This window comes from Pectobacterium carotovorum (assembly GCA_016415585.1).
GTDB lineage: Bacteria > Pseudomonadota > Gammaproteobacteria > Enterobacterales > Enterobacteriaceae > Pectobacterium > Pectobacterium carotovorum_K.
The window spans coordinates 4554395-4612065 of record CP066552.1 but is presented as its reverse complement, the minus strand read 5'-3'; the positions used below and the strand labels follow the sequence as shown (position 1 = coordinate 4612065).

43 protein-coding genes and 1 pseudogene (2 of these 44 running past the window's edge) are annotated in these 57671 nt (G+C 53.8%); 18 read left to right on the top strand and 26 right to left on the bottom strand.

Going from position 1 to position 57671, the window contains the following annotated elements; all coding sequences use genetic code 11:
• The 7 genes from JFY74_20545 to JFY74_20515 form a co-directional block, all read right to left on the bottom strand.
• A protein-coding gene (locus JFY74_20545) for an MCP four helix bundle domain-containing protein (GenBank protein QQG28393.1) crosses the window boundary here: on the bottom strand, nt 1-228 show its beginning. 1443 nt of this gene lie to the left of the window's left edge; 228 of the gene's 1671 nt are visible here — the first part of the coding sequence; it begins with the start codon at nt 226-228; its stop codon lies off the left edge, out of view.
• A gap of 278 nt (nt 229-506) precedes the next feature.
• Nucleotides 507-2186, bottom strand: coding sequence for an MCP four helix bundle domain-containing protein (locus tag JFY74_20540; GenBank protein ID QQG28392.1), 1680 nt, complete (start codon nt 2184-2186; stop codon nt 507-509).
• A gap of 300 nt (nt 2187-2486) precedes the next feature.
• Complete coding sequence (locus tag JFY74_20535) at nt 2487-3845, bottom strand: GntP family transporter (protein ID QQG28391.1); 1359 nt, start codon at nt 3843-3845, stop codon at nt 2487-2489.
• 193 nt (nt 3846-4038) lie between these two features.
• Nucleotides 4039-4821 (bottom strand): hydroxypyruvate isomerase family protein, encoded by a 783-nt coding sequence (locus JFY74_20530; GenBank protein ID QQG28390.1) that lies wholly within the window; start codon nt 4819-4821, stop codon nt 4039-4041.
• Between the two features lie 27 nt (nt 4822-4848).
• Entirely contained in the window at nt 4849-5505 is a 657-nt protein-coding gene (locus tag JFY74_20525; protein ID QQG28389.1) for an aldolase, read from the bottom strand.
• Entirely contained in the window at nt 5502-6776 is a 1275-nt protein-coding gene (locus JFY74_20520; GenBank protein QQG28388.1) for a four-carbon acid sugar kinase family protein, read from the bottom strand. Before JFY74_20520 ends, JFY74_20525 begins: the two co-directional genes overlap by 4 nt.
• Nucleotides 6773-7687 (bottom strand): NAD(P)-dependent oxidoreductase, encoded by a 915-nt coding sequence (locus JFY74_20515; GenBank protein ID QQG28387.1) that lies wholly within the window; start codon nt 7685-7687, stop codon nt 6773-6775. Before JFY74_20515 ends, JFY74_20520 begins: the two co-directional genes overlap by 4 nt.
• A 338-nt stretch (nt 7688-8025) precedes the next feature.
• Between JFY74_20515 and JFY74_20510 the strand changes: the two genes are divergently transcribed.
• Nucleotides 8026-8787: a DeoR/GlpR transcriptional regulator gene (locus tag JFY74_20510; GenBank protein QQG28386.1), complete on the top strand. Its 762-nt coding sequence runs from the start codon at nt 8026-8028 to the stop codon at nt 8785-8787.
• 35 nt (nt 8788-8822) lie between these two features.
• Here the strand turns inward: JFY74_20510 and JFY74_20505 are convergent, their stop codons facing one another.
• From JFY74_20505 to JFY74_20480, 6 genes are all read right to left on the bottom strand, one after another.
• A complete protein-coding gene (locus tag JFY74_20505; GenBank protein QQG28385.1) occupies nt 8823-10013 on the bottom strand; it encodes a PLP-dependent aminotransferase family protein in 1191 nt (396 codons plus the stop codon).
• A gap of 128 nt (nt 10014-10141) precedes the next feature.
• Complete coding sequence (livF, locus tag JFY74_20500) at nt 10142-10843, bottom strand: high-affinity branched-chain amino acid ABC transporter ATP-binding protein LivF (GenBank protein ID QQG28384.1); 702 nt, start codon at nt 10841-10843, stop codon at nt 10142-10144.
• 5 nt (nt 10844-10848) lie between these two features.
• Nucleotides 10849-11619: a high-affinity branched-chain amino acid ABC transporter ATP-binding protein LivG gene (gene livG, locus JFY74_20495; protein QQG28383.1), complete on the bottom strand. Its 771-nt coding sequence runs from the start codon at nt 11617-11619 to the stop codon at nt 10849-10851.
• Nucleotides 11616-12890, bottom strand: a complete 1275-nt coding sequence (locus tag JFY74_20490; GenBank protein ID QQG28382.1) for a high-affinity branched-chain amino acid ABC transporter permease LivM — start codon at nt 12888-12890, stop codon at nt 11616-11618. The genes livG and JFY74_20490 overlap by 4 nt, the downstream gene beginning before the upstream one ends.
• Nucleotides 12887-13813: a high-affinity branched-chain amino acid ABC transporter permease LivH gene (gene livH / locus JFY74_20485; GenBank protein ID QQG28381.1), complete on the bottom strand. Its 927-nt coding sequence runs from the start codon at nt 13811-13813 to the stop codon at nt 12887-12889. The genes JFY74_20490 and livH overlap by 4 nt, the downstream gene beginning before the upstream one ends.
• 158 nt (nt 13814-13971) lie before the next feature.
• A complete protein-coding gene (locus tag JFY74_20480) occupies nt 13972-15084 on the bottom strand; it encodes a branched-chain amino acid ABC transporter substrate-binding protein (protein ID QQG28380.1) in 1113 nt (370 codons plus the stop codon).
• 404 nt (nt 15085-15488) lie between these two features.
• On the opposite strand from JFY74_20480, the gene panM reads away from it, so the two are divergent.
• Entirely contained in the window at nt 15489-15935 is a 447-nt protein-coding gene (gene panM, locus JFY74_20475) for an aspartate 1-decarboxylase autocleavage activator PanM (GenBank protein ID QQG28379.1), read from the top strand.
• 83 nt (nt 15936-16018) lie between these two features.
• Here the strand turns inward: panM and rpoH are convergent, their stop codons facing one another.
• The 4 genes from rpoH to ftsY form a co-directional block, all read right to left on the bottom strand.
• The gene (gene rpoH / locus JFY74_20470; protein QQG28378.1) at nt 16019-16876 is read right to left on the bottom strand and encodes an RNA polymerase sigma factor RpoH; all 858 of its coding nucleotides are present in this window, start codon (nt 16874-16876) and stop codon (nt 16019-16021) included.
• Between the two features lie 356 nt (nt 16877-17232).
• Nucleotides 17233-18201 carry a cell division protein FtsX gene (gene ftsX / locus JFY74_20465; GenBank protein QQG28377.1) on the bottom strand — a complete coding sequence of 323 codons (969 nt, stop codon included), beginning with the start codon at nt 18199-18201 and terminating at the stop codon, nt 17233-17235.
• The gene (gene ftsE / locus JFY74_20460) at nt 18191-18862 is read right to left on the bottom strand and encodes a cell division ATP-binding protein FtsE (GenBank protein QQG28376.1); all 672 of its coding nucleotides are present in this window, start codon (nt 18860-18862) and stop codon (nt 18191-18193) included. Before ftsE ends, ftsX begins: the two co-directional genes overlap by 11 nt.
• A 5-nt stretch (nt 18863-18867) precedes the next feature.
• Nucleotides 18868-20310: a signal recognition particle-docking protein FtsY gene (gene ftsY, locus JFY74_20455; protein QQG28375.1), complete on the bottom strand. Its 1443-nt coding sequence runs from the start codon at nt 20308-20310 to the stop codon at nt 18868-18870.
• 349 nt (nt 20311-20659) lie between these two features.
• On the opposite strand from ftsY, the gene rsmD reads away from it, so the two are divergent.
• Both rsmD and JFY74_20445 read left to right on the top strand, forming a co-directional pair.
• The gene (rsmD, locus tag JFY74_20450; GenBank protein ID QQG28374.1) at nt 20660-21235 is read left to right on the top strand and encodes a 16S rRNA (guanine(966)-N(2))-methyltransferase; all 576 of its coding nucleotides are present in this window, start codon (nt 20660-20662) and stop codon (nt 21233-21235) included.
• 29 nt (nt 21236-21264) lie between these two features.
• A complete protein-coding gene (locus JFY74_20445; protein ID QQG30600.1) occupies nt 21265-21540 on the top strand; it encodes a DUF1145 family protein in 276 nt (91 codons plus the stop codon).
• A 72-nt stretch (nt 21541-21612) separates the two neighbouring features.
• On the opposite strand, the gene JFY74_20440 is transcribed toward JFY74_20445, so the two are convergent.
• A complete protein-coding gene (locus JFY74_20440) occupies nt 21613-21933 on the bottom strand; it encodes a DUF1820 family protein (protein ID QQG28373.1) in 321 nt (106 codons plus the stop codon).
• A gap of 194 nt (nt 21934-22127) precedes the next feature.
• Here JFY74_20440 and JFY74_20435 point away from each other — a divergent pair, with 194 nt between their 5' ends.
• Together JFY74_20435 and JFY74_20430 are read left to right on the top strand one after the other, a co-directional pair.
• On the top strand, nt 22128-22757 hold the full coding sequence (locus JFY74_20435; GenBank protein ID QQG28372.1) for a lysoplasmalogenase: 630 nt from the start codon (nt 22128-22130) through the stop codon (nt 22755-22757).
• Between the two features lie 91 nt (nt 22758-22848).
• A complete protein-coding gene (locus JFY74_20430) occupies nt 22849-25203 on the top strand; it encodes a zinc/cadmium/mercury/lead-transporting ATPase (protein QQG28371.1) in 2355 nt (784 codons plus the stop codon).
• Nucleotides 25204-25340: 137 nt separating this feature from the next.
• Here JFY74_20430 and tusA read toward each other — a convergent pair whose 3' ends face one another.
• Nucleotides 25341-25583, bottom strand: a complete 243-nt coding sequence (gene tusA / locus JFY74_20425; protein QQG30599.1) for a sulfurtransferase TusA — start codon at nt 25581-25583, stop codon at nt 25341-25343.
• Between the two features lie 233 nt (nt 25584-25816).
• Here tusA and JFY74_20420 point away from each other — a divergent pair, with 233 nt between their 5' ends.
• Together JFY74_20420 and JFY74_20415 are read left to right on the top strand one after the other, a co-directional pair.
• Nucleotides 25817-26494, top strand: coding sequence for a 7-cyano-7-deazaguanine/7-aminomethyl-7-deazaguanine transporter (locus tag JFY74_20420; protein QQG28370.1), 678 nt, complete (start codon nt 25817-25819; stop codon nt 26492-26494).
• A 383-nt stretch (nt 26495-26877) separates the two neighbouring features.
• Nucleotides 26878-27444, top strand: a complete 567-nt coding sequence (locus JFY74_20415; protein ID QQG28369.1) for a DcrB family lipoprotein — start codon at nt 26878-26880, stop codon at nt 27442-27444.
• A gap of 49 nt (nt 27445-27493) precedes the next feature.
• Here the strand turns inward: JFY74_20415 and JFY74_20410 are convergent, their stop codons facing one another.
• Nucleotides 27494-28690, bottom strand: a complete 1197-nt coding sequence (locus tag JFY74_20410) for an MFS transporter (GenBank protein ID QQG28368.1) — start codon at nt 28688-28690, stop codon at nt 27494-27496.
• 118 nt (nt 28691-28808) lie between these two features.
• Here JFY74_20410 and yhjD point away from each other — a divergent pair, with 118 nt between their 5' ends.
• Nucleotides 28809-29825 (top strand): inner membrane protein YhjD, encoded by a 1017-nt coding sequence (yhjD, locus tag JFY74_20405; GenBank protein QQG28367.1) that lies wholly within the window; start codon nt 28809-28811, stop codon nt 29823-29825.
• A 167-nt stretch (nt 29826-29992) separates the two neighbouring features.
• Entirely contained in the window at nt 29993-30925 is a 933-nt protein-coding gene (locus JFY74_20400) for a sugar kinase (protein QQG28366.1), read from the top strand.
• 80 nt (nt 30926-31005) lie between these two features.
• Here JFY74_20400 and JFY74_20395 read toward each other — a convergent pair whose 3' ends face one another.
• The 6 genes and pseudogenes from JFY74_20395 to bcsE form a co-directional block, all read right to left on the bottom strand.
• Nucleotides 31006-32523 carry an insulinase family protein gene (locus JFY74_20395; GenBank protein ID QQG28365.1) on the bottom strand — a complete coding sequence of 506 codons (1518 nt, stop codon included), beginning with the start codon at nt 32521-32523 and terminating at the stop codon, nt 31006-31008.
• A gap of 359 nt (nt 32524-32882) precedes the next feature.
• A pseudogene (locus JFY74_20390) lies at nt 32883-34171 on the bottom strand (dicarboxylate/amino acid:cation symporter).
• Nucleotides 34172-34490: 319 nt separating this feature from the next.
• Nucleotides 34491-35642: a diguanylate cyclase gene (locus JFY74_20385; GenBank protein ID QQG28364.1), complete on the bottom strand. Its 1152-nt coding sequence runs from the start codon at nt 35640-35642 to the stop codon at nt 34491-34493.
• Between the two features lie 368 nt (nt 35643-36010).
• A complete protein-coding gene (gene bcsG, locus JFY74_20380) occupies nt 36011-37672 on the bottom strand; it encodes a cellulose biosynthesis protein BcsG (protein QQG28363.1) in 1662 nt (553 codons plus the stop codon).
• Between the two features lies 1 nt (nt 37673).
• Entirely contained in the window at nt 37674-37892 is a 219-nt protein-coding gene (gene bcsF / locus JFY74_20375) for a cellulose biosynthesis protein BcsF (GenBank protein ID QQG30598.1), read from the bottom strand.
• Nucleotides 37892-39481 (bottom strand): cellulose biosynthesis protein BcsE, encoded by a 1590-nt coding sequence (bcsE, locus tag JFY74_20370; GenBank protein ID QQG28362.1) that lies wholly within the window; start codon nt 39479-39481, stop codon nt 37892-37894. The genes bcsF and bcsE overlap by 1 nt, the downstream gene beginning before the upstream one ends.
• A gap of 322 nt (nt 39482-39803) precedes the next feature.
• On the opposite strand from bcsE, the gene JFY74_20365 reads away from it, so the two are divergent.
• The 8 genes from JFY74_20365 to JFY74_20330 form a co-directional block, all read left to right on the top strand.
• Nucleotides 39804-40013, top strand: coding sequence for a hypothetical protein (locus tag JFY74_20365; protein ID QQG28361.1), 210 nt, complete (start codon nt 39804-39806; stop codon nt 40011-40013).
• A gap of 2 nt (nt 40014-40015) precedes the next feature.
• Complete coding sequence (yhjQ, locus tag JFY74_20360) at nt 40016-40753, top strand: cellulose synthase operon protein YhjQ (protein ID QQG28360.1); 738 nt, start codon at nt 40016-40018, stop codon at nt 40751-40753.
• Nucleotides 40750-43449 carry a UDP-forming cellulose synthase catalytic subunit gene (gene bcsA, locus JFY74_20355; GenBank protein ID QQG28359.1) on the top strand — a complete coding sequence of 900 codons (2700 nt, stop codon included), beginning with the start codon at nt 40750-40752 and terminating at the stop codon, nt 43447-43449. Before yhjQ ends, bcsA begins: the two co-directional genes overlap by 4 nt.
• Before the next feature lie 74 nt (nt 43450-43523).
• Nucleotides 43524-45851, top strand: coding sequence for a cellulose biosynthesis cyclic di-GMP-binding regulatory protein BcsB (gene bcsB / locus JFY74_20350; protein ID QQG28358.1), 2328 nt, complete (start codon nt 43524-43526; stop codon nt 45849-45851).
• Between the two features lie 6 nt (nt 45852-45857).
• A complete protein-coding gene (bcsZ, locus tag JFY74_20345; GenBank protein ID QQG28357.1) occupies nt 45858-46973 on the top strand; it encodes a cellulase in 1116 nt (371 codons plus the stop codon).
• Nucleotides 46955-50449, top strand: a complete 3495-nt coding sequence (bcsC, locus tag JFY74_20340) for a cellulose biosynthesis protein BcsC (GenBank protein ID QQG28356.1) — start codon at nt 46955-46957, stop codon at nt 50447-50449. The genes bcsZ and bcsC overlap by 19 nt, the downstream gene beginning before the upstream one ends.
• Before the next feature lie 249 nt (nt 50450-50698).
• A complete protein-coding gene (locus tag JFY74_20335; protein QQG28355.1) occupies nt 50699-52381 on the top strand; it encodes a ShlB/FhaC/HecB family hemolysin secretion/activation protein in 1683 nt (560 codons plus the stop codon).
• 39 nt (nt 52382-52420) lie between these two features.
• Nucleotides 52421-57671 carry the 5' portion of a DUF637 domain-containing protein gene (locus tag JFY74_20330; protein ID QQG28354.1) on the top strand. Its footprint extends 23 nt past the window's final position, so only the first 5251 of its 5274 coding nucleotides appear in the window; it begins with the start codon at nt 52421-52423; the stop codon falls past the right edge of the window.

Here is a 57671-nt window from a genome sequence, read left to right as displayed (position 1 = left end):
TGCGATAAGCATACGTAACGTGGCTTTGATCGTGACGTTAAGATTATCTTTCAATTCTTGTAGCACGATGAGGTTGGCAAGGTGGTGTTTCGCCAGCCTGTCAGTGGTATTACCGAGGCCAACCAGATGCATTCTGCCGAAAATGGCCACTAATAGGCCGATAACAATAACAATGGCAAAACCCGAACCGACCTGAGTACCCAGTTTCATTTTTCTTTTATTCTGCATGTTATCCTCATGACTTATTGACACTGTTTATTGTTATTAAGCGGATTTTCTTCTGCACGACAAGAGCAATGTACGACTGCGGTTTCTAAATCCTTCTGATGAATAACCAAGCAGTCCACTCTAGGATATCGGCATGACCAGCGAAAACATTGATTTTAATTGTCGATATTGCCGCATGCGGATGAGGAAAAAACAGGAAACGCAGGGAAGGGATGATATTGGCGGTGAAGGGATGTGAAAGCGGAGTGGGGGATGCGCGAGCCATCCCCCGCGTAGAATTAGAACTGTTCCCAGTTTTGGCTATCGCTTCCCGTGCTGCTTTTAGGATTCGCGAGAGAGAGCTTGGCGCTGTCAGGTCGTTTCAACGGCGGTGTAATGCGCTGTGACGATCCGCCTTCAATGATGAAGATTTTCATCAGCTCGACCAGACGGGCTGCCTGATCGCTCAGGCTATCGGCGGCAGAAGCGGATTGCTCAACGAGGGCGGCGTTCTGCTGTGTGACCTGATCAAGCTGGTTAACGGCATCATGAATCTGTGAGACGCCAGATTCTTGTTCCTGCGTAGTGACGCCAATTTCGTTAATCAGATCGGCAACGTGGCGTGCCTGACGAACCAGTTCTTCAATCGTTGTTCCCGCATCGCCGACCAGTCTGGAGCCTATCTCGACTTTCTCTACGCTGTGGCCGATCAGTTCTTTGATCTCTTTAGCCGCGGTTGCAGAACGTTGTGCCAGTGAGCGAACTTCGCCTGCGACTACGGCAAAGCCTCGGCCCTGTTCGCCAGCCCGAGCGGCTTCCACCGCTGCGTTGAGTGCCAAAATGTTGGTCTGGAAAGCGATGCCATCAATGACGCTGATGATGTCGCCAATTTTGTGCGAGCTGTCGGTAATTTCTTTCATGGTGATAACGATGTTGCCGACGGCTTCGCCGCCTTTAGCGGCGGTATTGCTGGCGGCCTGCGACAACTGAGCGGCGTTACGCACCGTATCGGTGTTTTGGCGCACGGTCTGGCTCATTTCTTCCATGGAGGCAGCGGTTTGTTGCAGATTGGCTGCCTGTTCTTCCGTGCGCTGGCTGAGGTCGGTGCTGCCAGCGGCGATCTGGCTGGCGCCAGTTGCGATGGATTCACTGCTCTCACGCACCTGTTCAACAATCCCACTCAGGCTTTTGCGCATACCGTTCATGGCTGCCAGCACGCTGTGGTTGTCACCGGGGCGCAGGTTGACGTTGACGGCCAGATTTCCCTGTGCAACGGCCTGAGCGATCTGTGCGGCGTAAGTTACTTCACCACCCAGTAAGCCTTTGATGGTGCGGGTAATCAGTACGGAAACCAGAATACCGACCAGAGCAGCAATCGCGGCGAAGAGAATCAGGGTGTTACCGTCTGAGCGTGCTTCCTGCATGGCGTTTGTCGCCATATTCTGCGTCCGTTTTTTCTGGAATTGCGCCATGCTGTCCAATGCTGCGAAAACAGGAGCCTGTGTAACCTGCATCTCATTGACCATGAGTTGCACGGCACGCGCTCTTTCTTCGGCATTTTCGGACAGACCAAGCTCAACCGCCTTATTCACGGCATCCCGGTAAGCCGGGCGCGCCTGTGTCAGGCTTTCCAGTAAACCGCGGGTTTCCGCTTCAGACAGATGTTCGTACAGTTTGGTCAGGATTTCGGTGTTACGGGCAATTTGCTGATCGATCAGGCGCTTTTCTTCCTGAATGCGGTTTCTGTCATCGGTCAGCCCGATATTACGCACCGAGCGTGCCACGGCATCAAAACCGCTCTTGGCGTCCTGTATCAGGATAAGACTGGCCAGATTTTTTTCTGACAGTGATTCAATATCTTCGCCTAGGTCGACCAGATGAAAGCGCCCCAGAACGGCGACCATCAGGCCGATGATGATGACAGAGGCAAAGCCAGTACCTAGCATGGTGCCAAGCTTAATTTTTGCTATAAAATTCATAATCTTCCTTTATTATTTTTCATCGGTGATGCAGGTGCTGCCTTGTGAATTAGGCATCTTCTATGATAGGTCAGGAATAGAGCGTACTTTTGATGACATTATGTATTGGTTGCAGGCTTGTTTAGCGGCAGCAAGGGAACGTACGGTTTCTTACTGTAGGTATTATAAAGACAGCGTGTGGATAGTCAGGTATGGAATATAAGAGTAAAACGGGTGTATTTTCTGGCATAAGGAGAAAAACCGCTGAATATCAGCGGTTTTTCCTGTAGTGAAGCGTCACAAGGGTGAACATAGTGACGTTTACATGACCAGCCAAAGCGCCCAGGTGAAGAGGAACCCAGCCAACCCGAGTATCGTCGTTAGCACCGTCCAGGTGCGCAGGCCATCGGCGACGGACAGCCCCAGATATTTGGTGACGATCCAGAAACCGGAGTCATTGACGTGTGACAGGCCTAGTCCGCCAAAGCAGGCAGAGAGCGTCACCAGCACCAGTTGCATCTGGTTCAGGCCGCTAACGGCTTCGCTCAATAGGCCGCAGGTGGTGAGAATGGCAACGGTGGCTGAACCTTGCGAGGCTCGCAGCGCCAGCGACAGAATAAAGGCGGCAGGCACCAGCGGCAGGTGAATGCTGGTCAGCGTATCCGCCAGCGCTTTACCGATGCCCGATTCCACCAACACTTTACCAAACACGCCACCCGCACCGGTCACCATAATTACCATCGCGGCAGCAGGCATGGCATCGCCCATCACACCGCTGGCTTTTTCCAGCGACCAGCCGCGACGCAGGGCAATCAGCCAGAATGCGAGTGCCAGTGCAATCAGCAGCGCCACGGCGGGAGAACCGACCAGCGACATCACGTTACGCACCGGGTGTCCTGCGGGCAGAATGGTCGCAGACACGGTGCCGAGCATGATGATGGCGATAGGAATCGCAATGAGCGCGGCGATCAGCCCAGCAGAAGGGGCTGATACGGGCGCTGTGTTCGGCGTGGTGTCTTCCGGTTTGGCCAGCTGTAATTGCTCCAATACCTCAACGGAAAGCGCATACTTACGGCGATTCATGGCTTTGGCTGCCCAATAGCTGATGATGCCGACAGGAATCGACACCAGCAGGCCAATAATGGTCAGCCAGCCGATATCTGCATTCAACAGGCCTGCGGCGGCAACCGGGCCGGGGTGGGGCGGCAGGGCGACGTGTACCGTCAGCATGACGCCTGCGACGGGTAAACCGAATTTAATCGGAGAGACTTTAGCGACTTTCGCAAAGCCGTAAATAATCGGGGCGAGAATAATAAAGCCGACATCGAAAAAGACCGGAATACCTAAAATAAAGGCGGCGATGGTTAATGCTGCCACCATTAACCCCGGCCCCATTAACTGGGCAAAGCGGTGCGCTAAGGATTCCGCGCCGCCGGACACTTCAATCATTCTGCCGAGCATGGCACCGAGGCCGATAATAATCGCCACTGAACCGAGAATACCGCCCATGCCGGAGGTAATCACTTTCATCACTTCGCCAGTCGGAATACCGGTTGCCAGGGCAACGAGTAAACTGACAACCAGCAGGGCGACAAAGGGCTGAATTTTAAATTTAATGACCATCAGCAGCAGGAGTAATACCCCGGCGATAGCGATGCAGAGTAAGAGCGAGGTGGCCATGTTCTTATCCTCATTGATCCCGTCTTTTCAATTCAGAGGCTGAAAAGGTAGTGGGTTATTGTTTTATTTGAAGAAAAGGGTGACCTGATTCCCGCATCGGAATAATGCGGGGACCTGACCTTTTCTCGATATTTTATAAATATGTCTCTGGTGTTTATTCTTTTATGGGAACAGCAATATCTTCCGCGATAACTTATTTCTTCAGATAGGATTTAGCCCATCCCAACCCGTCTTCGGTTTTGCCGCGTGGGTTATATTCACAGCCAACCCAGCCGGAATAATTCACGCGATCCAATTCGGCAAAGATGAACGGATAATTAATTTCCCCTTCATCGGGTTCATGTCGCGCAGGAACCGAAGCAATTTGAATATGTCCGATGCGGCCAGCCAAATCGTGAATAATTTGCGTCAGGTTGCCATCGACAATTTGTGCGTGGAAGAAATCCAGCTGGATATAAACGTTCGGCCTGTCGATCAGATTGGCTAATTCCAGCGCCTGATATTGACTGGCGAACAAGTAATTCGGCTTCACCTTCGCGCTCAGCGCCTCAATCATGATGTTGATGCCGTGTGGTGCAAACTTATCGGCGGCGTAGCGCAGGTTATCGATGAAAGTTTGCTGATAGGCGGCACGGTCTTCACCGGGCGGCACGACGCCCCCCATCACCAGCACCGAAGGACAGTTGAGCGCCAGCGCATATTCCAGAGCGTTATCGATATCCCGGCGGGCATCTTCAACACGGTCGGGCAGGGCAGAAACGCCCCATTCACCCACCGCAATATTGCCGGGCGCGGTATTGAACAACACCTGCTTCAGGCCATTTTCCCGCAGCTTTTCCGCCAGCAGCGGTGCCGGATATTCATAAGGAAACAGGTACTCGACCGAGGTGAAACCCGCATCGGCAGCGGCTTTAAAACGATCGAGAAACGGTACGTCGGTAAACAGCATAGAAAGATTGGCAGCAAACTTAGGCATGGTTAACTCCTCGGTAAAAATGTCTCATCAAGAGAGCTCTGCAATATCGTCAGCGGTGAGGTAGCGAATTTTTCGGTCACCGAGAATAAAAATCAGCTTGGCGGTTTCTTCCAGCTCTTCCATGTTGTCCGCCGCTGCACGTAGATCTTTGCCAGTGACGACGGGGCCGTGGTTAGCCAATAAGAACGCCTTGTAACGCGAAGCCAGCTTCGCCAGATCTTCACCGAGTCGCGCATCGCCGGGGCGGTAATAAGGGACGACGGGTACTTTACCGACGCGCATCACCACATAGGGCGTGAACGGCTTGATGGCATCCTGCGTGTCCAACCCTTCCAGACACGAGAGCGCCGTCAGGTAGGTACTGTGCAGGTGAACGATCGCCTTACAGTCTGGGTCGTTACGGTAAATCGATAGGTGAAAGCTGACCTCTTTCGACGGCTTATCCCCGGAGATCCATTCGCCGCTCAGGCTGACTTTGGACAGCCGCTCGGCATCCAGTTCGCCGAGGCAGGAGCCGGTCGGCGTTGCCAGCAGCGTGCCGTCATCCAGTAGCAGAGACAGGTTGCCTGCCGAACCGGTGGCGTAGCCGCGCTGGAAAAAGGACGCGCCTAGTTTGACCATTTCCGCGCGTGCGTGTTGCTCGCTGTTTAGCGCAGCGTCGGCGCTGTGGTGTTTTTCACTCATGCGGCAAACTCCTTTTGGGCGCGGGCAAAAAAGTCTTCATCACCGAAATTGCCGGATTTCAACGCCAGCGAGAGTGGATGATTGGTGGATCGCACCCACGGCACGCCGGGAGAAATAGACGGCCCGATATGGAACGCGCGGATGCCCAGCGTCTGTACCACGATGCTGGAGGTTTCACCGCCCGCGATAATGAAGCGCTGGAAACCGTCTTGCTGAAGCTGGCGGGCAACGGCGGCAAACAATTTCTCCACCGCCTGGCTGCTGGCTTCCGCGCCCCAGCGCTGCTGAATTTGCGCCAGTTCATCGGGTGATGAGGTGGCGTACAGCAGCGGTGCGAGTGTGTCGTCACGGTGTGCCTTCACCCAGTCGGCCAGTTCCTGAACGTAGGCTGGCTGAGCGTCATTGCTCTCTAAGCAGCGTGCGACGTCAATCGCGCGACTCGCCGCCTGTTTCAGGTAGTGGGCGACCTGCTTGTTGGTCATCACCGAACAGGAACCGGACAGCACAACGCCTGCGCCGGACTGCGGCTTGCCTGCGTCGGTTGCGGAACCGGTTTGTGCCGCAGATTCTGCCCACTGGCGCGCCAGCCCAATCGCCAGGCCGGAGCCACCGGTGACCAGCTTCATGTCGCGCAGTGCCTCGCCCTGCGTCAGCAGGTGCTGTTCGTTTAGCGTATCCAGCACCACATAGCGAACGCCCTGTTCTTTCAACTGCGCCAGACGCTGTTTGACGGCCTCTGCCCCCTGATCCATCACGGCATACGGCACCAGCCCGCAGCGCCCAGCAGCCTGCTGCTCCATGACGCGCATCAGGTTGCTGTCCGTCATTGGCGTTACGGGGTGGTGACGCATTCCAGATTCGGACAGCAGCTGATCCATCACGAACAGGTGGCCCTGATAGACGGTTCTGCCGTTCACCGGCAGCGCCGGAGAGATGATGGTTTGCGTTTCGCCAAGCTGTTCCAACAGTGCATCGGTCACCGGGCCGATGTTGCCTTTTGCGGTGCTGTCGAAGGTGGAGCAATACTTAAAGTAGAACTGCTGGCAGCCCTGTTGTTGTAGCCACGCCAGCGCTTTGAGGGAATCCGCTACCGCCTGTTCTGCCGGACAGGAGCGCGATTTCAGACTAATGACTACAGCCTGCGTCTCAACCTTAAAATCGGACGGCGGTACACCGTTGAGCTGCACGGTCGGCAGCCCGTTGTTCACCAGAAAGCTGGCGATATCCGTGGCACCGGTAAAATCGTCGGCAATCACACCTAGCTTGATCATGGCGCCTCCTTCTTTTCCGGCAGCGTAATGCCGTTAAAAATCTTGATGACCGCGCTGTCGTCTTCTTTACCGAATCCGGCGTTGCTGGCGGCGGTAAACATGTTGAACGCGGTGGAGGCCAGCGGCAGCGGGAAATGGAGCGATTTAGCGGTGTCGGTGACCAGCCCCAGATCTTTGACGAAGATATCAACGGCGGATTTTGGCGTGTAGTCGCCGTCCACTACATGGCGCATGCGGTTCTCAAACATCCAGGAATTGCCGGCGGCATTGGTCACCACGTCGTACATGATATCCAGCGGGATATCGGCGCGAGCGGCCAACGCCATCGCTTCTGCACCAGCGGCGATGTGTACGCCGGCCAACAGCTGGTGGATGATTTTAACGGTCGCACCTAGCCCGATCTCTTCACCGATGCGGTAGACCTTGCCTGCGACGGCGTCGAGCACCGGTTTCAGTTTCTCAAAAGCCAGATCGGAGCCGGATGCCATTACCGTCATGTCGCCAGCAGCGGCTTTCACCGCACCGCCAGATACCGGTGCATCCAGCATGATGAGCTGATGCTCAGCCAGACGCTGCTCGATATTTTTGGCATCCTGCGCGGAGATCGTGGAAGACACCATGACTACGGTGCCGGGCTTGAGTTTCGCTGCGACCTGCGGCTCACCGAACAGAATCCCATTCACCTGTGCGGCATTCACCACCAGCAGCACGACGGCATCCAGCTTGTCAGCGAAGGCATCAATACGCGTGTCGGTCTGCGCCGCACCCGCCTGACGTAAGCGTTCCAGCGCCTGCGGATTGATATCGACACCGTATGTCGTCAGGCCGGCGTTGATGCAGGACGCCGCAGCGCCAAAGCCCATGGAACCCAGACCGATAACGGCGACAGCATAATCAGAAGTCTTTTTCATCGTGGTTGCCTTGTTAAAATTAGTGATTTTTTGTTCTCTGATGTTAAATATAAGGACTATCAGAACAAATTGTGGTGATTTTTATCACATAAATTAACATTGATGTCGTGATGATTCAGTGTAGCTGAACCCCGTTGGGAAGATGATTTTCATTATTATCTTTATATATCAGTAGATTATTTATTTTTTGGCATTGAGTGATGAGAAAGGTTGTTATGTCTGGCGTGGTTTATAACGTGAATTTATGATAATTATCGTCATCAAACGGGGTATTTCTCACAATATTTATCAACCCCCGCATTCATCAGACCAGCACAATCAAACAGGGAACGGACAGCGTGATTCCAGTAGAACGTCATCAACAGATTCTGGCGCTCATCGCCGAGCGCGGCGCGGTAAGCATTAACGAACTGACCGAGCGGTTGGGCGTGTCGCATATGACGGTACGGCGTGATGTGCAAAAGCTGGAGCAGGATGGCCTGCTGCTGAGCGTTTCCGGTGGCGTGCGTTCGCCTGAACGGCTGGCGATTGAGCCGTCGCATCAGGATAAATCGGTGATGTTCAGCCAGCAGAAAGAGGCGATTGGCAAGCTGGCGGCGCAGCATATCCCGTTCAATAGCTGCATTTATCTGGATGCGGGCACCACGACGCTATCGCTGGCGCGTGAACTGGCCGAGCGCGACGATCTGCTGATTGTCACTAACGATTTTGTTATCGCTGCCTTTCTGATTGAGTCCAGCCAGTGCCGCATGATCCATACGGGCGGCACGCTGTGTCGGGAGAACCGATCCTGCATTGGTGAAGCTGTCGCTCAGGCGCTGCGCAATCTGTTCATCGACATCGCCTTTATCTCCGCCTCTTCGTGGAGCCTGCGCGGGCTGTCCACGCCGAATGAAGACAAAGTCGTGGTGAAACGCGCGGCGGTCGACGCCAGCAGCAAGTGCGTCCTACTGTGCGACACCTCAAAATACGGCCGCATCGCCACCCATCTCGCCACGCCCCTCAACGTATTTGACAGCATCATCACTGACGACGGCCTACCCGCCGCCGCCAAAGACGCGCTAGGTAAAATGGGGGTTGAGGTGCTGGTGGCAGGGTGATGAAAGAGCCTACCTGAGTGGGCCACTATCAGTGATTACAGCGCCCGACGCAGGCGAGCCACCGCTTCATGCATTTGTTCATCCGTTGCTGTCGCAAAGGACAGACGCAGCGTTGAGTAATCGATACTGTCTGGGAAGAAAAACTCGCCCGGCACGAACACAACGCCCTGCTCCAGCGTCTTCTTCAGCCATTCCGTCGTGTTGAAATCGTCCTGACGGAACTTCGCCCACAGGAACATCCCGCCTTTCGGTTGGTTAAAAGTGATCACATCACCCAGTTCCTTCTCGACCAGCTGTGCCAGCAGTTCGCCTTTGTGCTTATAGGCGTGGCGAATTTTCTCGATCTGCGTATCCAGACGGCCCAGCCCCAGATAGCATTCTGCGACGGTCTGCGACAACGCGCTGGCATGCAGGTCAGCGGCCTGTTTGATAATCGCGACTTTGTGCAACAGCCAATCCGGCAAAATCGCCCAGCCGAGACGTAACCCCGGTGCCAGCACCTTCGAGAACGTAGAGGTATACAGCACGTATTCCGTGCTCCCCAGTTGCTCCTGCGCCAGTTGGAACAGCGTCGGGTTGCGCTCCTCGGTGAAGCGTAGCTCGCCATAGGGATCGTCTTCGATAATGACAAAACCGTAGCGCTCTGCCAGTTGAATCAATTTCAGGCGACGTTCATAGCTCAGCGTCACACCGCTCGGGTTACCGAAGTTCGGAACGATATAAACGCCTTTGATACGCTGTTTCTTCAACAGCTCTTCCAGCTCATCAACGACCATGCCGTCAGCATCGGATGACACCGACATCACCTGCGCCTGCGCCAGTTCCAGCGTTTGCAGCGCCGCCAGATAAGTCGGGCGTTCAACGACAAACACGTCGCCCGGATCGACCATCGCACGCATGATCAGGTCCAGCGCCTGCTGTGAACCGGCGGTCACGACAATATCGTCACCGCGCGTTTTTACGCCGCGTACGGCACACAGTTCGGCAATGCGATCGCGCAGCACGCCGCTTCCTTCGGTTAAACCATACTGAAATGCCGTTTTAGGCTGTTCGGTAATCGCTAACTGCGTGGCCTGACTTAGCCCTTCGAAATCAAATAGTGCATCTGACGGAATCCCACCAGCCAGCGAGATAATGTTTTCCATCTTGCTGTGTTTCAGCAGTTCACGGATGGCAGAACTTTTTAACTGAGCGATGCGGTGCGCTAACAACCCTTCAATGGCCATCTCTTCTTAACCCTTCTACGAAACAGGCCGGTAAACCGGCCCGATAACGATTCCCCCTGTCATCCTCCAAGCTGCCTGCGCGTTGGCGTTCCGACGCTCGAATGATTTAGGGTAGATCTGCTCTAAAATTATCCGCCCAAATAGGCCGAACGTACCGCTTCATTAGCTAACAATGCCGCACCGGTATCTTCCAACACGACATGACCGTTTTCAAGTACATAACCCCGGTCTGCCAGTTTCAGCGCCTGATTGGCGTTTTGCTCTACCAGAAAGATGGTCATGCCCTCTTCGCGCAGTTGCTGGATCGTGTCGAAAATTTGCAGGATGATGATCGGTGCCAGACCCAGAGACGGCTCGTCCAGCAGCAGTAAACGCGGCTGGCTCATCAGCGCACGGCCAATCGCCAGCATCTGCTGTTCACCGCCGGACATCGTGCCGGAACGCTGGGCGCGTCGTTCATACAGGCGCGGAAACAGATCGTAGACGCGCGCAATGCGTTCCTGATACTGATCGCGCTCGGCAAAGAACCCACCCATCGCCAGATTTTCTTCTACCGTCATGCGGGAAAAGACGCGACGCCCTTCCGGCACAATCGCGATAGCTTCGCGCATAATCTGCGCGGTCTGCCAGTTCGTGATGTCCTTGCCATCAAACGTGATGGTGCCTTCCGTCGCGCGCGGATCGCCGCACAGCGTGCCCAGCAATGTGGTTTTACCGGCACCGTTCGCGCCGATCAGCGTAACAATCTCGCCCTGATTAATATGCAGGCTCACCTGATGCAGCGCCTGAATTTTTCCGTAGTGGGCCGAAACCTGATGTAATGACAGCATAAACGTTATCCTTCACCCAGATATGCACGGATGACATCCGGGTTGTTACGAATTTCAGCTGGGGTGCCTTGTGCCAGCGGCGTTCCCTGATTGACGACATAAATCCGGTCGGAAATTCCCATCACTAGTTTCATATCATGTTCAATCAACAAAACGGATACCTGATGGCTATCACGCAGTTCCGCAATCAGCTGATTTAACTCGTCAGTTTCTTTCGGGTTCAGACCGGCCGCAGGCTCATCCAGCATCAGCAGCTCAGGCCGCGTCACCATGCAGCGGGCGATTTCCAGACGGCGTTGCTGGCCGTAAGACAGATTCCCCGCCTGACGGTTCGCTAACTCCAGCAGGCCGATACGCTCCAGCCACACCGCGGCGCGCTCTTGCGCATCGGCTTCCGCACGACGAAAGCCCGGCGTTTTCAACAGCCCGGCAAATACGCCGCTTTTCAGATGCTGATGCTGTGCCACCAGCAGGTTCTCCACCACCGTCATTTCACGGAACAGGCGAACGTGCTGGAATGTGCGCACCACGCCCATTCGGGCAATGGCTTGACCAGGCAACCCTTCCAGATGACGATCGCGCAGCATGATGGTGCCGCCGCTCGGGCGATAAAAACCGGTCAGGCAGTTAAAGACCGTGGTTTTCCCCGCGCCGTTCGGGCCTATCAGCGAGACGATTTCGCCCGCATGAATATCCATTTCAACGTTGTTGACCGCCAGCAGGCCGCCAAAACGCATCATCAGACCTCTGACTGATAAGAGTGGCTGCGTGCTCATGCTTGCTCTTCCTTCTTCGCGACTTTCAACTTCATCTCAGGACGCTTCATCGGCAGCAGGCCTTGCGGACGCCAAATCATCATCAGAACCATCAACGCACCCAGCAACAGCATGCTGTATTCATTCAGATCGCGCATCAGTTCGCGGGACACGACCAGCAAGATTGCAGCAAGAATGACCGCAAACTGCGAGCCCATACCACCCAGCACAACGATGGCCAGCACAAAGGCAGATTCAGCGAACGTGAACGATTCTGGGCTGACGAAGCCCTGACGCGCGGCAAACAGCGTCCCGGCAAAACCGGCGAACGCGGCGCTGATGGTAAAGGCGGTCAGCTTGATGCGCGTTGGGCTCAGCCCCAGAGAACGACAGGCGATTTCATCATCGCGCAGCGCTTCCCAGGCACGTCCCAGCGGCATACGCAGCAGGCGGTTAATCACAAACAGGGTTAACACGACCAGCAGCAGCGCGACCAGATACAGGAAGATGACGCGATCGCTGGGGTCATATTGCAGACCGAAGAAGTTGTGGAACGTATCCCAGCCGCCATCGCGCGCGCTGCGGCCAAATTCCAGACCAAAGAAGGTCGGTTTAGGGATCTGGCTGATGCCGTTCGGGCCACCGGTAATTTCAGTGTTATTCAGCAGCAGGATACGGACAATCTCGCCGAATCCGAGCGTCACAATCGCCAGATAGTCGCCGCGCAAACGCAGCACCGGGAACCCTAGCAGGAAGCCGGACAGCGCCGCCGCCATGCCCGCCAGCGGCAGACTTTCCCAGAAGCCCAATCCGTAATAGTGGTTCAGCAGCGCATAGGTGTAGGCGCCAATGGCGTAAAATCCGCCGTAGCCCAAGACCAGCAGGCCGGACAGGCCAACCACGACGTTCAAGCCCAGACCCAGCATCACGTAAATCAGCGTGAGCGTGGCGATATCCACCGAACCGCGCGATACCAGAAACGGCCAGGCGATAGCGGCGATAATCAATGCCGCCGCTAATACCTTCTGCCGTGGCGTACTGCCATCAAAGCTCGGCAGCACCAACGACGGGGCGGAAAATTTCTTGATGCTTTGCTGGAAGAACGGGCGAATCAATTGGAAGAAGAACACCACGATGCAGCCCGCGCCAATCCAATACCAGCGGACTTCATCGGCACCGCGTACCACCAACTTGGTGCCATCCAGCGCCAGCTGCATGCCCATTAGGAACGAGGCCAGCACCAGCAGCATGAACGCGGAAACCAACGCATTAAACAGGTTGAGCTGTTTCATACTTTCTCAACCTCCGGGCGACCCAGAATACCGGTTGGCATCACCAACAGCACTACAATCAGCAGCGCAAACGACACCGCATCTTTGTATTCCGTGCTCAGGTAAGCGGACGTCAGCGCTTCGGCTACACCCAAAATCAGCCCACCGATCATCGCGCCAGGGATGCTGCCAATTCCGCCCAGCACCGCCGCGGTAAAGGCTTTCATCCCGGCCATAAAGCCGATATAGGGGTTGATAACGCCGTAGAATTGTCCCAGCAGCACGCCGGCAACGGCGGCCATGAGCGCACCAATGACGAAAGTCAGGGAGATCACGCGATCGGTGCTAATCCCTAACAGGCTAGCCATTTTCAGGTCTTCCGCACAAGCGCGGCAGGCGCGACCCATACGGGAATAACGAATAAATAGCGTCAGGGCCAGCATGGCGAGGAACGTAACAATCCAGATGGTCAACTGCATGGTACTAATCGTCGCGGCAAAGCCATTGCTTTCGCCTAGCACCCACTGGCCGGTCACCAGACTCGGCAGCGCAACATCACGCGAGCCCTGATTCAGGCTGACGTAGTTTTGCAGGAAAATTGACATCCCGATGGCAGAAATCAGCGCAATCAGGCGCTTTGACGTTCGAACAGGTCGGTAGGCCACCCGTTCGATACTCCAGCCGTAGGCGCTGGAAATGACCACGGCGGCAATGAAAGCGGCACCAATCAGTAGCCAGCCAGCATCAATGCCCATCATCATCAGGGCCGCAATCACAATAAAGGAGACGTAGCTACCGATCATATACACTTCGCCGTGTGCGAAGTTAATCATGCCGATAATGCCGTAAACCATGGTGTAGCCAATGGCGATCAGCGCATAGGTGCTGCCCAACGTCAGGCCGTTGAACATCTGCTGAAAAAAGTAAAGGAACTGCTCGGACATACCTTAAACCTTAAATGCTGCCCCCGTGCCTTGCGGCAACGGGGGCTTCGGTATTGAGGGATTAGTAGTGGTATACACTCAGCGAGCGAAGAATACTCTTCACGCCGAAGAGGCAGACAACGGCATCTTCATCCGTTACCCACCTACCGGCATGATGATTATTTCACTGCGCTGGACGTACCGTCTTTGTGCCACTCAAATACGCCAAATTCAAACCCTTTCAGGTCGCCTTTTGCATCCCAGCTTAATGGTCCCATTACTGTATCCACAGGGTTCACTTTCAGATCCGCGGCCAGTTTTTCCGGCGCATCGCTACCCGTACGCGTCATCGCGGTGGTCAGCGATTGCAGCGCGGCGTAGGTCGTCCAGACAAACGGACCGGTTGGATCCAACTTTTTGGCTTTCAGCGCATCGACAATCGGTTGGTTAGCAGGAACCTGATCGTAACGCTTCGGCAGCGTCACCAGCATGCCTTCAGAGGCATCGCCTGCGATGTTGGACAGCGACGAGTTACCCACGCCTTCCGGGCCCATGAATTTGGTGGTCATGCCAGCCTGACGCGCCTGACGCAGAATCTGCCCCATTTCTGGGTAGTAGCCGCCGAAATAGACGAAATCGACGTTCTCTTTCTTCAGACGCGCAACCAGCGTGGAGAAATCTTTATCACCCGCCGTCACACCTTCAAACAACACAACATTCGCACCGGCTTTTTTCAGACTATCCTGAACAGAACGGGCCAGGCCTTCACCATATTGCTGCTTGTCATGAACCACGGCGATACGCTGCGGTTTGAGGGTTTCGACAATGTATTTTGCTGAGGTTGGCCCCTGATCGGAATCCAGCCCCGTCGTGCGCAGCACCATTTTGTAGCCGCGCGTGGTTAAGTCGGCGTTGGTTGCCGCAGGCGTAATCATGATCACGCCTTCTTCTTCATAGATATCAGACGCAGGCTGCGTGGAGGAAGAACACAGATGGCCAATCACATAACGGATACCGTCATTGATGACTTTGTTCGCGACGGCAACCGCCTGCTTAGGGTCGCACGCGTCATCATATTCAACGCCAACCAGCTTGTTACCGTTTACGCCGCCTTTTGCGTTAATGTCTTCAATGGCCTGACGTGCGCCAATGAACTCCATATCGCCATACTGTGCAACGGGGCCAGACATGGCACCCACAACGGCAACCTTAATATCGGCAGCGTTGACCGCGTGACTCAACGCCGCAGCCATACAACCCATCAGCAATACTTTACCCTTACTGAATTTCATTCTTTTTACCCCATCTGTCATTATGGATATTGCCGAAAACCTGACCGCCTTCTGCCATAACCAGCTATTTTCTTATAAGTAAGAAAGGCTTAGGTTATTATTAGTAATGATTTCTAATAAGGCTTTATTTTTCATATTATTAAACAGGAATATTATGCTGCAAATCAACTCACATTGTCAGAAACAAGCGGAGCAAACAGCACAAAATGCCAGATGCAAAAACCAGCATTCAATTTATATATAGTCAGATATTCTGCTTTGTGCATTAATTGTTGATGGATTACTCGAAAAACAAAGAATGAGAAAAACATTTGCCCTATTAACCATAACGCTCAAATTACACAACTGATCCACTACAAAACAACTACATTATTCTTCACTCATATGATGGAGTGCCGATAAAAATGAAACTAACCGTTGAATGCCTCACCCGATTCAGCCCTCAGGATAAAATTGATCTGGCAAAAATCTGGCCACATCAGAACATTGATTTACTCGAGGAGGAACTCACACCCGATCGGCGATTATTTGCCGCCCGTTTTAACGATCGGCTATTAGGCGGCATGCTGGTCGAGCTTGAAGGAGAATATGCGGAACTGAGCGATCTGATGGTGCGGGAAGTCACGCGGCGGCGGGGGGTCGGGAAACTCTTGATTGATGAAGCGCGTCATCAGCTTCCTGAGGTTAAAGAGTGGTGGCTGGCCACGGCCGATCATGCGGCGATCAAAGAAGAAGTGCTGGCGCGGTTTATGGTGTCCTGCGGCTTCTCACCGGTGTCCGGCGGCTGGCGCTATATTCGCAGAAAAGAAACGCCGTTGATTCTTGACCAACTCAACCCAGAGAAACCCTAAACTACGCTCTACGGCCTGACGCCAGACAAAAACAAAACGACCGGGCATTACCCGGTCGCTACAGAAAGAGACGATGAGAGCGATTAGGCTTCTATCGCCGCTCGCAGTTTTTTCATCGCATTCTTTTCTAACTGACGCACACGCTCTGCGGAAACGCCGTATTGATCGGCTAGTTCTTGCAAGGTGGATTTGTTGTCATCATCCAACCAGCGGGCGCGAATAATGTGCTGGCTGCGTTCGTCCAGCCCTTCCAGCGCGTAGGTGAGCTTATCGGCCGCATGCGTTTCCCAGTTATCTTCTTCAAGGCCATCAGCAAAGTCAGACGATTTATCCTGTAGGTAAAGCATCGGCGACATCGCCTTGCCGTCGTGCGAATCTTCTTCCGGCGTCGGATCGAACGTCATGTCCTGCGCCGCCATGCGGGATTCCATCTCGCGCACATCTTTGCTGGTCACGCCAAGTTCACGTGCCACTAGTTCGACTTCATCCTGATTAAACCAGCCGAGGCGCGTTTTCGACTTACGCAGGTTAAAGAACAGCTTACGCTGTGCTTTGGTGGTCGCGACTTTCACGATACGCCAGTTACGCAGCACGTATTCATGAATTTCGGCTTTGATCCAATGCACGGCGAAAGAAACCAGACGCACGCCAACTTCAGGGTTAAAGCGACGTACCGCCTTCATCAGGCCGATGTTCCCTTCCTGAATCAGGTCCGCCTGCGGCAGGCCGTAGCCGGAATAGTTACGGGCAACGTGAATAACAAAACGCAGGTGTGACAGAATCAGGTGCTTAGCCGCATCCAGATCGCCCTGATAATGCAGCCGTTCAGCCAGCGCCCGCTCTTCCTCCGCCGTCAGCATCGGATAGGCATTGGCGGCACGAATATACCCTTCCAGACTGCCCTGGGGAACTAAGGTGAAAGTTTGCATATCTTTGGTCATTCAACCCTCTCAGTTGCTCTACTCGTCATATTGCAGTCGACTATCTTAGCACTGCTTCACCGCATCGTTTTGCGCGAAGATGGCAAAACACGGCACCTTAACGCTTATTTTATGAAAAACCCTAAAACCAGATTAATCAAATCCTAAAATCTGTCTATTCAGACTGTGATTTCGCTCGCAAGTTCCTCTCATTTTATTCACCTCATGCCAGAGATCAAGCAGGGGAAAAACGAGCCACTCACACACGCTAAACCAAGGGGAAAACACAGCGGGGAGAACAAAGAAGAGATGTCGCTGAGGAGGTTTCCCCCTGCAATACTGTCTGAATTACAGGGGAGAATTATAGCAGAAAATGCTTACTGTGGTGTAAAACGGCGTAAATGTTGCACGGTTGCCAGCCAGGCGGCCAACCAGCCAATCATGCCGGCGATTAACAACAGCAGCAGGGATTCATCCCAGCTCAGTCCTTTGACGGCAAACGTCGTACCGAAAACAGCGGCAACCTGCGTTACCACCGCATCCAGCTTCCAGACCAGCGCCTGCGATAAAATCAGCGACAACACCGCGCCGCCCACGCCCATCGCCGCCCCGCCATTTAGGAAGGGACGCAGAATGAAGCCATCCGTCGCGCCAATCAGCTTCATCACATTGATGGTTTCACGGCGGCTGAAAATACTCAGACGCACGCTGTTGCCGATCACCAAAAAGACGGCAACAACCATCAGGACACCAATCGTCGCGGAAATTTGCCCAACCAGATTAGTTAACGCCACCAGCCGCGCAAACCAGCTGTCGTCCATCCGTACTTCATCGACGCCCTGCGTCGCGGCCACACGGTCACGCAGCGTTGTTAGCGTATTGGAATCCTGAAAGCTCATTTTCGGCGTAATAATTGCCACCGCCGGCAACGGGTTCTCTTCCAACATATCCAGCGCGCCGCCAAAACCGGACCAGTTGCGGAACTCGCCCATCGCTTCATTACGCGACAGATAATTGACTTTATCGACGCCGTCTTCAGATTGAAGCTGCGTGATAACCGCCTGCGCCGCGTTGTCATCCAGCGATTTATCCAGATATACCGTCAGTTGCGGCGAGGGGTACCACTGCGTGGCAGCCTGACTGACATTCTTCCAGACCAGATAGCAGATGCTGGGCAACGCCAGCGAGATAGCGATGACCATCACGGTCAGAAATGTCGCCAGTGGCTGGCGCAGCATATCCGCCAGCGTATTGGTCCAGGCATAACGCCACTGTTCCTGCCAGCCGCCGCGCAGCGCTTTCGCTTTTGCGACAGGCTTTTTCGCATTACGGACGTTATTCGCCATTGTGGTTTCCCCCCACCATGCGGCCATCCGACAGCGTCAGCACACGGTAATTACGGCGGGCGATAAGCCCGGTATCATGCGTCGCCATCAGGACGGTGACGCCGACGCGATTGAATTCTTCAAACAGGCGCAAAATGCCTTCTGACAGCGCCTTGTCGAGGTTGCCGGTCGGTTCATCCGCCAGCAACACCGCAGGTTTGTTCACCACCGCGCGCGCAATGCCAACACGCTGCTGTTCACCGCCGGATAGCTGGATAGGATAGTTCTTCGCTTTATCCAGCAGGCCAACCTTGTCCAGCGCGGCGGATACCCGGCGACGGATATCCTCACTGCTGGCACCCGCGATGATGAGCGGCATCGCGACGTTGTCATAGACTGTGCGTTCCATCAACAGGTGGTGATCCTGAAAGATCATGCCGATCTGGCGTCGCAGGAACGGGACTTCGCGTTTTTTCAGGCGGCTGATATTGTGACCGCCAAACAAAATCTGACCCGCGCTGGGACGTTCAATGCCACAAATCAGTTTCAGCAGGGTACTTTTCCCCGCGCCGGAATGGCCGGTCAGGAACGCCATTTCCGCTGGGCGCAGATGGAAATCCACCCCTTGCAATGCCTGACGCCCACCGAGGTAAGCTTTACTGACCTGTTCAAAACGAATCATCCGTTTTAATCCTCTCGGGCAAAAAGTGCCTCAATAAAATCGTCGGCCTTGAATGGCCGTAAATCTTCAATACCTTCACCTACCCCAATATAGCGGATAGGAATAGCGAACTGGTCGGCAATGGCGAAAATCACCCCGCCTTTCGCGGTGCCGTCCAGCTTAGTTAAGGTAATCCCCGTCAGCCCAACCGCTTCATTAAACAGCTTGGCCTGACTCACCGCGTTCTGTCCGGTGCTCGCATCTAGCGTCAGCATCACTTCATGCGGCGCGTCTTCGTCCAGCTTCTTCATCACGCGCACAATCTTTTTCAGCTCTTCCATCAGGTGCGCTTTGTTCTGCAAGCGACCCGCGGTATCCGCGATCAGGACATCAACGCCGCGCGCTTTCGCTGCCTGAATCGCATCGAAAATCACCGATGCCGAATCCGCACCCGTATGCTGTGCCACCACCGCCACGTTATTGCGCTGTCCCCAGACCTGAAGTTGCTCGACCGCCGCCGCACGGAAAGTATCCCCCGCCGCCAGCATCACGGATTTGCCCTGTGCCTGGAACTGGCGTGCCATTTTCCCGATGGTGGTAGTTTTACCCACACCATTAACGCCAACCATCAGAATGACATACGGCGTTTTGCCTTCGATATTCAGCGGGGCGTCCACCTTAGCAAGAATCTCCGCCATTTCTTCTTTCAGCTTCACAAAAAGCGTATCAGCATCTTTCAGTTGGCGGCGGCTAGCGTGCTCCGTCAGGCTACCGATGATCTTACGGGTCGTCTCAACCCCGACATCGGCAATCAGCAGTTGTTCTTCCAGTTCATCAAACAGATCGTCGTCGATTTTCTTACCGCGAAACAATCCGATAAATCCGGAACCGAGGTTCTGGCGCGTTTTTACCAGACTGCGTTTCAGGCGAGCGAAGAAACCTTCTTTCGTCGGACGTTCCTGCTCTTGCGCCACAGCCGGAACATCATCTGGCTGCGCCTGTTCTGGTTCTTCGTATTCTTGCTCTTCCTGCTGCGCAACGTCCGGCTCTGCATTAACCACCGTCACGCGCTCGGCGATCTCGGTCTGCACGATCGGATCGGCGATATCCCGATCGAGACCGTCACGATCGTCTGGTTCAGAAGCGTTGGCTTCCGGGACGGCGATGGTGGATGCGTCTGCCGCTGCGGTAACCTCACGCTCGGCGGCCGGTTGGGTCAATGCTTCCGCTTCAACCTTGACCTTTTCTTCAACGACAGACTTTTCCAGAACAACAGGCGCTTCCGGCAGCACTGGCTCCGGCGCGTGTTCAGCGGTCTGCTGAATTGATGCTGCAATATCCGACTCTGCTGCTGACGGCTGTTCTTTGACAACAATCTTCTCTTGAGCAGCAGGCTGCTCTTGTTGTTTTTCTTCCTGTTTCCCTAATCCCAGCCAGGAAAAAAAACCGCGCTTCTTTTCTTTTGACATGTGCGATCGCGCTCCACGCTGCTCACCGCAGCGAATCAATCAATGAAAATCATATTTAAACAACAAGTTTAACACTTTCCTGCCGACAGCAACACGCAGCCAACGGGGGCAATGGCAGACAATTCTCCGCGCTGCCGACAATCTTCGTAACGAAAGGCAATGTCCGTAACGAAGTGTGTCAAACACCGTACGTGATCGAAAGGCCGCAGACAGCACAAAATTTTGGGTTAAGCGCCTTAACGTCCATCTTAACATTCCCTCTACACGTAACCGCCGCTAGAATAGCGCCAGAAATTTCCTGCCCGCATCCACACCATGATGATGCGGCACAACAATAACCCTGTGAGCTATGGCTAAAAAAAATGCATCGTCAGCCGCCGGACAAATCCGAATCATCGGTGGTCAATGGCGCGGCAGAAAACTTCCGGTTCCTGATAGCCCCGGTTTACGTCCCACCACCGATCGCGTGCGGGAAACACTGTTTAACTGGCTGGCTCCCGTCATTCAACAGGCACGCTGCTTAGACTGTTTTGCCGGCAGCGGTGCGCTCGGGCTGGAAGCTCTTTCTCGTTATGCTGCGCACGCCACATTACTGGAGATGGAGCGTGCAGTCTCCCAGCAATTAACGCAGAATCTGGCACTGCTTCGGGTGGAAAACGCCGAGGTGGTCAATACTGATGCCCTGAGCTGGCTGGCGAAGCCGGGCACGCCGTTTGACGTTGTGTTTCTCGATCCACCGTTTCGCAAAGAACTGCTGAATAACACGCTTGCTCTGCTGGAACAACAGGGCTGGCTGGCACCCGACGCGTGGATTTACGTGGAAACCGAGGCGGAAAATGCGCAGCTGACTATCCCGGAAAATTGGCAACTGCACCGTGAGAAAATTGCGGGCCAGGTCGCCTACCGTTTATACATTCGTCAATAAGCTTCGCAGCAACGTAAGGGTAAGAGATGATTTTGATTAACCTTGGCAGGCTATTGATGCTGGGCGTGTGGGGATTTCTGTTGCTTAACCTGATTCAGCCGTTCCCCAAGCCGTTGAATATCTTCATGACTGTGGCGATGGTGTTTATGATCCTGATGCATGGTTTTCAGCTGCTGCTGTTAAAATCCAGCCAGCCGAAAGACAGTCCCGCGCTGAACCGCGCGCTTCAGGCACGTATTTTCCTTTTTGGCGTGTTTGAACTGCTGGCGTGGCAGAAAAAGCAGCCTAAGCCACCGAAGCCGTAATCGCTACTTCTGCTGGGGCACAAAGCGAATAAAGCGCGCGCCCTTTCGCTCAAAGGACACGCGCCAAGAAAATCAGGGTTTCTTGCCGGGAAGATAAGGGAACGCGGCAACGTTATCGCCTAAATCAGAAATGCGAGCGCTGCCCTTTTCCGTCACGGCATCAATACGAATAATGGCCTGTAGAGGGATAAAACTGCGGCTAACACCCGAGAATTCCGTTTTCAGTTTCTCGGTTGACGGGTCAACCAACACCGTAGACTGGCTATCAAACACGAAGTCGGCAATTTCAATAAAACCGAACAGATTACCCTGAACCAACTCACGCACGTAAAGCTGGTAATTCTTACCGTTATTTATAAATTGAATACGATAAAGTGCAGATTCATTACTCATTCAACACAACGCTCCCTTCAGAGACTTCACGGCGCCCATCTACAATAAAAACAGGCGATAACATAACATGAAGTTCACAGAAGTCGCATCCGCCTCCCCCCCCGTGTTGTTTAACTTCCTCACAATCCCCTACACTGAACAAAGAACGGTTTATTTTTATCCTGACACAAACAAAAACACAAAAAGGACACGCTATGCTGTGGTCATTTATTGCTGTGCTTTTTTCTGGTTGGTTGTATGTGGATGCCAGCTACCGTGGGCCAACGTGGCAGCGCTGGTTATTCAAACCCGTCACGATGCTACTGCTGCTGGCTCTGGCCTGGCAGACGCCGCTGCTTGGCGTGCCGGGCTATCTGATTGTGCTGGGGCTACTCGCCACGCTGGTCGCAGACACCCTGCTGTTGCTGCCGACTCAGCGCCTGCTCTACGCATTTGGCGCTTATTTCCTCTCCCATCTGCTGTACACCATTAGCTTTTTTACCGGACAGATTTCGCTCACGTTCTTCTGGCCACTGGCATTAACGCTCGTCATTCTGGCCGCGATCCTGATCGCCATTATCTGGGGGCGACTGGACGCACAGCGCTGGCCTGCTTGCGCTTTTATCATCATGACGACGCTGATGGTCTGGATTGCAGGCGAGCGCTATTTTGCACTGGGGACAAACGCGAATTTCTCCCTGCTGATGGGCACCGTACTGCTGTTTATCGCCCATGCGGCCTGGCTGATTCACCATTACCGTTTTCCGTTCCGCGCCCATCAGGCGATTGTCGCGGCAGGCTATTTTGGTGGCCATTTCCTGATTGTTCGCTCCCTCTATTTCTGACGTTCGCGGCGCTCACGAAAATCTGGCTAAGCATTAAGCGGCGGTGTAAAGTTCCTGATGAGAATGTAAGTCACTAACAATGGAGGAAGAGATGCACTCTCATCAGCATAATCACAGCGCTGAGAAATCAGCCTGCTGCAATAACAGCGTTCACCACGCGCCACGCCGCGCCAAAAGCTGCTGCAACGAGCACACGCAGCATTCAAACCACGCCGACCAAAGCTGCTGTTCAACCAAACACACGTCTGACGCCGTAGTGCAGAGCGCGTGTGGCACAGAGCAACATTCGTCGGACAGCGGCGGTAGCACAGATTCAGACGACCCCGACGGCGGAGACAGCGACAGGCCCCGATCCCACCAGCGTTTCAGCTGGAAAATCAGCGGGATGGATTGTCCCAGCTGCGCACGTAAAATCGAAAATGCAGTAAAAAATCTCACCGGAATTGAACAGGCCAAAGTGCTGTTCGCCACCGAAAAACTGGTTGTTGATGCCAACACCGATATCCGACTTCAGGTTCAACATGCCGTTCAGCAAGCGGGCTTCGCCTTGCAGGACACCGCACTCCCCCTCGCCCCGCCCGACACCTCGACCGTACGTCGTTTTGTACATGAATATGGTTTCTTAATACTTTTCACTTTGCTGGCTGCTGCAAGCTGGGGACTTTCCCTGCTAAGCGAGCGCGGCGGGCAGATCGCGTTTATCGCGACCACGATTGTCGGGCTGATTCCGATCCTGAAAAAAACGGCGCAGCTCATTCGCACGGGTACACCCTTCGCGATTGAAACGCTGATGAGCGTGGCTTCCATCGGGGCGCTCTTGATTGGCGCCACCACCGAAGCCACCGTCATCCTGTTGCTGTTTATGCTGGGCGAGTACCTGGAGTCTTACGCGGCAAACCGCGCACGACGGGGTGTAACGGCGCTGATGGCGCTGCTTCCTGAAGATGCCACGGTCGTCGGCAACGGGCAGCGACGCCTCGTTCCTGTCGCCAGTCTGGTTCCCGGTGACGTGATTGAAGTCGCCCCCGGTGGGCGGCTCCCGGCCGATGCGGAGCTCTTGAACAGCGATGCCAGCTTTGATGAAAGCGCCCTGACCGGTGAATCGGTTCCCGTTGAGCGTACGCCGGGTGAAAAAATCGCCGCCGGCAGCCTGTGTGTCGATCGAGTCGTGCAGTTACGCGTGGTGTCACAACCGGGCAACAGCGCTATTGACCGCATTCTGCAACTGATAGAAGAAGCGGAAGAGCGCCGTGCGCCGATAGAGCGCTTCCTCGATAAGTTCAGCCGTTACTACACGCCCGCCATCATGCTGCTGTCGCTGCTGGTGATTCTGGTACCGCCGTTGCTGCTGGCGCAGCCGTGGCAAGAGTGGATTTATCGCGGCCTGACGCTGCTGTTAATTGGCTGTCCGTGTGCGTTGGTGATTTCAACGCCTGCGGCGATTACGTCGGGGCTAGCCGCCGCAACACGTCGTGGGGCGCTGATTAAAGGTGGTGCGGCGCTGGAATCGCTGGGCAGCATCAAGACTATCGCGTTCGATAAAACGGGCACGCTGACGGAAGGCAAGCCGCAGGTGACGGACGTATTGCCCGCCGCGGGCGTTAGCGCAACGGCGCTGCTAACCCGCACCGCTGCGGTGGAATCCGGTTCGCACCATCCGCTTGCCAAAGCGATCGTCCAGCATGCGCGATCCAGCAGCACGTTCCTGCCAATGGCAGAAAACCGCAAAGCGCTGGCGGGAGTCGGCGTGGAAGGCACGATAGGCGGCAAGCGGATTCAGGTAAGCGCACCGACTCGTGTCGCGCCCGATCTGCTTGATGCCGACTGGTTGCAACGGGTTGATGCGCTGGAAAACGAAGGGAAAACCGTCGTCGTGGTGCAAGAGGACGATAACCTGCTCGGCGTGCTGGCGTTGAGCGATACGCTACGCCACGATGCGCGTGAAGTGCTGGATGCCTTGCAGCAGTTAGGGATTCGTGGCGTCATGCTCACCGGCGATAATCCCCGCGCGGCGGCAGCCATTGCAGCGACATTAGGGATCGATTACCGCGCCAGCCTGCTCCCTGCTGACAAGGTCACGGCAGTCAGCGAATTGAGCAAACAGCATCCCGTTGCGATGGTTGGTGATGGCATCAACGACGCACCGGCAATGAAAGCCGCAACGATCGGGATTGCGATGGGAAGCGGTACGGATGTGGCGCTGGAGACGGCCGATGCCGCCTTAACGCACAGCCGCCTAACCGGGCTGGCCGCCATGATTAGCCTGTCGCGGGCGACGCAGCGCAATATCCGCCAGAACATTACCATCGCACTGGGGCTGAAAGCGGTATTTCTGGTTACCAGTATTCTGGGTATTACCGGACTGTGGCTCGCCGTGCTGGCAGATTCCGGCGCAACCGCGCTGGTCACCGCCAACGCGCTGCGGCTATTGAGAAAACAGGACTGATATTACCGTTGCTGGCTATGAATTGAAGGATCGAGATACACGGAGCGACCACGGGGCGAGGCCTCCCTACGGGAACCTCATCCCCGTGTTTCTCCTAATCACACACGTCAACGAACGATATAACGCACTGAGTATTATTAACCTTTGCGCAGCAGATACCGATAGGGAACTTGCTCGGTCTCTTGTGCCAGAAGCTCATGCTCCATGAACACGCAAAAACTGGGAATATCGCGGGTGGTGGCCGGATCGTCGGCAATAATCAGCAGCGTTTGCCCGGTTTCCATCTGGCGTACCGTCTTACGCACCATCATCACAGGCTCAGGGCAGCGCAGCCCCTGTGCATCAAGGGTTTTATCCGGGTTGGTAAAGGGATCGGTCATCAACGTTCTCAGTGCTGGAATCAAAAAACCGCCTTAGTTTACGCTGAGGATTTCCCGACGCAAGCGACGACAACGTTTGCGCATAAAACAACCATCTTTTTCTTGCAAAACACATGGTCGTAGCGAAATAATTGCATTAGCAAAGCAATTGCGTATTATGCCGCCGCGTTGCAGCATAAATCTGCACGTTATCCCTTGGGTTCCCTAACCCCAATAACCAAAAAGGTCACATTATGTATCGTTTTACTCCCCAGCAGCGGTTTACGGCGCTGATCTGGCTATCGTTGTTCCATGTCCTGATCATTACGTCGAGTAATTATCTGGTCCAGCTCCCGGTATTGATTTTCGGTTTTCATACCACCTGGGGCGCGTTTACCTTCCCATTTATTTTTCTGGCAACTGACTTGACGGTTCGGGTTTTCGGTGCGCCGCTGGCGCGTCGTACCATTCTGACCGTGATGGTGCCTGCGCTGGTAATTTCCTATCTGGTGTCGTGCCTGTTTTATCAGGGATCGTGGCAATCATTCGAGGCGTTAAGTCAGGTGAATATTGTCGTGGCGCGTATCGCCTGCGCCAGCTTCATGGCTTATGTTCTCGGCCAGATTCTGGATGTTCACGTCTTCAACCGCCTGCGCCAGAAGCGTGCATGGTGGGTCGCGCCGGCTGTGTCGACCGTGTTTGGTAATTTCAGCGACACGCTGGCCTTTTTCTTCATTGCGTTTTACCGCAGCACCGATGCCTTCATGGCGGCAAACTGGGTTGAAATCGCGATGGTGGACTATGCCTTCAAGCTGCTGATCAGCCTGGCGTTCTTCCTGCCGATGTACGGCGTCATGCTGAACATGGTGCTTAAACGTCTAGGTGAGCAGAAAGGCGCAGCCGACTACCACTCCGTTAGCAGCCACCGTTAATGGCAATCGGGCGGCTATTCACGCCGCCTTTTCTCATCAAATCACTCATCGTTTTGTAAAAATAACGCAGGTACTAACAACGGTTTGCAACAACAAAATGCTTGTTTTTGCTATCTGAATAGGGTGCCATACTGTTATTACCTGTTTATACCCGTCATATTTCAAGTTGCATGTGCGTTGGCTGCGTTCACTCACCCGAATCACTTACCTGAGTAAGCTCATCGGGATAACATGAGAGACATCCTGTCTCTCACCGAAGGCCAGCCGTTGGCTGGACAAATTCGTTCCCGACGAATTTGTCCTTCCCTTGCCGCCTGCCTGAAACTCGAATTATTTAGGGTATAGAAAGATTATCGGTTTCAAAAACGAGAGAAAGGGATCCCATGTCGAATGTAATCAAATACCTCGGTGTCGGCTTGCTTGTCGGCCTGCTTGCTGCCTGTGATGGCAAAACGGATGACGCTACAAAAGCTGGCGCACAAGATAAACCTGCCGCAGAAGCTACCGCGAGCCAGAACATTGAGTTAATGGATGGCAAGGTGGCGTTTACCCTGCCAACCGATATGCGTGATCAAAGCGGTAAAGTCGGCACGCAGGCGAACAACATGCACGTTTACGCCAATGATAATGGGCAGAAAGCGGTCATCGTGATTCTGGGCGACAACACCACAGAAGAGTTGACCGTGCTGGCACAGCGTCTGGAAGACCAACAACGCACGCGTGATGCCAATCTTCAGGTCGTCACCAACAAAACCATCGACGTTGACGGCAAGAAGCTGCAACAGCTCGACAGCATTATCACCAGCAGCGGACAGCAGGCTTATTCCTCTGTCGTGCTGGGCAAAGTGGAAAACCAACTGCTGACCTTGCAGATCACGCTGCCAGCCAGCAATCAGCAACAGGCACAGAGCGAAGCAGAAGGCATCATCCACACCCTGAAGCTGAAATAATCGGCGTTATCGTCTGACAGTAGCCACAAAGGTGGCTACTGTTGTTTTCTTATACGCTAGCGACCCGCTGGGTCAGTCGCCACGTCAGCGCTAAGCCGCATAGCCCCAACAGCGCTGCTGCCAAATAAATAGAGGCGATACCGGTATAGGCCATCAGCATGCCCGCCACTGGCCCGACGATGCCCAGCGACAAGTCGAGAAATATCGTATAGGTTGCCAGCGCACTGCCCTGATTCTGCGGTGATACCGCCTTGACGGCGACAACGCCTAATGCCGGGAACACCAGAGAGAAACCCGCCCCCGCGAGGAACGCACCGACTTCCGCCATCAGCGGCTGCGTCGCTCCCCAGACCAGCAGCAACCCCACGATCTCAACCACAAAGCACGCCATCGCCACGCGCAATCCGCCAAATCGCTGAATACTGTTAGGGAACACCAGCCGTGCACCGACAAAGGCAACGCTGAAAATGGTCAGCGTCAGCGCCGCACCTTCCCAATTCCGATCGGCATAAAACAGCGTGATGAAGGTGGCGATCACACCAAAACCCGCAGAGGCGATCGCCAGAATAATGCCGTAAACCCAGACTTTCCCCAGCACTTCGCGGAAGGGAATCTTTTTCCCCGGTGCGACCTGCACCGCGGGGCGCGGCAGCGCGAGAACAATCGCCACGGCTGCGATCAGGATAATGCATACGGAAAGCAGTTTTAGCCCACCGATATGGTTGAGCCAGACGCCGAGCGGTGCGCCAATTGCCATCGCGCCGTAAGTCGCAATGCCGTTCCATGAAATCACGCGTCCAATGTGTCGGGAACCGACCACGCCGACGCCCCAGAGCGTTGCACCAGTACCGGCGAAGCTCTGTCCGGCGCCGAGCACAATACGCCCGAGACATAGTAGCAGCAGCGTAATCACGGGCGAGGCGTCGCTAAAGGCGGCCAGCAGATAAAACACTCCGCTCAGCATGACGCCAGCCAGCCCCCAGACGACGATTTTCTTCGGCCCTTTCTCATCAGCACTACGACCCGCATGCGGGCGGCTCACTAGCGTGGAGAAATATTGCAGGCTGATCACCAGCCCGGCCCAGAATGCGCTATAGCCAAGATGATCGTGCACATATCCCGGCAGCACCGCCAACGGCAGGCCGATATTCAGATAGCTGGCGAAGTTGAACGCCACAATCGAAACAATACGCAGATTAAGGCGCAGACCGCTCAGCGACGGTTCGGATGGGGAAGGTGTTGGCATGGAAAATTCACTCGCTTAACGTCCGTGTATGACGTACGTTCAGAAAAACATCGAAAAGTAACATTCTTATATTGTTGGTTATAATCAAACTTATAATCCCGAACACAGGAGAAACGCAATGCCTGTACCGGTAGACCCGGATCGCCAGTCAACATCGTCAACCCCAGAAGGGGATAAATCATCACAGAAACCCCTCTCGTTTCTGGGCAAGAGCAAGCGTCTGGTCGCGCGTATTCAGGCGATCCCCAGTGTGGCGCACCTGATCCGCGCGGGCGAACGTTTCAACGATCGCATGGGCAACCAGTTTGGCGCGGCCATTACCTATTTTTCCTTTCTGTCGCTGATCCCTATCCTCATGGTGTCTTTTGCCGCAGTGGGTTTCGTGCTGGCTTCTAATCCCGATCTGCTGACGGAGCTGATTAACCGCATCGTTAACAGTATCAGCGATCCCAATCTGGCTAACACGCTGAAAAGTACCGTCAACACCGCCGTTCAGCAGCGTACCACCGTCGGGATTACCGGTTTGCTGATCGCACTCTATTCCGGCATCAGTTGGATGGGAAACCTGCGTGAGGCGATTCGCGCCCAGTCGCGTGACGTGTGGGAACGGAACCCGAAAGATGAAGAGAAGATTTACTTTCAGTACACGCGGGATTTCCTGTCGCTGATCGGTTTGGTTATTGCACTCATTATTACGCTTTTCCTGACCTCCGTTGCCGGCACCGCGCAGAACATGATTGTGACCGTGCTGGGGCTGGATGGCATCGAGTGGCTGCGTCCCGCGTTAACGCTGATTGCCCTGTCAATCTCCATATTCGCCAACTATCTGTTATTCCTGTGGATATTTTTCGTTTTACCGCGCCATAAACCCAAACGCAAAGCGCTTTTTCGCGGCACGCTGATCGCCGCCGTGGGCTTTGAAATCATCAAGTTCGCGATGACCGTTGCGCTGCCTAAACTGGCTAGCTCACCTTCCGGTGCGGCGTTCGGTTCGGTCATTGGCCTGATGGCATTCTTCTATTTCTTCGCTCGTTTGACCCTCTTCTGCGCCGCCTGGATCGCAACGGCGAATTACAAAGGTGACACCTCGTCAGATCAGAATGAGCAGGAGAAAGAACCGTCCTCCGATCGCTAAAAGCAGCGTGAAAGCACTGGTTTTCCGATCTGCGTCATGAAAAAATAAAACATCGTTTCAAGGCTATTGACTCAGTCTCGCGTAATGTTGAGACTGACGTTAATTTCCGCATTTTTTATCCCCAATAACATCAGGTGCAGGGTACCTTTTCAAACAGGCCAAAAGTGATGACAACTACTAACATTGCCGTAATCGGCGAATGCATGATCGAACTGTCGCAGAAGGGCACGGATCTTAACCGTGGATTTGGCGGCGATACGCTGAACACTGCCGTTTACATTGCACGCCAGGTAAACGCCGATAAGCTGGGTGTGCATTACGTGACCGCACTCGGCACCGATAGCTTCAGTACCGAGATGGTGGCTGCCTGGCAAAAAGAAGGGGTGAAAACCGACCTGATTCAGCGACTGGACAACAAATTACCCGGTTTATACTTCATTGAAACCGACGATAGCGGCGAGCGTACATTCTACTATTGGCGTAATGATGCTGCTGCCCGCTACTGGCTGGGCAGCCCGGAAGCAGAAAAAATCGGTCAATCGCTAGCACAATTTGACTATCTCTACCTGAGCGGCATCAGTCTGGCGATTCTGAACGCCGAAAGCCGTCAGCGTCTCCTCGCCCTGCTGCGCGCCTGCCGCGCCAACGGCGGTAAAGTGATTTTTGATAACAACTATCGCCCACGTCTGTGGCAGAGCAAGGAAGAAACGCAGCAGGCCTACACCGACATCCTGTCCTGTACCGATATCGCTTTCCTGACACTGGATGACGAAGACATGCTGTGGGGCACGAAGCCGCTGGAAGCGGTGCTGGACCGGACGCACGGTTTGGGCGTTAACGAAGTGGTCATCAAACGCGGTGCTGATTCCTGCATCGTGTCTGAACGCGGACAAGAGCTGGTTGATGTTCCCGCGATCAAATTGCCAAAAGAGAAAGTGGTCGATACCACCGCCGCAGGCGACTCTTTCAGCGCAGGTTATCTGGCAGTACGTCTGAACGGCGGCAGCACGCAGGAAGCCGCACAGCGCGGCCACCTGACGGCCAGCACGGTCATTCAATACCGTGGCGCGATTATCCCGCTTGAGGCAATGCCTGCGTAAACCGTACGTAGCGTGGTAATAGTAAAGGCCGCAATCGCGGCCTTTACTATTTGCTGATTAAAGATTTACTGATTAATGACTTACTGTGCGGTGGGCGCCGTTTCCTGCGGTTTTGTTTCTTCGGAAACTGCGCCTTCAGATGCCGCTGCCCCAGCGCGGGCAACCGGTTCGGCCACCGGCGTCATAATCCGGTTATACGCTTCTTGCAACGCCTTCATATTCGCTTCCGGTTCACCGGGCTGTTGGATCAACATCAGCGTTGTATCCTGTACCAGCTGCTGGTGCAGTTCCTGATTCAGCATATCGAGCGTCAACGCGGACAAATAGGTCTGGCGCAGTTTCTGATACTGCTCGGGAGAAATATCTACGACGCCATTCTGCTGAGAGCGCAGCCGCTGATCCATCAGGATGTCCGTGCTGGTACGCGCATAGGTCGCAAACAGCTTGTTCAGCTCGTCCGTCTTGCGCGCAATCAGTGCATCAAACTCTTGCTGTGTCAGCCCTTTTTCACGCAGCGTCGCCAGCTCACGTGCCATAAACGTCACGCCCGGTTCAACACCGTCGCTATTCGGTACATCCATATGAATCGCACACTGAGAACGGGTATAAAACACATTGCAGTCGAAGCGGAGGTTATTGCTCTTCAGCGAGCTCTTCTCCAGCACCTGCTGTAGGTGCCAGAACATCGCCTCCCGCGTCATATCGCCCAGCCAGTAGCGAACCAACGCCTGCGATTCACGAATCGGGTGCCACGGGGCATCCCACATCAGCGACAGCGTATCCTGCTGGACGTTGTTATTCATCAGGCTGATCGCCTGCGGCGGTAGCGGGCTTAATGTCGGCAACGGCGCTGGCGCTTCACGTTTCCCTTCCAGCAGGGAGAAGACTTTCCCGATCTGCTCGATCACGCTGCGGTTATCTACATGACCGACGATGTAGAGCGTCATCGCATCTGGCGTATACCAGGTTTTATAAAACTGCTGGAGCTGCTCGCCATTCAACGGCGGTTTGACGTCCTGAGCAGGATCGTGCGCCAGCAGGGGTGAGCCTTTCAGGCGATAGCGCCAGCTCGGATCTTGTGGGTTAACCGGAAAGGTTGCCACCTGATCGGGCACCTTCAACGCAGCCTGTAGGCTTTTTTCATCGAACGTCATCTGCCCTGCGCTTTCCGAAAGCCACGTCAGCGCTTCCTTCAGCAGTTCAGGGCGATTATTCGGCAAACTCAGGTTATACGATGTGAAGTCATACGAGACAATGACCGGAGGCAGGACGCGTGAGCTGTTAGCATCCCGCATCCACATAGAAGGCCGCTGGGCGGCAGACAGCTTATCGCCGGGCGCTAAGGCCAGACGGGGAAGAAAATGGGCAAAGCCTACCTGCTGCGCGTTTTCCAGCAGCGACCCAGCATTAACAACCAGACGCAGCTCAACCCGATCGCCGGGGCGCTGTGGCGTGGTTAATAACTGCCAGGTAAAACCATTATCAAGTTTACCCTGCTGCCAGGCAGGATCGGGCTGTAGTGCTTCAGCCTGCACGCCGCTGCTGACCACGGCCAGCAACAAACCACCAACGAAAAGCGCCTTTTTGGTGCCCTGCATGTGAACCCCTACTAATAGCTATCCAACATAATAATGTGGTTATTGTTGATCATTATGGTGGCCTTGCGTCTGCCACCGCACACTCTCGTGGATATATCACGGAAAAAATTGAAGACGCGAAGTGTACCATTCCCTTAGACCGCGCGCTTTTGTCTATGTCACTCCAGAAGACGAAATAATCTGCAAAAAAGGTAAAAATAGTCATATTTAACAATATTTTTACGTTTAATGGCGGGTAAGAAAAGGAAGGGAAACAGTTTGGTTCGACGTGTTGGCAGACAAAAAAATTCCCCACGGGCGTTAGCGCCGTGGGGAACTGATTTAGAAAACGATACCGGAACGATGACTACACGTTGGAATTATGACTGCGCAGTTGGTGTAGCTGCGTTATCGTTCTTGTTGGTGCCAGACAGCTCAGCATCCAGTTTCTTCTCATCCAGCTCGCGGCAGTATTTCGCGACCACGATGGTCGCCACACCGTTACCAATCAGGTTGGTCAACGCACGGGCTTCTGACATGAAACGGTCAATACCCAGAATCAACGCCAAGCCAGCAACAGGCAGGTGGCCCACGGCAGACAGCGTTGCCGCCAGCACGATGAATCCACTTCCCGTCACGCCCGCTGCGCCTTTAGAGGACAGCAACAGCACCACCAGCAGGGTAATCTGATGCCAGATATCCATGTGGCTGTTGGTCGCCTGAGCGATAAATACCGCCGCCATCGTCAGATAGATGGAGGTGCCATCCAGGTTGAACGAGTAGCCAGTAGGAATCACCAGACCCACGACCGATTTTTTACAACCGACCTTCTCCATCTTCTCCAGCATACGTGGCAGCACGGATTCAGAAGAGGATGTGCCCAGTACGATCAGCAGTTCTTCACGGATGTAGCGGATGAATTTGAAGATGCTGAAGCCCGTCGCTCTGGCAATACTACCCAGCACCAGGAACACGAACAGCACACAGGTGATGTAGAAGCAGGCGATCAGCTGTCCCAATTGTATCAGCGTACCGACACCATATTTACCGATGGTGAAGGCCATTGCACCGAACGCACCCAGCGGAGCCAGTTTCATGATCATGTTAATGACGCCGAAAATGACCTTGGAGAAGCTGTCGATCACATCGAAAATCACCTTGCCTTTTGGCCCTAAGCGGTGCAGCGCAAAGCCGAACATCACAGCAAACAGCAGAACCTGCAAGATATTACCGCTGGCAAACGCACCGACCACACTCGCTGGAATCACGTCCATCAGGAATGGAATCAGACCCTGTTGCGAAGCCTGTTGGGTATAAACCGCCACCGCAGACGCATCAAGCGTACTTGGATCGATGTTCATGCCCACACCAGGTTGCACCACGTTGACCACGACCAGGCCGATAATCAGCGCAATCGTACTCACGATTTCAAAATACAGCAGGGCGACTGCACCAGTACGACCGACTTCATACTTTCCATGCCTGCGATACCAGTTACTACCGTACAGAAGATAACCGGTGCAATAATCATTTTAATTAATTTAACAAACCCATCGCCCAGCGGCTTCATTTGCTCGCCAAGTTGGGGGTAGAAATGCCCCAACAGTATCCCTATTGTAATGGCGGCAAGAACTTGAAAATAAAGACTTTTAAAAATTGATGTTTTCATACATACGTCCTATGGTGGGGAAAACACAGGAGGGGAATAGGGTACGAAAATGCCGCCTGTGATTGCGCCGAAAAGTAACATTGCAATAACAAGCTGAGAATGTTTTATAAGTTTAGTTTGTGAACGACAGGTTAAAAACAAGAGCTGAATCACGTCAGCAGGAATTATAAAGAAACATCAGTGCAATTTACTTGTAACAGATGCACGTTTTTTCGGCAGAAGAGTGGCGTTAAAAAGCCCTCAAACCCCCGCCATACGGGGAATGCGCCTTTCAGGAAACCTATATATAAAAAGTAACATTTACGTTACCTATGAATACTCAGGAAGGCACCGTGAATTGATGAATTCCGCATTTTTTATCACGCCGTGCCAGCTGCATAGCAAAACGTGCCTGTGATAAAAGCAGCGCCGCCTCCTCGGGTCGAGGGTCGGTAATGGTGAGGATACCCACGCTGACAGCCCGCGCCGGCTGGGAGCCCGCAGGCAAAAAGGGTGAATTAATCGCCAACATCACGTTTTGCGCCCAATCTTGCGCCTGTCCGGCGGATTGCAGCGGTTTCCCGATGATAGCGAACTCATCACAGTCGAGACGCGCCAGATAGATGAGCTCTGCCTCGTTCTGTTCTTCAATCGCCGCGCTGAGCTGCTTCGCCAGCATGTCTACCTTGCCCTGCTTGCTGGCGGACGAATCAAGCCCGAAAACCAGCAGACTGAACGGTGTGGCATCGGCCAGACGCTGTTCAAGGCGTCGCATGAAGTGCGCTTTGTCCGACAGCCCAGCCCCTTCCGTTCCGGCAGAAAGCGACTGCGCCAGCAGTTGTTGATTGCGGTTATAGCTGCGTACCAGCGCGCCCAGCTCATCGTCCTGATGCCAGGGCGGCAGCGTAAGTTGACGGTGGAGCATGTCGTCCGGCGGTAGATTCTGTAACTCGACAATAATCCCACGCAGTGGGTGTATCAGCAGGCGGTTAATGCACCAGGTAATGGCGATCGACATAATCAGCGCCAGCAGCAGATACGTCGCCAGCATGGTTGAAAAGGTGCTGACGATAAATTGATACATCCGGTAGGAATCCGCCTGCAACACCAGATGCGCCAGCGGAGCCGAATACTGCGTCTGCGGCGGGGAATAGAGCGGAATAGAGATGCGGATAGGCAGCTTAAAGACCCGTGCGATCCAGTCTGGCACCGGACGCTCTTTCGGGAAATTCGCGTGTAGCGTCTGGAAATCATCCGGCAGCAGCACATCTGCCCGGCTCAGAAAAGCAACCGGTAATAGGCTATCCAGAATATTGCCCGCCCGCTGCACTTCCCCTTGTAACACCGCATCCGTCAGCGGTTGGCGCACGGAATACGCGATGCTCTCCAACTGCTTGGCATAATCTTCACGGCGCTGATGAACGAAGTGAAAGAGCTGTATGACGATAAACAGACTGATCGTCACCAGTGCCACGGCTGACACGGCTGTCATCTGTTTAATCGTTAATGAACGTCTGAGCCGCAAGCGCTTTCTCCGTCAACCTTTTATGCAGACCTGAATACCTGGCTCACCAAACCACAAACAGGTGAGCAATACACAACGCGAAAAATGCGCACGCGTTACACCCAGCAACGCGATTTACACGCGGCAAATAGTATAAGGCAGCTTATCGCCGCCTTAACGCTGTTTTCTGCTGATGTTCGGGGGATTTCATCTTAATCCTAGGCTACCTTTGGCAACAGCGGTAACGCGGCCTCAGAATAGGGGATATCCCCTGCATAAGCTAGCGCGGTCATTCGGGGAACAGACAAGGGAATCGGGCAGGATTCTCGCCTGCCCGATAACATGATGGGATGACATTATTGTGGGTAAGGCACCCAGTCTCCGCCGTTCAGGCGAATGTAAGGTTTTCCCTGATATTGCATCACGATAGCGTTCTCATTTTCCGAGATCGCTTCCGTTTGCGGCAGTGCGTTCGTCAGCGTTTGCCAGTCAACAGAAGGCGCGGTGAACACCTTGCCGTCCACCATCCGAGCCACCAGTTCTGAAATCGCCAGATAGCTGCTCGGAGACGTAATCTCCAGCGCGTCGCCCTGATGCGGCGCCTGTAGGCCAAACAGTTTCACACCGACCGGAATATGCGTGATACTCGGGCTAGGAATATCGCGCAGCCCGGACATTTGCATTTTATCCCCAGCCAGCGCCGCGCCGTGCTCCGGCACCACAATCACCATGACTTTGCGGCCGGATTTTTGCAACTCATCAAAAAACGTATCCAGTTGGTCAAACAGCGTTTTCGCGCGTGGTGCATAGTCTGCCGACTGGTTCGTACCCACAAAGCGGTTACCGTCATGGAGTGGAATCAGGTTAAAGAAGGTCGCGTTACGCGTCGTCATCGCTTTACCCCGTTCGCCCAACCAGCGATTTAACAGCTCCAGATCGTTATAAATTGGCTCGCCGTCGAACGACGTAATCTGGTGACTGATGCCCTCCTGCGACAGCATCGGGATCTGAATATCACCCTCTTCACGCACCTCACGCAGGTAATTCCCAAAGACGCCGGAATGGTCGAGCATCAGTTGCTCTTCAAAGCCCAGCTTCACCAGATTACTGAACAGGTAACACTGCTGGTTCACTGGCTGATACAAATCGGTGTGGGACTGCTGGCCGCAGCTTGCGCGCAGCAGGCGAATGGATGCAGGCCCGCTATACGCAGTGGCAGAGTTAAACTCACGGAACAGGATATCGAACTTCTTCCACAGCGGATGGTTTTCCAACTGCGCCACTTCCAGATCCGACCATGACAGCGAACAGATATTGATAATCAGCAGGTCAAAAGGCTGCGCATCCTGCGGCAATGTAGCCGGGAATGCCGTGGTTCGTGCTTTTTCTCGTGTATAAAACTGGTCCAGATAAGCCGTCAGGTTCGCGTTCGTTGGCGGTAAGGTGGCCTCGGGTAACGCAGCGTCTCCGCCCGTTGGGGACGACGCCGCTGACGATGTTGATGCCGTTGATATCGCTGGCATCAGCGATACCGCCGAGCCTGCCAGATTGACGATGTTTAACCACGCCAGCGCCGCTACGGTAAACACCGTAATACGAATCCACTGCGCGAAGAACAGATAGGCCACGATAATGACCGCCGCCGCCCCAACCATTTGCCAGTTAATAAAGCGATTGAACAGCTCCAGCAAATAGGCGGCGCTAAAGCCCGCAACCTGTGACCCCTGACTGAGAATACTGTTGATGCCCGGCAGCCAGGTATCGTGGTAAAACAGCCCGATACCGAGCGGGATGGCGATAATATGACGCCAGCGGTGCAGCGTAACGTTGGGAATCGGGAACAGCAAAAACGCCAGAAACACCAGATTAAGCAGCGGATGAAAATTCAGGTAGCCAAACCATAACAGGGCAAATTTCAGCAGGAAATACACATTCCAGGCACCGAGCCCACGCCAGTAGCGCCATATATTCTGCTGTTGTTGCGTATGCGGTTGCTGCTTACGTGATTTGTCGTCCATTTTATTTTTTAGTCTCTGCTGAAGTCGGCTGGATTGAGACCGTCTTTGTTGAAGAAGCACTACGCATCCAGACACGCGCAGGCTTCAGGTAGCGCGGCGACAATAGCCTATTTTTCCAATACTGAAGCCAGTGGGGAATCACACGGTGCGCCAAATAGCCAAGTGTGAAGAAGATGACCGCGCTTAATAGCACCAGTTGAACGATATCAATCAGGTTCATCACGACGGTTCTCCCGGTACGCGAGCCAGTGAGTCGGGTTTCAGTAAATCGGGTTCTAGTAAACTAATAGCAATAGGCTCGCGCCGTGGCGTCTGGCTGCGCGGTGCAGACTCAGTCTGCTGCAATTGAGCATAATCATTAATCTGCTGTTCCTGCCCAGAGGTGCTGTCCTGCACCAACGATTTGATCTCCGCCAGAATTTGTAAATCTTGTGACCACACAATTCGATTACTGAACATTTCATCCACCGGCAGGCGGAAGATGGATTTCAACGCGATATCCAGCTCATTCAGACGGCAATTGGACAGGAACAAAAACAGGCGGCCCTGTGCGATCGTGACGACATCGCCAAAACGTCGCAGCGTGCACTGTGTCAACGCCTGTGCCGCCCGTACTCCTGGCACGGGGCGCAATGCAACCAGTACCCCTTTGCTGCCTTCCGGCATTAGCGTGCTATCAATCAACATCTTGACAGACTGCCGAAATGTCTCTGGAAGCTGGTAACCCTTAATTTGCAACGGTCGCATGGTGGTTAGCAAGACCTCGACATCGACAGGAACATGCTTGGTAAAGCGCTGCCCCTGCACGCTTTCAATCCGCGCCAGAAAACGGGATAGCGGCTCGGCATGGGAGACAATACTATTCGCGCCGCATGCCAATAACAGACGCTCGTCGCTGGCGCGCAGGCAAGGCTTCATTTCCCGCACCACAATCTTCAGCAATTCACCACGCTGACGGCGCAGGCTATGCACCTGCTTGGCAAGCGTATCCACCTGACTGGTCTGATTGAGCGCAAAAACGAGGGTAGCCGAGTTCGTCAGCATGCCGGTTTGTACCAAAATGGCGTTGTCGTCGAGTAGTTGCCAGTTTTCTGACAGCGCAGGCGCGCCTTCCATCACGCTCTTTTCCATCAGGAACAGCCCATCATCATCCAGAGACGGCGTGAGGGTTAGCTCCTCTTCCTTCAGCATGTGCCACCCGTCACTGTCGGATTGCAGCATCTGCACCTTATTCGCCCGTACGCCTCTTTCCGTTGCCCACCATGACACCAGATACTGCGCGCGATCCTGTTGCCATTGCAGGCTAGACAAACCGTAGAGCCCGCGATGTTGAGAAATCAGCATATTCCTCAAGCGGGTGACGCCGCTGCTGTGGCTAATAACCACCAGCGTACACTGGCGTTGATGCAGCCATGCCGCCGTATCATCCACCCAACGCTGGAGCCTTTCCGGCGAAATATCCCGCCACAGGCTGGCCGGAGCATAAAGCACCAATAGACGGTTTTTGGGGCGCAATGCACGCATTAAATCATCGGTTAAATTCAGCAACGCGGCTTTATTTTCTGGAAGTGAATAGCAAGCGGCAGGATTTTTTTCGGCAGTAAATAACGCTGTCAGTAGCGCATCAGATCGTTCTCCACAGCCGATTAACGCCACTCTCGCATCGTTATTTTGGCTGTGCATGACTTGTTGGCAAAATAATGCGGCATCAACTTGTCGGTCAACATTAACCCAATAAAAGCCAGCCTGCTGGAGCGTAGCCAGCTCATCCCAAAGGTGACGAATACCTAATGAAAAGTTCTGCTTCATAGACTGATTTCTTTTTCGTTAATGGCGGCAATCCACCAGTCAAAATAAACTCTAGCAGCCCCTTGCGGGATCACAACTGTCCGCCATGAATTATTCCTATCCTTTGATAAATCAGCTCATTACTATTTTTGGCTATTCACATTGCAATCATAAATTCATTGCTATAGTTAATTGGCACACCTTACTCCTGATTAAAGGCAGCAGAGGCGTAACCTTTCATCTGCCAGACTGCCTGTTATGGGTGCAAAAAGAAGCACCTCATCTGCCATTCAGATGTTCTTCTTTCTCAATGATAGTGGATAGCCTATTTCAGAGGCATGGGATGAATAACGAAACGGCTCGTATAGATACCAGCACTCGCGCCAATTTTACCGAAAATGCAAGAACCGATGACGATCTACGAGTTCTCAGTCAGGCGTTTTCTTTACCTGAAATAAACTATATCGATATCGCTCGTCAGGCGCGTCTCAGACAAATGATGGCTCGCTGGCCGCTGCTCGACGAATTAAAAGAACCGGCTGGGAGCGACTGACGATGCCCGTAATTGCATTGCAGGGAATTCGCGGAGGCGTAGGCACCACTTCGATCGCCGCTGCACTGGGATGGGCCTTCCAACGCCTGGGCGAATCCGCGCTGGTGATTGATTTTTCGCCGGACAATTTGCTACGCATTAACTTTAATATGCCGTTTGAACAACGCCGCGGCTGGGCGCGGGCCGAAGCCGACGGCGCGCCGTGGCAGACCGGTGCCATGCAGTATCTCCCCGGACTGGATTTTCTGCCATTTGGTCGCCTGAACGCGCAGGAAGTCGCGACGCTTCAACAGCATTACCACCAGCACCCCGCACTCTGGCAAAACAATCTGGCGCAGCTCAACTCGGCGGGTCGTCATCGCTGGATACTGATCGATGTACCGGCGGACAACAGCCCGCTCACGCGACAGGCGTTAGCCACCGCGAATACCGTTTTTCAGGTGGTGGTGGCGGATGCCAACTGCCATTCACGCTTACATCAGCAGGCGTTGCCACGTCAGTGCCATTTTCTGGTTAATCAATTTTCTACTCTCAGCACGCTCCAGCAGGATTTACACCAGCTCTGGCTGCACACGCTGTCACACCTGCTGCCGCTGGTGGTACACCGTGACGAGGCTTTGGCAGAATCGCTGATGCTGAAACAGCCGCTGGGCGAATGCCGCCCAGATAGCGTAGCAGCGGAAGAGATCATGACGCTGGCAAACTGGTGCCTGATTCACGTCAAGGAAATTGGCGTATGAGCGGGATTCTGCGCCTCTTTCTCGTTCCGCCCGCCAGACAGGCGATACAGCAGCGCTACCGTGGCTATCGCCAGCAGGGTGCCTCCGCCTTTGCGGCATTTCTCGCCACGCTGTTTGCGATACTCGGCTGGCTCTTCCTGCGGCTGGAGTCTGAGGGCTGGCAACAGATTCGCGTGCAGCGAACCTACTGGTTCCCACACATTTCGCCTCAACGCCCGCGTCCGGCCGATATTCTTCGCTATCTGACGCAGGGGATTTGGCTGCTGACCATCAAAAACGGCCAGTTGCCGACATCACGCCGTAATTACTTCTCCGCGCTGCCGCGCTGGCGGCAGCGCTACATGAACGCGCAGCAAGCGCTGTTCGCCCGCTTTAGCCACGCGAATACTGACGATCGCGAAGACAATGAGTCAGGCTCCGCCAAGACGAGCCGCATACAAAGGCTGGTGACAGTGATACTGAGCCTGCTGTGCGCAGCGCTGGCGCTACTGTGCATCACGCAGCCGTTTGATTTGCTGTCTCAGTTTATTTTTATGGCGCTGCTGTGGGGTATCGCCATGCTCGTTCGCAACATGCCGGGACGCATGCCGACGCTCATGATGATCGCCCTTTCTTTCACCGTCTCCTGCCGTTATCTGTGGTGGCGCTACACCGAAACGCTGAACTGGGACGATCCGCTGAGCCTGATCTGCGGCCTGCTGCTGCTGGCGGCGGAAACCTATGCCTGGGTCGTGTTGGTTCTGGGTTATTTCCAGACAATCTGGCCGCTTAACCGTCACCCGGTTTCGCTGCCGGAAGACAGCAAAACGTGGCCAACCGTCGATCTCATGATCCCGACCTACAATGAGCCGCTGAGCGTCGTGAAACCGACGGTGTATGCCGTGCTGGGCATCGACTGGCCTAAAGATAAGATCAATATTTATATTTTGGATGACGGCGGGCGCGCCGAATTTAAAACCTTCGCAGAAGAAGTCGGCGTCCATTACATCGCCCGCGTCACGCACGAACATGCCAAAGCCGGGAACATCAACAACGCCCTGAAACAGGCGGAAGGCGAGTTTGTCGCCATTTTCGACTGCGACCACGTCCCTACCCGCTCCTTCCTGCAATTGACCATGGGCTGGTTCTTCAAAGACAAAAAACTGGCGATGCTACAAACGCCGCACCACTTCTTCTCGCCCGACCCGTTCGAACGCAATCTGGGACGCTTCCGCCGCACGCCTAATGAAGGCACGCTGTTCTACGGTCTGGTTCAGGACGGTAATGACATGTGGGATGCCACGTTCTTCTGCGGTTCCTGCGCTATCCTGCGGCGTAAACCGCTGGATGAGATTGGCGGCATCGCGGTCGAAACGGTAACGGAAGATGCCCACACGTCGCTGCGCCTGCATCGTCGTGGCTACAGCTCGGCATATATCCGCATTCCGCAGGCCGCTGGACTGGCGACCGAAAGCCTTTCGGCCCACATCGGGCAGCGTATTCGCTGGGCGCGCGGGATGGTGCAAATCTTCCGATTGGATAACCCCCTATTCGGCAAAGGGCTGAAGCTCGGGCAGCGGCTGTGTTATGCCAATGCCATGATGCACTTTCTGTCTGGTATTCCCCGACTAATCTTCCTGACGGCGCCGCTGGCCTTTCTGCTGCTGCACGCTTACATCATTTTCGCCCCAGCGCTGGCGATTGCGCTCTACGTGTTGCCGCATATGGTGCACGCCAGCCTGACCAACTCACGCATTCAGGGTCGCTACCGCCACTCGTTCTGGAGTGAGATTTATGAAACTGTGCTGGCGTGGTACATCGCCCGCCCCACCACCGTGGCCTTGTTTAACCCGCATAAAGGGAAATTCAACGTGACGGCGAAAGGTGGGCTGGTGGAAGAACAGCATGTCGACTGGGTGATTACGCGGCCTTATCTAGTGCTGGTGCTGTTGAACATCGCCGGGGTGGTGTATGCCGGCTGGCGACTGATTTACGGGCCGCCGGAAGAGATCATGACAGTGCTCATCAGCCTGCTCTGGGTCATGTACAACATGACCATTTTAGGCGGAGCCGTCGCGGTTGCTGTAGAAGCTAAGCAGGTGCGTCAGGCACACCGGGTGGAAATGTCGATGTCCGCCGCTATTCTCCGTGCCGATGGACATCTTTTCCCCTGTGTCCTGCGCGACTATTCCGATGGTGGCGTGGGCGTTGAAGCCCGCGAATCAGGCATTCTTCAGGTCGGGGATAACGTCTCGCTGTTGCTAAAACGCGGTCAGCAGGAGTACGCCTTCCCTTTCAGCGTCACCCGCGCGTTCGACAACAAAATTGGTCTGCGCATGGCCAACCTGACCATTCGCCAGCATATTGATTTCATTCAGTGTACGTTTGCCCGCGCCGACACCTGGGCGCTCTGGCAAGACAGCTTCCCGCAGGATAAACCGGTCGAAAGTCTGGTTGATGTGCTGGCTCTCGGCTTTCGCGGCTACCTGCGTCTGGCCGATTACGCGCCGCCCGTCATACGCAACATTATCCTGGCCTTCCTCAACACCGTGGTGTGGGTTGTGTCATTCATCCCGCGCTATGTGGGGAAACGCCCCGTAACAGACTCGCCGGGCGCTGCGCTGCCGGAAAAAAACGTACATCAGGGCCAGACGCCGTCTGCCCATGAAACGCGATTTGCACAAGAGAACCTGTTTACAGCAAAGACAGTGGCTTGATTGCCATTCACAGGCCGTGATCAACGGTCTTTCTCCCGACAACGAGAAAGACCCTTAACATTGATGATGACACGATGACGAAAAAAATAATCTGGTTCACCGCATTGGCTTTAGGCGTCAGCTCATTATCTCAGGCTGTCACCGCGCCGCACGCACAAACACCGGCCGAAGGGGGTGCGACGCAGCCGCCCGCCAATGCTGCCACCGCAACACCAGCGACGACGATGCCTGTGATTCCGCTGGTGCAGCCGCCGGCCAACGCCGCTGTGCGCAACGTGGTGATGCCGTTTGCACAAATCGCGCCGGCTCCGGGCACCTTTGCGCTACGCGGTATCAATCCCGACGGGCAGATTGAGTTCGGCGTTCGCAGCGACGAAGTGGTCACACAGGCTTCGCTCGACCTCGAATTTACCCCGTCACCGGCGCTGATCCCCACCGAGTCACATATCAAGGTTTATCTGAACAATGAGCTCATGGGCGTCACCACGATTAACAAAGAGCAGATGGGGAAATCCAACCGTGTTCGCATGCCTATCGATCCGCGCTACATCACGGACTTTAACCGCCTGCAATTGGTGTTCGTCGGCCATTATCAAAATATCTGCGAAAACCCAGCCAGCACCAGCCTGTGGCTGGATGTCAGCAAAGCCAGCGCGCTCAATCTGCAATTCCAGAAGCTGCCGCTGAAAGACGATCTATCGCCGTTCCCTGCGCCGTTTTTTGACGGCCGCGATACCCGCCCGCTAACGCTGCCCATCGTCTTTGCCGACCAGCCGGATCTGGTGCAACAGCGTGCCGCCGCGGTACTCGCCTCGTGGTTTGGCAGCAAAGCACAATGGCGCGGGCAGTCTTTCCCTGCCCTCTTCAACCAGTTGCCGAATAGTCACGGTATTGTGTTCGCGACCAACGAGAAGCGGCCGGATTTCCTGCGCGATGCCCCCGCCGTGAACGGACCAACGGTATCGATCATCAGCCATCCCAACGATCCTCATATTAAGCTGCTATTGGTTCAGGGGCGTGATGACAATGAACTGCTTACCGCCGTGCGGGGCATCGCACAGGGGAACCCGCTGTTCCGTGGGCAAAGCGTCACTATCGATAAGGTCGAACAGCTCGCCCCACGCCAGCCGTATGATGCACCAAACTGGGTACGCACCGATCGCCCCATGACCTTCGCCGAACTCCAGCAATATAACGAACAGCTGCAAACCGACGGTATCGTGCCCCGGCCGATTTCGCTGACCATGAACCTGCCGCCCGACCTGTTCCTGATCCGCAGTCAGGGCATCGATATGCGCCTGAAATATCGCTACACCGCGCCACAGGTTCAGGATGGTTCACGCCTGAGCATCAACCTGAACAACCAGTTCGTACAGGCCTTCTCGCTGGCACCGGAGCAGGACCAGAATTCCTTGTTGATGCGCCTGCCGCTCACGCAGGGGCTATGGGATTCCGACAAGAGCCTGTCCATTCCGGCGCTGAAACTGGGCACCACCAACCAGTTGCGCTTTGATTTCAACTACACCACGCTGCTCTCCAGCGGCACAGCCGACCGCTGCGAAACCTATACGCCAGTCGTCAATCACGCCGTCATCGACAGCAATTCGACGATTAACTTCTCTGGCTATCGTCACTTTATGGCGATGCCGGATCTGCGTGCCTTTGCCAATGCGGGCTACCCGTTCAGCCGACTGGCTGACCTGTCACAAACGCTGGTGCTGGTGAACAAACAGCCACAACCGGCTCAGGTCAGTGCCATGCTGAACGCCATCGGTAACATTGGGTCGCAAACGGGCTACCCGGCGTTAGCGGTGCAGCTCAGCGATGACTGGACGCAAATAGATAAGCAGGACCGCGATATTCTGATGATCGGCGCTATCCCGCCAGAGTTGCACGACAACAGCAAAATCAACCTGCTAGTCGAGCAAACGCAAAGTTGGATCAAGCAGCCAACACGTCAGACCGCGATCCCAGATATGGGCTCACCCGCATCTGACGCGACGCCAGACAGCAAAACCACCGTCAGCGGTGACGGTGCGATGTCAGCCATTATCGGCTTCCAGTCCCCGTATCACGATCAGCGTAGCGTCGTCGCACTACTGGCCGATAGCCCGCAGGGCTATACGCTGCTCAACAACGCGCTGATCGACAGCGAAAAAAGAGCCTCGCTGTTTGGTTCCGTTTCCGTCATCCGCGAATCGGGTATCAATAATCTGCGCGTCGGTGAGGTTTACTACGTCGGTCACCTGCCATGGTGGGAACGTATCTGGCACGCCTTGGCGCAGCATCCCGTCTGGCTGGCGATCATATCGACCCTTACCGTCATTATTGTTGCCTGGCTGTTGTGGCGTGGCCTGAAATTCTTCAGTCGCCGTCGCCTGTCGCCGGATGAGAGGGACTAACGCACCATGCCACGCGTGCTGCGCTACCTGATCCCCACGCTGCTGTGGCTATGGACTTCCCTGGCCACCGCCGCTGTCTGCGACTGGCCAGCCTGGGAGCAGTACAAACAGTATTACATCAGCGAGGAAGGACGGGTGATTGATACCTCAACACCCAATAAAATCACCACGTCCGAAGGGCAAAGCTACGCCCTATTCTTTGCGCTGGTCGCCAACGATCGCGTGATGTTTGATCGGTTGCTGAAATGGACGGAGGACAACCTGTCCGCAGGCGATTTGCGCGCGAATCTGCCCGCCTGGCTGTGGGGAGAGAACACGGATAAGCAGTGGATGGTTCTGGATCCGAACTCGGCTTCCGATGCCGATCTGTGGATTGCCTATAACCTGCTTGAAGCTGGTCGACTGTGGAAAGAAGTACGTTATCAGACGCTGGGCACTGCGTTGCTTGCACGTATCGCTGAGGAAGAAGTGGTTAACATTCCGGGGCTGGGCGTGATGCTGTTACCCGGCAAAGTGGGCTTCGCCGAGAAAGAGAGCTGGCGCTTGAACCCCAGCTACCTTCCGCCGCCGCTGCTGGCGCGTTTTGCTCCGCTGGGTGAGAAATGGAAAGCGATGCAGCGCACCACGCAGCGCCTGCTGTTGGAAACCGCGCCGAAAGGGTTCTCGCCTGATTGGGTCATCTGGCAAAAAGGCAAAGGCTGGCAGCCCGATACCACCAAACCCAATGCCGGCAGCTATGACGCCATCCGCGTCTATCTGTGGGCGGGGATGATGGCCGACAGCAGCAGAGGGAAAACCGACTTACTCAAACAGTTTCAGCCGATGATTCAGCAGACTATCCAACAAGGGCTACCGCCCGAAAAAGCGGACACCGCGACAGGCACCGTCACCGGACAGGGATCGGTAGGCTTTTCCGCTTCACTACTTCCGATGCTATCCCGTCAACCGGATGCCCTGGCTGCCCAGCGACAGCGGCTCGCCGCCAATCCACTGGATGACAATGCTTATTTCTCCGCCTCTCTGACGCTCTTTGGTCAGGGATGGGATCAGAAGCGCTATCGCTTCACTTCACAAGGTCAACTTTTACCGTCTCGAGGCAGCCAATGCACAACAACACCGTAAACTGGCTGCGCCTCCTCCCGTTATTGCTGGTTGCTGCGCCGCAGGCATACAGCGCGGAAACCGCGTCACCAGAGCAATTTCTGATGGAACAGGTGCGTCTGGGAGAAGCCAGCAACAAAGACGATCTCGTCCGCCAGTCGCTCTATCGACTGGAACTTATCGACCCGGATAACCCCGAGGTTATTGCTGCCAGATTACGGCTAGTGCTGCGTCAAGGCGATCAGGCACAGGCACGCCAGCAGTTAGAAAAACTGAAGGCCGTGGCACCCGACTCCACATTTTATCGTCAGGCAGAGATGACGCTGGCGCTGACACAGGAAGCCGCACGTCAACAATTACAGCAGGCGCGCTTGCTGTCTACCGCCGGGCGTTACGCGGAAGCCAAAGCGCAGTACGACACGCTCTTTCACGGCGAGCCGCCCACGCTCGATCTCGCCGTGGAGTATTGGCGTCTGGTTTCTCGTTTGCCGAATCAGGAACCCGTCGCGATTAAGCAACTGGAAGCACTGGATCAGGTTTACCCTGACAACGTCCCGCTGCGCATGGTGCTGTCACGCCTGCTCTTCAGTCAGGATCGCAACGAGCAGGCCTACCCTTTACTGCAACAGCTGTCTAACGATCCCGTCGGACGCAGTCAGGCCGCATCGCTATGGCTGGAAATTATTGGCCGAATGCCCATCACGTCGCAGAGCGTGGCGGAACTCAACCGTTTCCTGACGGTATTCAAAGACGGTGAACAGGCAGAAACCGCGCGCAAAGCGCTCAACCGTCAGCAGGGAATGTTGGCCGACCCTACGTATCAGGCCCGTCTCCGCAGTCTGGCGGTGGTGGAAAGCGGCGGGGGCAACCGCGCCACGCTCGGTGAGCTCAATCAAGCGCTGGCCGCCACACCCAACGCCCCTGAGCTGATCGGTGCAGTGGGTCTGGTTTACCTGCGTGCAGGCGATCGGGCAAAAGCACTGACACAGTTCCAGAAAGCATTGCAGGCGGATACCGATCGCCTCAACAGCGGTAAATGGGAAGGTCTCATCCAAAGCACGCAATATTGGAACACGATTGCGGAAGGCGACAACGCGCTGAAAGCCAACAACCTACCGCTGGCGCGGCAGAAATATCAGCAGGCACGCCAGATGGATAACACCAACGCCTATGCGCTAATTGGTCTGGGTGATGTCGCCGTTGCCAGTAAGAATGATGCCGCCGCTCAGCCGCTCTATCAGCAGGCCTTACACCTTGAACCCGGCAACGACAACGCCTTGCGCGGCCTGGTCGGCATTTATCAGCGGCAGTCGCCGGAAAAAGCACTCGCTTACCTCAACGGCCTGTCACCCAGCCAGCAGAATGCGATGCGGGAACCGCTTGCCGCACTGCGGCTCGATATCCTGAAACAGCAGGCTGATCGGCTTTCAGAACAGCAGCAGTGGGCGCAGGCGGAGGAGAAGTATCGTCAGGCGAACCAGCAAGATCCGAACGATGTGTGGCTGGCCTATCGCTATGCACAGACGCTGCGCCAACTGGGGAAAACGCAGCAGGCGGACAGCGTGGTACAGAGTGCGACGTCCATACCCCCGAGCAGCGCGGAAAAGAATTACGTTTACTCACTTTACCTGTCATCGACCAATCGCGATGAGCAAGCACTCGCTCACCTGAACACGCTTCCCGCAGCGCAGTGGAGCGACGATATGCGCGACTTATCTCAGCGTTTGACGATGCAAACCACGCTGGCTAAAGCGGAAGCGATACGCGACGCGGGTGACGAATCCGCCGCTATCGCTTTCCTCCGCCAGCAACCGGCTGACACCCGCATCGATCTCCTGCTTGCAGACTGGGCGCTGGCTCGGGGTGAATACGCTACGGCGCTGGCAGATTATCAGCACATCCGCACGCGAGAGCCGCAGAACCCCGATGCGCAACTGGGTGAAATCGATGCGTTTATCGCGCAGGGTCGACAAGATGACGCGCGTCAGCGCCTGAACCAGCTTCCAACGCAGGCGGCTGATACGCTCAATGCGCAGCGGCGCGTCGCCAACGCCTGGCAAGCCGTCGGGGATCCGCAAAAATCGACGGCGCTTTTCCGCCAGCTAAAAATCGACGCGCAGAAAGAGCCCGTCGGTCAAACTCCTATCGATCAAACGACAGCACTGATCTATCGCGATGCGGCACGCGTTGAACAGCAACGATCTCAACCTGAGCAGGCGCAGCAGGACTATAAACAGGCGATGGTCGCCAGCGGCATCACGCCCGCTCTGCCGCAAAGCGACGATGACTACACCCGGCTAACACGTAATCAGGTAGGGGACGACTGGCTGCAACGCGGCATCCGCGCCGATGCCGCAGACCTGTACCGCAAGCAGGATATTACCGTCACCCTTGACCACGATTACGGGAGTTCGAGCGGTACCGGCGGCGTTTCCGACCTGAGCGCCCACGACACCATGTTGCAGGTGGATATGCCGCTGTACGACGGCCGCGCCTTCTTCCGCACCGATACCGTGCAGATGAACGCCGGTTCCTTCTCTCCAGACAGCAACGGTGCCTATCGGGAAACCTTCGGCACCTGCGCCACACAGGACTGCTTCGACGGCAAATCGCAGAAAGCCACCGGCACCAGCGTCGCCGCAGGTTGGAAGAACGATCGCTGGTCAGCAGACATCGGCACCACGCCGCTCGGCTTTGATGTCGTCGACGTTGTCGGCGGCGCAAGCTACAGCGGTGACTGGCGGCAAATCGGCTGGACCGCGACGGCATCGCGCCGCCCGATCTCCAGCTCACTACTCGCCTTCGGCGGCACCAAAGACCCTGGCACCGGCATTACCTGGGGCGGCGTGCGCGCCACGGGCGTCAGCCTCGGGCTGAGCTACGATCGGGGCGAAGCGCACGGCATCTGGAGTGATTTCAGCGTCCACCAGATTACGGGTAAAAACGTGGCCGATAACGACCGAGCCCGCGCAATGGCAGGTTATTACTACAAGCTGATTAACGAGGATAACCGACGCGTCACGGTCGGCCTGAACAGCATGTGGTGGCGTTACCAGAAGGATTTAAGCGGTTACTCGCTCGGTCAGGGCGGCTACTACAGCCCACAGCAATACTTCTCGCTGGGCGTGCCGGTGAACTATCGGCAGCGGACGGAAAACTGGTCGTGGGAACTCGGCGGATCGCTGTCGTGGTCACGTTCCTCCACCAAAGATCAGCGGCGCTATCCACTAGTCGGCCTGCTTGGCAACGCTGCGATCACCGACAGAGACGCCATCGAAGAAGGCAGCAGCAGTTCCGGTTTCGGCTATACGGCGCGTGCCATCGTCGAACGCCGCCTCAGCTCACACTGGACGCTGGGTGTCGGTATCGACATTCAGCAGGCGAAGGACTACACCCCAAGCCACGGCCTCATCTACCTGCGCTACTCCGCCTCCGGCTGGCAAGGCGATCTCGACAGCCCACCGCAGCCGCTAACGCCTTACGCGGACTTTAAGTAACCTTCCCCCTCATTGGGTTTCCGGAACAGCGGAAACCCAATGATAAATATAAAAATTATTATCTCTTACGATATAGTTATCTACCTATTCATACAAAAATGATAATGACTATTATTTTTATTCTCATTTATTGAGTTTCTCAACGTATTCTGTCGAATTTCTATTGGAAATCGATTCTACCTAGCCACGGAATAAGGCATTTGTGTATATAAGCGCAAAATGTAAATCAACGTAAGGATCGCGTTCATTTTGTGTAAAATCCTTTCTTTTATAAGCATTATTCTTTTGAGCGTCAGCAGCTCAGCCTTTGCCGCTACCGCCATCAGCCCAACAGATCGAGATGCGCTGGAACTCCAGCAAAAAGCATTATTGGAGCAGGCCAAGCAGCAGCGTTTATCGTTGGAAAACAGCACCACCTTAACGATACCCACAGTCACAGCATCAGCAGCAAAGGATGCCGTCTGCTTCCCCATCCAAAGCATTGTCTTTCACGGTGCAAACACTCTCTCGACGAAAGATCGGGCCGCTCTCCAGCAACGCTACCAAAATCACTGCCTTGATTTAGCCACCATCCATAACGTCGTGAGGGAAACCACCAACACCTACCTCAATCACGGCTTTGTCACCAGTCAGGCCTATTTACAGGAGCAAGACCTCTCCGGCGGCACGCTCATCATCAGCGTCAGCGAGGGGAAGATTGAAGCGATTCGCATGGAAGGGGAAACACCACTCGCAATCAAGATGGCATTCCCCGGGCTGGAAGGACGTATTCTTAATTTGCGCGATATCGAACAAGGGATGGAACAGCTTAATCGCCTGCCTTCGCAACAGGTGGCGATTGATATTCAGCCGGGAAAACAAGCCGGAAGTTCGATTGTTTATCTAAAACGCACCACAAAATCCCGCCCTGTGGCCTTGTCTCTCAGCACGGACAACAGCGGACAAAAAAGCACGGGCCGCGAACAACTTTCCACTCATCTCACGCTCGATAACCCGCTGCGACTCGCTGACCGCTGGTGGCTCACCGCCAGCCGTGATAGCGCATTCAACCATCGCTACGACAGCAAAGCCTTATCGGGCGGGATGTCCTTGCCTTATGGCTACTGGACACTCGGCTATCAATACGCCTGGAACGACTTTTTCCAGCCGATCCCGATTGGCAGCAGCGCGTATCGCTATGAAGGCCAAAGCAATACCCACCGCCTAAGCCTCAACAGAACACTCTATCGGGATGGTAAGCAGAAGCTGGCGCTGGATAGTGCACTCTCTCGCCGACGCACCGAGAACCGCATGGCAGGCGAACGCCTTGAAGTCAGCAGCCCTACGGTCAGCAGCGCCAGTATTGGACTCAGCTACAGCACCACGCTGGCAGGTGGATATTTTACGCTCAACCCGATGCTGAGCCACGGCTTGAGGAGCTGGGGCGCGACGGATGACACAAAGGAAAATAGTGGCCTGCCACGCAGCGAGTTCCGTAAATTGAGCGTCAGCAGCAGCTATTTCTACCCACTTACACCCTCGCTGACCTTCCTGACTTCCCTTTACGGCCAAACCACGCCGGACAACCTGTATACCAGCGAACGTGTCTCGCTCGGCGGCGAGTATTCCGTGCGGGGCTTTAAGGAACAAACGCTGACCGGCAATCGGGGTTTCTACTGGCGTAACGAAGTGAACTGGCAATTCGCCACGCTGCCGCTCCTGGGTGATATCGCGCTCACAACAGCAGTGGATAGCGGATGGATCGCCGGAAAAACCGGCAAAGTTGATGGCGGCAATATGACCGGCGCTTCCGTTGGTCTGTCCGCGTCTTCACGTTGGGTAAGCCAATCCGTGTCGCTCGGCGTACCGCTGCATTTCCCGGACGATCTCCATCCCGATAACGCCGTCGTTTACTGGAACGTCTCCCTCCCCGTTACAGCACTTTTTGATTAAGTCATTGATTCACAGCAAAAGGAAAACAAGGAAAGTCACATGGAAAAATTCAATAACCGCACTACACGCGGGCTTAGCTACCTGCTGATCTACCTGACCGCGATCCAACCGTTACACCCCGCGTTCGCGGCGCTCACGCCAGACAGCTCACGCACGCAGGTCAATAACGCGGGTGCCGTACCGGTCATCAATATCGCAACACCAAATGCGGCAGGTGTTTCTCACAACACCTATAAAGACTTCAGCGTCGGGACACCCGGTGCCGTGCTAAACAACAGCATTGCGGCAGGTCAATCGCAGTTGGCCGGACAGTTAAACGCTAACGCCAACCTCAATGGCAAAGCGGCCGATTTGATTATCAACGAGGTGACGGGCTCCACCCGCTCAGACCTGCAAGGGAAGATAGAAGTCTTCGGGAATAAAGCCAACGTATTGATTGCTAACCCTAACGGCATCACCTGTGACGGATGTGGGTTCATCAATACTCAGGGGGCAATACTCACAACTGGAAAAACGCAGTTTGATGCACAAGGGGCTTTGGACGCACTAGAAGTAAAAAATGGAACTATCACTATTGGTAATAAAGGACTTGATGCCAGTAATCAAGACTATGTTGACATCATCAGTCGCGCTACCGAACTAAATGGAAAAATCACGGCAAAAAACCTCAACCTGACACAGGGCGCTAACCGCATCGGATTTAAAGACGGGACGATTAATGCGATTGCAGGCGACGGCAACATACCACAGCTGGCCGTTGATACTAAGGCTCTTGGTGGGATGTATGCGGAGCGTATACGGTTAGTGGCGACCGAGGACGGGGTCGGCGCTAACGTCGCTAACCTGACCACGACCCAGCAAGGCATTACGCTTAGTACTAGCGGTCAGCTTCAACTAGGCAATGCCAGCGCGAAAACTGATTTGGAGATCATCGCTAAACAAACGGACATCAGCCGTAACGCGACGGTAAAAAGTGATGGAAATACAACCATTGCCAGCAGCACGTTAAACAATGAGGGGCATTTGATTGCCGGGCAGGATATGCATCTACTGCACGACAATCTGACCAACACCCAAGCGACTATTCAGGCAGGAAAAAATCTGTGGATGCAAAAGGATGCGTTGGGTAACAAAAGCAGTAAAGTTGAAAACCGCTCGGGAACGATTAAAACCAATACTGGGGATTTGGTGATTCGGACGAACTCACTTCAAAACGTCAGAGATCAGGTCGTTGTAAAAAAGAAGGAGGATTTAACTTACGCCAACCTTAATGTTGGTAATGAATTACCAATTCGATCGCTTTCCGATGCGAAAACGTATATCCCTTTAATTGTTAAAAAAGAGTTTGAAGGGGAATTTGCCACATCTGAATCCGAAATTAACGGAGCAAAAAATCTCTATATTAACGCCACGCGGTTGGAGAATAATGCCAGTAGTTTGAATTCCTCTGGAAATATCTTTCTGGCAGGACAGGAATTCTTAAATATCTCCCCATTGTTAAAACAAACTGAGCATACAACCAATTTCCGTTCAGAAACGGCACAAGAACAGTCTATTAGACGCTCGAATACGCCACAATCGGCCAGTACAACTGTTTTGGATGATGGTATACCGCTTATCCTTGCCTACTATAAAGTCAAAGACAAAGAGAGCGTTTTTAAAGGCGAGCAGCTGCTATCGGCAAAGGTACATGCCACTGGGAATGTCGTTGCAGATTTTGAAAGGCTAATAAAAATAGGAAATGTCCTGCAACCAACCTCTCCAACGGTTGTCACTCCTGACACAACAAACATTAATGGAAATGAAGTTTTACTTAATTCTGGTGATATAATAATAAATGGTATAATTGAATCATCAGATAATATAAATTTGATTTCTAAAAACCAAACTTATATTGATAATTCAAATTTAATATCAAAAAACAAAGACATAAACATCAACACCATTGCCACAATTGCTTCAACGACATCGGTTTTTAAAGCAAAGAATATTAATCTTAATAGCCGCGAAGGCGACATTATTTATGCTACTACATCATCACCAATATTCAATAATTACGGAAATCGCCAATATGCATCACTCCACGCAGGGGACACACTTTCCCTAAATGCAGGAGGAAACATAAAATTATCAGGAGTTAATTTCAGCAACAATCAAAACACCGAATTAACTGCTGGGAAAGACATTACAATAAATAGCTCAATCTATGACCTAATTACCCACAAACGAGAATTGGAAACAACTCAAGAAAATAATAAAAAAATATTTGACAATGCATTTTTTAAGCTAAGCAATATATTTTCAAACAGTAATATCCTTGCCAAAGCAAAAGGTAACCTTACCTTATCAGGTGTATCTCTTACTACCGGAAAAGGTATTGATTTAATTGCTAATGGCATAGTAACTATCGATATTAAAACAGTAGGTAATGTCTACAACGAGTTTTTGCCATCAACACTTACACCTTCATTATCAAGTAGGATTAACACTGGATATTTACTGATCAATTCAGGAGGTGCGACTAATATTAAATCAGCGAATTTATCCGCCAGTGATATTACCCTCTTGGCTGGCAACACTCTTTCATTACTTTCTACCGCGTATTCTGCCATCGCCACTCCTGATGAGGACAATAGAGACGATCGCCATGTTATCACTCAGATTAATGCAAGGAGAAATCTTACCCTCGCCACAAATGGCGATTTCATTGCATCCGGAAGTTCATTGTCCTCAATAGGGGATATGACGTTAAGCTCCCGTGGAAAGATGGAATTTAACGCACTAAAAAATTACGCGATGCGAGAAGGAAATAATGAATTTAATGAGTCGACGACACAACAAAATGTCGTGCTAAACAGCGGTGGTGTGCTGACGCTTTTATCCAACAGCAGCATCTTATTCCAGGCAACGAGTTTAGTTGCAAAAGGCGCAATGGATGTTGCTGCTAAAGGGGGATTCCTGTATGCGCAGGCCATGGAAGAAACCAATCACTATGAAACAGAATCCAGCAGCCGCACCTGGTATGGCAAGAAGAAAAAGGGCAAGCGGACGTACCATAATGTCAGCAACAAAGTAACCGAGTTTACCGCTGGAAGTAACATCAATCTGCTTAGCCGCGATGACAGCATCTATGAAGCCAGCAAAATAGCGGCGGGCAAGAACGCCAAACTCACCAGTACTAAGGGTCAGGTTATCTTTAAAGCGGTAAAAAATACCACGTTCGAGCAAACCATCACCACATCGAAAGGTTTTTTCATTAAAAATTCCGACAGGGGATACACCAAGGACACCTGGCTATTGCCATCTATCCATGCAGGTGGTCAGTTTACCGTTGATGCCACAGCAGGAGTTTCCGCTGCCGTAAAAACACACAATGCTCAGTCACTGCAAAACGCGTTACTGACTCTCAGCAATACACCTGGAGCAACATGGCTTAAAGGTTTGAATACCCGTAAAGACGTGCAATGGAACGCAGTACAGGATGCCTACAGTAGTTGGAACCACACCACACAAAGCCTGAATCCAGTGGTGGGAGCGGTTATCGCTATCGCCGTTGCAGCAGTTACCGCAGGAGCGGGATTGGCAGGGATGGCAGCAACGGCAGCGGTTAATACCGCTGGTGCAACAGGTATGACAGCAACCGTGATGTCTGGTGCAGTTTACTCAGGCATGACGGCACTGACATCACAGGCGGCAGTCGCACTGGTTGATAACAAAGGCAACCTTACCAAAACTCTGCAAACACTGGGTAGCAGCGCTTCCGTTAAGTCGCTGGTGACTTCAATGGCTGTGGGTGGTGCGCTGGCTGGTTTCGACAGCGTATTAAAAGTCAGCAACACAGGCGTAGGTTCAGCCCAAACCAAACTTCCCATCCTCAGTAATAATGATTGGAGCAAGATAGCTCAACGCGTCGCCGGGCAGTCGGTTATTAGTTCTGGCCTTGGTACTGCCATTAATGGTGGTAGCTTTAAAGATAATTTTACTACGGCCTTGCTATCTAATATTTCTAACCAAATCAGTGCTGAAGGAATCAACTACAACGCCAGAGAAGGCTTCATCCAAAATACGTTCGGTAAAGCATTAAGCTACGGCGCAATATCTGCGATTACCGCCGAAATTAGAGGTGGCAATGTGAAAGGTGCCGCCGTGGGTGCGTTAAGCGCGGAACTTGCAGCCTATGCATTAGGTAACAGTTTTTCCATGGATGAAAACTGGTCGAGAAAAGTCAGTGAATCTGCTGGATTCATTGGTGGCTTAGCTGGTGCAATCGCAACAGGGAAAGCGCAAGGGGCCTACAGCGGCGCTAATGCTGGTCAGATTGCGGTTAACTTCAACTATCTAAGCGCAGCAGAAGCCGAAAAGAAAGGCATTCTGGAACGTAAAGAAAAAGCAGGGACGTTAACTCCAGATGAAGCAAAAGAATTAGCCGCGACTCGGAGATTGGATCAGGAGCGTGACAAAGCAATTCGAGATATTTGCACCCAAGGTAACAAATCCATCGCAAACTGCTCAACCTTGTTAGTACAGGCACAGCAAGCTCTCGATAGCTATGGTAAAAACGTCAATTATCGTTTGGTTTATCGGGACTTATACCCCGAAGATGCGGCAAATGTAGACAAGATACTGCAAGGGCTAGACGCTGGTAGCATTACCAGAGATGCAGCGATCACCGCAATTGCAAAAGCCACAGGGAAAAGCTGGGATGAAGTGGCATCACGCTATGACTCTGTCATGCAGTTGCATGCTATTACTGCAACGGTGGCGGGATACAAAGGGATCAATACGGTTGCAGGAGAAACCGCAATTATTCAGCTGACTTCTGGTGAAAAAGTCATCATGATGACCACCAAGGAAGGCACGACATTTACTTATCCTGATGGGATAAGTTTTAAAATTGGCCTACCGCAGCATATCGCAACGTTAGATGGTTTTTCGCAGAAAAAAGGGATCAGTGGTGCACACAATGCTGATGCGTTTTATGCAGCAGCAAAGGAATATAATGTGAAAATTGTTAGTGAAACCCCTACTGGAGTGAAGGGGATCACAGAGGTGAAATATCTTATAGCCACTAAAGATCGAGCTGGAAACCTCACGGGGGAATATAAAAACTCCGTTGAAACAAAGACTATTTACGATCCTAAAATATTTAGTGATCAAAAAATAGTAGAGCTTGGGCAACAGGCAGCTGCGCAAGCCTACAAAGTAGCAATGAAAAGTGAGAATGGGCAAGCCAGCGAAATTGTCGATGGCATTAGTTTTAGAATATATGTAGATAAAACTACTGGAATGG

Bases quoted from the DNA above. Each gene is read 5' to 3' on its own strand.
- JFY74_20535 (QQG28391.1), bottom strand. From the start codon at position 3,845: ATGGCCACCTCGCTCTTACTCTGCATCGCTATCGCCGGGGTATTACTC.
- bcsG (QQG28363.1), bottom strand. From the start codon at position 37,672: ATGGACGACAAATCACGTAAGCAGCAACCGCATACGCAACAACAGCAG.
- JFY74_20395 (QQG28365.1), bottom strand. From the start codon at position 32,523: ATGCAGGGCACCAAAAAGGCGCTTTTCGTTGGTGGTTTGTTGCTGGCC.
- tusA (QQG30599.1), bottom strand. From the start codon at position 25,583: ATGACCGATCCCTTTACCAACCCGGATAAAACCCTTGATGCACAGGGG.
- JFY74_20515 (QQG28387.1), bottom strand. From the start codon at position 7,687: ATGAAAAAGACTTCTGATTATGCTGTCGCCGTTATCGGTCTGGGTTCC.
- bcsZ (QQG28357.1), top strand. From the start codon at position 45,858: ATGCCACGCGTGCTGCGCTACCTGATCCCCACGCTGCTGTGGCTATGG.
- JFY74_20490 (QQG28382.1), bottom strand. From the start codon at position 12,890: ATGAAACAGCTCAACCTGTTTAATGCGTTGGTTTCCGCGTTCATGCTG.
- livH (QQG28381.1), bottom strand. From the start codon at position 13,813: ATGTCCGAGCAGTTCCTTTACTTTTTTCAGCAGATGTTCAACGGCCTG.
- rsmD (QQG28374.1), top strand. From the start codon at position 20,660: ATGGCTAAAAAAAATGCATCGTCAGCCGCCGGACAAATCCGAATCATC.
- ftsY (QQG28375.1), bottom strand. From the start codon at position 20,310: ATGTCAAAAGAAAAGAAGCGCGGTTTTTTTTCCTGGCTGGGATTAGGG.
- livF (QQG28384.1), bottom strand. From the start codon at position 10,843: ATGCTGTCATTACATCAGGTTTCGGCCCACTACGGAAAAATTCAGGCG.
- bcsA (QQG28359.1), top strand. From the start codon at position 40,750: ATGAGCGGGATTCTGCGCCTCTTTCTCGTTCCGCCCGCCAGACAGGCG.
- JFY74_20525 (QQG28389.1), bottom strand. From the start codon at position 5,505: ATGAGTGAAAAACACCACAGCGCCGACGCTGCGCTAAACAGCGAGCAA.
- rpoH (QQG28378.1), bottom strand. From the start codon at position 16,876: ATGACCAAAGATATGCAAACTTTCACCTTAGTTCCCCAGGGCAGTCTG.
- JFY74_20480 (QQG28380.1), bottom strand. From the start codon at position 15,084: ATGAAATTCAGTAAGGGTAAAGTATTGCTGATGGGTTGTATGGCTGCG.
- bcsB (QQG28358.1), top strand. From the start codon at position 43,524: ATGACGAAAAAAATAATCTGGTTCACCGCATTGGCTTTAGGCGTCAGC.
- JFY74_20440 (QQG28373.1), bottom strand. From the start codon at position 21,933: ATGAGTAATGAATCTGCACTTTATCGTATTCAATTTATAAATAACGGT.
- JFY74_20530 (QQG28390.1), bottom strand. From the start codon at position 4,821: ATGCCTAAGTTTGCTGCCAATCTTTCTATGCTGTTTACCGACGTACCG.
- panM (QQG28379.1), top strand. From the start codon at position 15,489: ATGAAACTAACCGTTGAATGCCTCACCCGATTCAGCCCTCAGGATAAA.
- JFY74_20400 (QQG28366.1), top strand. From the start codon at position 29,993: ATGACAACTACTAACATTGCCGTAATCGGCGAATGCATGATCGAACTG.
- ftsE (QQG28376.1), bottom strand. From the start codon at position 18,862: ATGATTCGTTTTGAACAGGTCAGTAAAGCTTACCTCGGTGGGCGTCAG.
- bcsE (QQG28362.1), bottom strand. From the start codon at position 39,481: ATGAAGCAGAACTTTTCATTAGGTATTCGTCACCTTTGGGATGAGCTG.
- JFY74_20505 (QQG28385.1), bottom strand. From the start codon at position 10,013: ATGGCCATTGAAGGGTTGTTAGCGCACCGCATCGCTCAGTTAAAAAGT.
- bcsF (QQG30598.1), bottom strand. From the start codon at position 37,892: ATGAACCTGATTGATATCGTTCAACTGGTGCTATTAAGCGCGGTCATC.
- bcsC (QQG28356.1), top strand. From the start codon at position 46,955: ATGCACAACAACACCGTAAACTGGCTGCGCCTCCTCCCGTTATTGCTG.
- JFY74_20435 (QQG28372.1), top strand. From the start codon at position 22,128: ATGCTGTGGTCATTTATTGCTGTGCTTTTTTCTGGTTGGTTGTATGTG.
- JFY74_20415 (QQG28369.1), top strand. From the start codon at position 26,878: ATGTCGAATGTAATCAAATACCTCGGTGTCGGCTTGCTTGTCGGCCTG.
- JFY74_20365 (QQG28361.1), top strand. From the start codon at position 39,804: ATGAATAACGAAACGGCTCGTATAGATACCAGCACTCGCGCCAATTTT.
- JFY74_20420 (QQG28370.1), top strand. From the start codon at position 25,817: ATGTATCGTTTTACTCCCCAGCAGCGGTTTACGGCGCTGATCTGGCTA.
- livG (QQG28383.1), bottom strand. From the start codon at position 11,619: ATGAGCACGCAGCCACTCTTATCAGTCAGAGGTCTGATGATGCGTTTT.
- yhjD (QQG28367.1), top strand. From the start codon at position 28,809: ATGCCTGTACCGGTAGACCCGGATCGCCAGTCAACATCGTCAACCCCA.
- yhjQ (QQG28360.1), top strand. From the start codon at position 40,016: ATGCCCGTAATTGCATTGCAGGGAATTCGCGGAGGCGTAGGCACCACT.
- JFY74_20430 (QQG28371.1), top strand. From the start codon at position 22,849: ATGCACTCTCATCAGCATAATCACAGCGCTGAGAAATCAGCCTGCTGC.
- ftsX (QQG28377.1), bottom strand. From the start codon at position 18,201: ATGGCGAATAACGTCCGTAATGCGAAAAAGCCTGTCGCAAAAGCGAAA.
- JFY74_20410 (QQG28368.1), bottom strand. From the start codon at position 28,690: ATGCCAACACCTTCCCCATCCGAACCGTCGCTGAGCGGTCTGCGCCTT.
- JFY74_20385 (QQG28364.1), bottom strand. From the start codon at position 35,642: ATGACAGCCGTGTCAGCCGTGGCACTGGTGACGATCAGTCTGTTTATC.
- JFY74_20520 (QQG28388.1), bottom strand. From the start codon at position 6,776: ATGATCAAGCTAGGTGTGATTGCCGACGATTTTACCGGTGCCACGGAT.
- JFY74_20540 (QQG28392.1), bottom strand. From the start codon at position 2,186: ATGAATTTTATAGCAAAAATTAAGCTTGGCACCATGCTAGGTACTGGC.